At 45.8% G+C, this 55,954-nt stretch carries 67 protein-coding genes and 1 riboswitch (1 of these 68 cut by a window edge); of the genes, 16 read left to right on the forward strand and 51 right to left on the reverse strand.

All coding sequences use genetic code 11. The features are described 5' to 3' along the window. The 11 genes from ACINLD_RS21365 to ACINLD_RS21415 form a co-directional block, all read right to left on the reverse strand. On the reverse strand, nt 1–337 hold a 337-nt coding region (locus tag ACINLD_RS21365; RefSeq protein ID WP_410207176.1), incomplete at its 3' end, for a hypothetical protein. Beyond that, nucleotides 315–686: a hypothetical protein gene (locus ACINLD_RS21370; RefSeq protein ID WP_265626974.1), complete on the reverse strand. Its 372-nt coding sequence runs from the start codon at nt 684–686 to the stop codon at nt 315–317. The genes ACINLD_RS21370 and ACINLD_RS21365, both read right to left, overlap by 23 nt. Nucleotides 687–907: 221 nt before the next feature. After that, a complete protein-coding gene (locus ACINLD_RS21375) occupies nt 908–3,340 on the reverse strand; it encodes a phage/plasmid primase, P4 family (RefSeq protein ID WP_410207177.1) in 2,433 nt (810 codons plus the stop codon). Between the two features lie 60 nt (nt 3,341–3,400). Beyond that, nucleotides 3,401–3,841 (reverse strand): DUF669 domain-containing protein, encoded by a 441-nt coding sequence (locus tag ACINLD_RS21380; protein WP_061578359.1) that lies wholly within the window; start codon nt 3,839–3,841, stop codon nt 3,401–3,403. 18 nt (nt 3,842–3,859) lie between these two features. Next, nucleotides 3,860–4,213, reverse strand: coding sequence for a hypothetical protein (locus ACINLD_RS21385; RefSeq protein WP_017474382.1), 354 nt, complete (start codon nt 4,211–4,213; stop codon nt 3,860–3,862). Then, nucleotides 4,203–5,138: an AAA family ATPase gene (locus tag ACINLD_RS21390; RefSeq protein WP_410207178.1), complete on the reverse strand. Its 936-nt coding sequence runs from the start codon at nt 5,136–5,138 to the stop codon at nt 4,203–4,205. Before ACINLD_RS21390 ends, ACINLD_RS21385 begins: the two co-directional genes overlap by 11 nt. A 3-nt stretch (nt 5,139–5,141) precedes the next feature. Next, nucleotides 5,142–5,699 carry a host-nuclease inhibitor Gam family protein gene (locus ACINLD_RS21395; RefSeq protein WP_410207179.1) on the reverse strand — a complete coding sequence of 186 codons (558 nt, stop codon included), beginning with the start codon at nt 5,697–5,699 and terminating at the stop codon, nt 5,142–5,144. Nucleotides 5,700–5,790: 91 nt separating this feature from the next. Continuing rightward, complete coding sequence (locus tag ACINLD_RS21400; protein WP_410207180.1) at nt 5,791–6,033, reverse strand: hypothetical protein; 243 nt, start codon at nt 6,031–6,033, stop codon at nt 5,791–5,793. Between the two features lie 87 nt (nt 6,034–6,120). Then, nucleotides 6,121–6,387 carry a YqaH family protein gene (locus ACINLD_RS21405; protein ID WP_410207181.1) on the reverse strand — a complete coding sequence of 89 codons (267 nt, stop codon included), beginning with the start codon at nt 6,385–6,387 and terminating at the stop codon, nt 6,121–6,123. Between the two features lie 214 nt (nt 6,388–6,601). Then, nucleotides 6,602–6,871 carry a group-specific protein gene (locus ACINLD_RS21410; protein ID WP_095259976.1) on the reverse strand — a complete coding sequence of 90 codons (270 nt, stop codon included), beginning with the start codon at nt 6,869–6,871 and terminating at the stop codon, nt 6,602–6,604. Nucleotides 6,872–6,876: 5 nt separating this feature from the next. Continuing rightward, on the reverse strand, nt 6,877–7,062 hold the full coding sequence (locus tag ACINLD_RS21415; protein ID WP_048407361.1) for a helix-turn-helix domain-containing protein: 186 nt from the start codon (nt 7,060–7,062) through the stop codon (nt 6,877–6,879). 274 nt (nt 7,063–7,336) lie between these two features. Here ACINLD_RS21415 and ACINLD_RS21420 point away from each other — a divergent pair, with 274 nt between their 5' ends. From ACINLD_RS21420 to ACINLD_RS21430, 3 genes are read left to right on the forward strand one after another with little or no spacing between them, the layout of a single operon-like run. Next, nucleotides 7,337–7,765, forward strand: coding sequence for a helix-turn-helix domain-containing protein (locus ACINLD_RS21420; protein ID WP_098408127.1), 429 nt, complete (start codon nt 7,337–7,339; stop codon nt 7,763–7,765). 10 nt (nt 7,766–7,775) lie between these two features. Next, nucleotides 7,776–8,234, forward strand: coding sequence for an ImmA/IrrE family metallo-endopeptidase (locus tag ACINLD_RS21425; RefSeq protein ID WP_410207182.1), 459 nt, complete (start codon nt 7,776–7,778; stop codon nt 8,232–8,234). A 6-nt stretch (nt 8,235–8,240) separates the two neighbouring features. Then, a complete protein-coding gene (locus ACINLD_RS21430; RefSeq protein WP_095259981.1) occupies nt 8,241–9,398 on the forward strand; it encodes a site-specific integrase in 1,158 nt (385 codons plus the stop codon). A 65-nt stretch (nt 9,399–9,463) separates the two neighbouring features. Here ACINLD_RS21430 and sufB read toward each other — a convergent pair whose 3' ends face one another. The 20 genes from sufB to ACINLD_RS21530 form a co-directional block, all read right to left on the reverse strand. After that, a complete protein-coding gene (gene sufB, locus ACINLD_RS21435; protein ID WP_026588670.1) occupies nt 9,464–10,861 on the reverse strand; it encodes a Fe-S cluster assembly protein SufB in 1,398 nt (465 codons plus the stop codon). A gap of 18 nt (nt 10,862–10,879) precedes the next feature. After that, nucleotides 10,880–11,326 (reverse strand): Fe-S cluster assembly sulfur transfer protein SufU, encoded by a 447-nt coding sequence (gene sufU / locus ACINLD_RS21440; protein ID WP_026588671.1) that lies wholly within the window; start codon nt 11,324–11,326, stop codon nt 10,880–10,882. Next, nucleotides 11,316–12,536, reverse strand: a complete 1,221-nt coding sequence (gene sufS, locus ACINLD_RS21445; protein WP_026588672.1) for a cysteine desulfurase SufS — start codon at nt 12,534–12,536, stop codon at nt 11,316–11,318. The genes sufU and sufS overlap by 11 nt, the downstream gene beginning before the upstream one ends. After that, entirely contained in the window at nt 12,536–13,849 is a 1,314-nt protein-coding gene (sufD, locus tag ACINLD_RS21450) for a Fe-S cluster assembly protein SufD (protein ID WP_077735527.1), read from the reverse strand. The genes sufS and sufD overlap by 1 nt, the downstream gene beginning before the upstream one ends. A 17-nt stretch (nt 13,850–13,866) precedes the next feature. Beyond that, nucleotides 13,867–14,652 (reverse strand): Fe-S cluster assembly ATPase SufC, encoded by a 786-nt coding sequence (sufC, locus tag ACINLD_RS21455; protein WP_026588674.1) that lies wholly within the window; start codon nt 14,650–14,652, stop codon nt 13,867–13,869. 290 nt (nt 14,653–14,942) lie between these two features. Next, complete coding sequence (locus ACINLD_RS21460) at nt 14,943–15,839, reverse strand: cation diffusion facilitator family transporter (RefSeq protein WP_026588675.1); 897 nt, start codon at nt 15,837–15,839, stop codon at nt 14,943–14,945. A 135-nt stretch (nt 15,840–15,974) separates the two neighbouring features. Then, nucleotides 15,975–16,112 carry a hypothetical protein gene (locus ACINLD_RS21465; RefSeq protein ID WP_410207183.1) on the reverse strand — a complete coding sequence of 46 codons (138 nt, stop codon included), beginning with the start codon at nt 16,110–16,112 and terminating at the stop codon, nt 15,975–15,977. 202 nt (nt 16,113–16,314) lie between these two features. Continuing rightward, on the reverse strand, nt 16,315–16,698 hold the full coding sequence (locus ACINLD_RS21470; protein WP_035428468.1) for a carboxymuconolactone decarboxylase family protein: 384 nt from the start codon (nt 16,696–16,698) through the stop codon (nt 16,315–16,317). A 91-nt stretch (nt 16,699–16,789) separates the two neighbouring features. Next, nucleotides 16,790–17,620 carry a methionine ABC transporter substrate-binding lipoprotein MetQ gene (gene metQ, locus ACINLD_RS21475; RefSeq protein WP_026588677.1) on the reverse strand — a complete coding sequence of 277 codons (831 nt, stop codon included), beginning with the start codon at nt 17,618–17,620 and terminating at the stop codon, nt 16,790–16,792. Nucleotides 17,621–17,633: 13 nt separating this feature from the next. Next, nucleotides 17,634–18,302, reverse strand: coding sequence for a methionine ABC transporter permease (locus tag ACINLD_RS21480; protein WP_077735529.1), 669 nt, complete (start codon nt 18,300–18,302; stop codon nt 17,634–17,636). Beyond that, a complete protein-coding gene (gene metN / locus ACINLD_RS21485) occupies nt 18,295–19,320 on the reverse strand; it encodes a methionine ABC transporter ATP-binding protein MetN (protein ID WP_026588679.1) in 1,026 nt (341 codons plus the stop codon). The genes ACINLD_RS21480 and metN overlap by 8 nt, the downstream gene beginning before the upstream one ends. A gap of 104 nt (nt 19,321–19,424) precedes the next feature. Further along, nucleotides 19,425–19,532, reverse strand: a riboswitch (SAM riboswitch). A gap of 202 nt (nt 19,533–19,734) precedes the next feature. Next, the gene (locus tag ACINLD_RS21490) at nt 19,735–20,082 is read right to left on the reverse strand and encodes an SCP2 sterol-binding domain-containing protein (RefSeq protein ID WP_026588680.1); all 348 of its coding nucleotides are present in this window, start codon (nt 20,080–20,082) and stop codon (nt 19,735–19,737) included. Nucleotides 20,083–20,202: 120 nt separating this feature from the next. Beyond that, on the reverse strand, nt 20,203–20,511 hold the full coding sequence (locus ACINLD_RS21495; RefSeq protein WP_026588681.1) for a thioredoxin family protein: 309 nt from the start codon (nt 20,509–20,511) through the stop codon (nt 20,203–20,205). 17 nt (nt 20,512–20,528) lie between these two features. Further along, nucleotides 20,529–20,870, reverse strand: a complete 342-nt coding sequence (locus ACINLD_RS21500) for a toprim domain-containing protein (RefSeq protein WP_077735530.1) — start codon at nt 20,868–20,870, stop codon at nt 20,529–20,531. Between the two features lie 68 nt (nt 20,871–20,938). Continuing rightward, nucleotides 20,939–21,175 carry a YusG family protein gene (locus ACINLD_RS21505; RefSeq protein ID WP_077735531.1) on the reverse strand — a complete coding sequence of 79 codons (237 nt, stop codon included), beginning with the start codon at nt 21,173–21,175 and terminating at the stop codon, nt 20,939–20,941. Between the two features lie 58 nt (nt 21,176–21,233). Continuing rightward, nucleotides 21,234–21,617, reverse strand: coding sequence for a glycine cleavage system protein GcvH (gene gcvH / locus ACINLD_RS21510; RefSeq protein ID WP_026588684.1), 384 nt, complete (start codon nt 21,615–21,617; stop codon nt 21,234–21,236). A gap of 61 nt (nt 21,618–21,678) precedes the next feature. Further along, nucleotides 21,679–22,035 (reverse strand): arsenate reductase family protein, encoded by a 357-nt coding sequence (locus ACINLD_RS21515; RefSeq protein ID WP_026588685.1) that lies wholly within the window; start codon nt 22,033–22,035, stop codon nt 21,679–21,681. Nucleotides 22,036–22,159: 124 nt separating this feature from the next. After that, nucleotides 22,160–23,944 (reverse strand): acyl-CoA dehydrogenase family protein, encoded by a 1,785-nt coding sequence (locus ACINLD_RS21520; protein ID WP_077735532.1) that lies wholly within the window; start codon nt 23,942–23,944, stop codon nt 22,160–22,162. A 19-nt stretch (nt 23,945–23,963) separates the two neighbouring features. After that, a complete protein-coding gene (locus tag ACINLD_RS21525; RefSeq protein ID WP_026588687.1) occupies nt 23,964–25,139 on the reverse strand; it encodes an acetyl-CoA C-acetyltransferase in 1,176 nt (391 codons plus the stop codon). Nucleotides 25,140–25,150: 11 nt separating this feature from the next. Continuing rightward, nucleotides 25,151–27,541 carry a 3-hydroxyacyl-CoA dehydrogenase/enoyl-CoA hydratase family protein gene (locus ACINLD_RS21530; protein ID WP_410207184.1) on the reverse strand — a complete coding sequence of 797 codons (2,391 nt, stop codon included), beginning with the start codon at nt 27,539–27,541 and terminating at the stop codon, nt 25,151–25,153. 215 nt (nt 27,542–27,756) lie between these two features. Here ACINLD_RS21530 and ACINLD_RS21535 point away from each other — a divergent pair, with 215 nt between their 5' ends. The 3 genes from ACINLD_RS21535 to ACINLD_RS21545 are packed head-to-tail and all read left to right on the forward strand — an operon-like array spanning nt 27,757 to nt 28,573. Next, a complete protein-coding gene (locus ACINLD_RS21535) occupies nt 27,757–27,918 on the forward strand; it encodes a YuzL family protein (RefSeq protein ID WP_081692872.1) in 162 nt (53 codons plus the stop codon). A gap of 47 nt (nt 27,919–27,965) precedes the next feature. Next, nucleotides 27,966–28,217, forward strand: coding sequence for a hypothetical protein (locus ACINLD_RS21540; RefSeq protein WP_026588689.1), 252 nt, complete (start codon nt 27,966–27,968; stop codon nt 28,215–28,217). A gap of 11 nt (nt 28,218–28,228) precedes the next feature. Continuing rightward, on the forward strand, nt 28,229–28,573 hold the full coding sequence (locus ACINLD_RS21545; RefSeq protein WP_026588690.1) for a spore coat protein: 345 nt from the start codon (nt 28,229–28,231) through the stop codon (nt 28,571–28,573). Nucleotides 28,574–28,609: 36 nt separating this feature from the next. Here ACINLD_RS21545 and ACINLD_RS21550 read toward each other — a convergent pair whose 3' ends face one another. The 5 genes from ACINLD_RS21550 to ACINLD_RS21570 are packed head-to-tail and all read right to left on the reverse strand — an operon-like array spanning nt 28,610 to nt 32,484. After that, complete coding sequence (locus tag ACINLD_RS21550) at nt 28,610–28,852, reverse strand: YusU family protein (RefSeq protein ID WP_026588691.1); 243 nt, start codon at nt 28,850–28,852, stop codon at nt 28,610–28,612. Next, a complete protein-coding gene (locus ACINLD_RS21555) occupies nt 28,853–29,602 on the reverse strand; it encodes an IucA/IucC family C-terminal-domain containing protein (protein ID WP_077735537.1) in 750 nt (249 codons plus the stop codon). Beyond that, the gene (locus ACINLD_RS21560; protein WP_077735538.1) at nt 29,595–30,413 is read right to left on the reverse strand and encodes an ABC transporter ATP-binding protein; all 819 of its coding nucleotides are present in this window, start codon (nt 30,411–30,413) and stop codon (nt 29,595–29,597) included. The genes ACINLD_RS21555 and ACINLD_RS21560 overlap by 8 nt, the downstream gene beginning before the upstream one ends. 17 nt (nt 30,414–30,430) lie before the next feature. Then, complete coding sequence (locus tag ACINLD_RS21565) at nt 30,431–31,486, reverse strand: FecCD family ABC transporter permease (RefSeq protein ID WP_410207185.1); 1,056 nt, start codon at nt 31,484–31,486, stop codon at nt 30,431–30,433. Beyond that, nucleotides 31,483–32,484, reverse strand: a complete 1,002-nt coding sequence (locus ACINLD_RS21570; RefSeq protein ID WP_026588695.1) for a FecCD family ABC transporter permease — start codon at nt 32,482–32,484, stop codon at nt 31,483–31,485. Before ACINLD_RS21570 ends, ACINLD_RS21565 begins: the two co-directional genes overlap by 4 nt. A gap of 151 nt (nt 32,485–32,635) precedes the next feature. Between ACINLD_RS21570 and ACINLD_RS21575 the strand changes: the two genes are divergently transcribed. Further along, nucleotides 32,636–33,613 (forward strand): ABC transporter substrate-binding protein, encoded by a 978-nt coding sequence (locus tag ACINLD_RS21575; protein WP_026588696.1) that lies wholly within the window; start codon nt 32,636–32,638, stop codon nt 33,611–33,613. A 42-nt stretch (nt 33,614–33,655) separates the two neighbouring features. Here the strand turns inward: ACINLD_RS21575 and ACINLD_RS21580 are convergent, their stop codons facing one another. The 3 genes from ACINLD_RS21580 to ACINLD_RS21590 all read right to left on the reverse strand — a co-directional run bounded on the left by ACINLD_RS21580 (nt 33,656) and on the right by ACINLD_RS21590 (nt 37,234). Then, entirely contained in the window at nt 33,656–34,105 is a 450-nt protein-coding gene (locus tag ACINLD_RS21580; RefSeq protein ID WP_026588697.1) for a YusW family protein, read from the reverse strand. 81 nt (nt 34,106–34,186) lie between these two features. Then, nucleotides 34,187–35,971, reverse strand: coding sequence for a M3 family oligoendopeptidase (locus tag ACINLD_RS21585; protein WP_026588698.1), 1,785 nt, complete (start codon nt 35,969–35,971; stop codon nt 34,187–34,189). A 108-nt stretch (nt 35,972–36,079) separates the two neighbouring features. After that, nucleotides 36,080–37,234, reverse strand: a complete 1,155-nt coding sequence (locus ACINLD_RS21590) for a D-alanyl-D-alanine carboxypeptidase family protein (RefSeq protein ID WP_409444247.1) — start codon at nt 37,232–37,234, stop codon at nt 36,080–36,082. A 155-nt stretch (nt 37,235–37,389) separates the two neighbouring features. On the opposite strand from ACINLD_RS21590, the gene ACINLD_RS21595 reads away from it, so the two are divergent. Then, nucleotides 37,390–38,247, forward strand: coding sequence for an oxidoreductase (locus tag ACINLD_RS21595; RefSeq protein ID WP_410207186.1), 858 nt, complete (start codon nt 37,390–37,392; stop codon nt 38,245–38,247). 79 nt (nt 38,248–38,326) lie between these two features. Beyond that, nucleotides 38,327–38,791, forward strand: coding sequence for a Dps family protein (locus ACINLD_RS21600; protein WP_410207187.1), 465 nt, complete (start codon nt 38,327–38,329; stop codon nt 38,789–38,791). 114 nt (nt 38,792–38,905) lie between these two features. Here the strand turns inward: ACINLD_RS21600 and ACINLD_RS21605 are convergent, their stop codons facing one another. Next, a complete protein-coding gene (locus ACINLD_RS21605) occupies nt 38,906–40,276 on the reverse strand; it encodes a S1C family serine protease (protein ID WP_026588703.1) in 1,371 nt (456 codons plus the stop codon). A 242-nt stretch (nt 40,277–40,518) separates the two neighbouring features. Between ACINLD_RS21605 and ACINLD_RS21610 the strand changes: the two genes are divergently transcribed. Both ACINLD_RS21610 and ACINLD_RS21615 read left to right on the forward strand, forming a co-directional pair. Further along, complete coding sequence (locus tag ACINLD_RS21610) at nt 40,519–41,193, forward strand: response regulator transcription factor (RefSeq protein WP_026588704.1); 675 nt, start codon at nt 40,519–40,521, stop codon at nt 41,191–41,193. Continuing rightward, a complete protein-coding gene (locus ACINLD_RS21615; protein WP_026588705.1) occupies nt 41,190–42,536 on the forward strand; it encodes a sensor histidine kinase in 1,347 nt (448 codons plus the stop codon). Before ACINLD_RS21610 ends, ACINLD_RS21615 begins: the two co-directional genes overlap by 4 nt. A 23-nt stretch (nt 42,537–42,559) precedes the next feature. Here ACINLD_RS21615 and spxO read toward each other — a convergent pair whose 3' ends face one another. Further along, entirely contained in the window at nt 42,560–42,724 is a 165-nt protein-coding gene (spxO, locus tag ACINLD_RS21620; protein ID WP_179115645.1) for an anti-adapter protein SpxO, read from the reverse strand. A 186-nt stretch (nt 42,725–42,910) separates the two neighbouring features. Between spxO and ACINLD_RS21625 the strand changes: the two genes are divergently transcribed. Beyond that, nucleotides 42,911–43,804: a TetR/AcrR family transcriptional regulator gene (locus ACINLD_RS21625; RefSeq protein WP_026588706.1), complete on the forward strand. Its 894-nt coding sequence runs from the start codon at nt 42,911–42,913 to the stop codon at nt 43,802–43,804. 47 nt (nt 43,805–43,851) lie between these two features. Here ACINLD_RS21625 and fumC read toward each other — a convergent pair whose 3' ends face one another. Together fumC and ACINLD_RS21635 are read right to left on the reverse strand one after the other, a co-directional pair. Then, on the reverse strand, nt 43,852–45,240 hold the full coding sequence (fumC, locus tag ACINLD_RS21630) for a class II fumarate hydratase (protein ID WP_277691639.1): 1,389 nt from the start codon (nt 45,238–45,240) through the stop codon (nt 43,852–43,854). An 80-nt stretch (nt 45,241–45,320) separates the two neighbouring features. After that, a complete protein-coding gene (locus ACINLD_RS21635) occupies nt 45,321–45,488 on the reverse strand; it encodes a YvzF family protein (RefSeq protein ID WP_077735545.1) in 168 nt (55 codons plus the stop codon). Between the two features lie 126 nt (nt 45,489–45,614). Between ACINLD_RS21635 and ACINLD_RS21640 the strand changes: the two genes are divergently transcribed. Genes ACINLD_RS21640 through ACINLD_RS21655 form a run of 4 tightly spaced genes read left to right on the forward strand, consistent with a single transcriptional unit; the run spans nt 45,615 to nt 49,675 of the window. Further along, nucleotides 45,615–47,057, forward strand: a complete 1,443-nt coding sequence (locus tag ACINLD_RS21640; RefSeq protein WP_026588708.1) for a spore germination protein — start codon at nt 45,615–45,617, stop codon at nt 47,055–47,057. After that, on the forward strand, nt 47,026–48,126 hold the full coding sequence (locus ACINLD_RS21645; RefSeq protein WP_026588709.1) for an endospore germination permease: 1,101 nt from the start codon (nt 47,026–47,028) through the stop codon (nt 48,124–48,126). Before ACINLD_RS21640 ends, ACINLD_RS21645 begins: the two co-directional genes overlap by 32 nt. Beyond that, nucleotides 48,123–49,244, forward strand: a complete 1,122-nt coding sequence (locus ACINLD_RS21650) for a Ger(x)C family spore germination protein (protein ID WP_277691640.1) — start codon at nt 48,123–48,125, stop codon at nt 49,242–49,244. The genes ACINLD_RS21645 and ACINLD_RS21650 overlap by 4 nt, the downstream gene beginning before the upstream one ends. A gap of 44 nt (nt 49,245–49,288) precedes the next feature. Next, nucleotides 49,289–49,675: a hypothetical protein gene (locus tag ACINLD_RS21655; protein WP_026588711.1), complete on the forward strand. Its 387-nt coding sequence runs from the start codon at nt 49,289–49,291 to the stop codon at nt 49,673–49,675. Nucleotides 49,676–49,711: 36 nt separating this feature from the next. Here the strand turns inward: ACINLD_RS21655 and ACINLD_RS21660 are convergent, their stop codons facing one another. The 8 genes from ACINLD_RS21660 to ACINLD_RS21695 all read right to left on the reverse strand — a co-directional run. Then, nucleotides 49,712–50,347: a response regulator gene (locus tag ACINLD_RS21660; protein WP_026588712.1), complete on the reverse strand. Its 636-nt coding sequence runs from the start codon at nt 50,345–50,347 to the stop codon at nt 49,712–49,714. Next, complete coding sequence (gene liaS / locus ACINLD_RS21665) at nt 50,325–51,407, reverse strand: two-component system sensor histidine kinase LiaS (protein ID WP_026588713.1); 1,083 nt, start codon at nt 51,405–51,407, stop codon at nt 50,325–50,327. Before liaS ends, ACINLD_RS21660 begins: the two co-directional genes overlap by 23 nt. Further along, nucleotides 51,404–52,135, reverse strand: a complete 732-nt coding sequence (liaF, locus tag ACINLD_RS21670; RefSeq protein ID WP_026588714.1) for a cell wall-active antibiotics response protein LiaF — start codon at nt 52,133–52,135, stop codon at nt 51,404–51,406. The genes liaS and liaF overlap by 4 nt, the downstream gene beginning before the upstream one ends. 30 nt (nt 52,136–52,165) lie before the next feature. Further along, the gene (locus tag ACINLD_RS21675; RefSeq protein ID WP_277691641.1) at nt 52,166–53,026 is read right to left on the reverse strand and encodes a DUF4097 domain-containing protein; all 861 of its coding nucleotides are present in this window, start codon (nt 53,024–53,026) and stop codon (nt 52,166–52,168) included. Nucleotides 53,027–53,129: 103 nt separating this feature from the next. Next, complete coding sequence (gene liaH / locus ACINLD_RS21680; RefSeq protein WP_026588716.1) at nt 53,130–53,807, reverse strand: stress responsive protein LiaH; 678 nt, start codon at nt 53,805–53,807, stop codon at nt 53,130–53,132. A 20-nt stretch (nt 53,808–53,827) separates the two neighbouring features. Continuing rightward, on the reverse strand, nt 53,828–54,217 hold the full coding sequence (locus ACINLD_RS21685; protein WP_026588717.1) for an MnhB domain-containing protein: 390 nt from the start codon (nt 54,215–54,217) through the stop codon (nt 53,828–53,830). Between the two features lie 151 nt (nt 54,218–54,368). Then, the gene (locus tag ACINLD_RS21690) at nt 54,369–55,319 is read right to left on the reverse strand and encodes a pectinesterase family protein (RefSeq protein WP_277691642.1); all 951 of its coding nucleotides are present in this window, start codon (nt 55,317–55,319) and stop codon (nt 54,369–54,371) included. Nucleotides 55,320–55,452: 133 nt separating this feature from the next. After that, a protein-coding gene (locus ACINLD_RS21695; protein ID WP_026588719.1) for a cob(I)yrinic acid a,c-diamide adenosyltransferase crosses the window boundary here: on the reverse strand, nt 55,453–55,954 show its 3' portion. Its footprint extends 80 nt past the window's final position; only the last 502 of its 582 coding nucleotides appear in the window; its start codon lies beyond the right edge, outside the window — the gene reads right to left on this strand; the stop codon is at nt 55,453–55,455.

Below are 55,954 nucleotides of genomic sequence, written 5' to 3' on the forward strand. Positions count from 1 at the left end.
GATCTCTCCAGCCGTTCTCCCAAAATAGAACGAGCAATCTCGCAACTTTGATTGCCGCATCCCAATCATGATTGAACCAGTCGTCTATTTTTGGATTCATTTCTTGATCTATGCCCATAAAATAATTGATGATTTTATCAATGGTCTGTTTGACTTTATGATCCTGCATTGAGTATTCACCTTTTAAATACTGGATGAGCCGTTTTTTATGTGACTGAACAAATTCCACAAGTTCTGGATAGACGTTCTCCGGATGCTCGATATAAAGGTCATCCCCATCCAGAACTAAAGGTGAACCCAAAAAGGCAAGGTCATCACAAATTTGTTTTGGGTGCATTTTCCTCACCTTTGACAAAGAGCTTATTTCCTTTACCTCGTTTGAATTCATAACCATAGGTAGCTACAACATTATAAAAATTTCTTTTGCCTAGTAATAAGCTTTTGACCCACTTTTCATATTCTTGATAAAGTTGTTTAGCCTCAATCTGTTGTTTGGAAATTTTAGAGGAATACTTTTTCAAAAATGTTGATATTAATGATTGTTCATCATTTTCATTCCGAACACTTAGTTGTTTTTCTAAGTCTTCAATGACTTTGTTCAACCTATCAATTTCTCTTTTTTGATTGATATACAATTTATTTTTTTCTGTTAAGGTAAGTTCATCTATTTTCAATAACGTACTCATTATTAAGACTCCTTTCATCCATCCATGCACAAATTTCCAAACATTAGGGGTTACTGAGTTATCATGGGTTGTCGGTTTTGACATTAAAGCCCTATAAGTAATTAATATATATATATTTATTTTTTTATTTATTTTTTTCAGTAGACTAAACAGACAGATTCGACAACCCCTAGTAACCCCCAATAAATGTAAAACATTGATAAATCCTTATATATCAATAGTTAAAGCTTCTTTCTATTGATTGAAGTAACCTTATCCGGGTTACCTTTTGAAGTAATTTCAGTAACCCTTTCAGTAACCCGCCCATCATTATTCTGCAAAAAACTTCCTCCGGAATACCGATTTAATGTCATCCCATAAATAAATGTTTTATTTTTTGCTCCCTTTGCCTTTTTAAATCCTCTAATCTCCAATTGCCGGTAAAAAGCTCGGTTTTTTAACTCAACGTCATCATTTTCATAACACCAATCCTTATACTCTTTATAGAGCTCCTTGGCTTCAATCTTTACAGCTGAATGAATAACACACCTTTCATCCAGAAACGGTCCCAGTATGTCCATATCCTCCCGGTAGCCTTCCGTCGCCTTCCTGATCGCTTCCGGTTCTCCCAAGCCTTCCTTCTGCCACTTCAAGCAGCCTTCAACGGCCCAACGGAGGATCCCGGGCATTTCCGCGGCCAGTTTCTGCGGCAGCTTCTTGTCTACTTTTTCTTTTGGAATAGTGACAGTGAACGGGATCAGCCGGATTCGGCGCCATATACCCTCATCGCTGCCTTTAACGATCGGTTTATGGTTTGTGGTAAAGAAGACTTTAAATTCCGGTGTAAACTCAAAGTATTCCTGGCGCAGAAAACGTGCTGACATCTTTTCGCCGCCGGTGATCTGCTTCACTAACGATTCAGACAACTGCTGCCCTTCTTCACTCTCAACGGCCGACATAAACCGGGCGCCGTCCAACCTGGCAATGTCATTGTTTATGGCACTATCATTTTTCTTCTTAATGAAGGTGTCACTGTTTGTCTGCCGCCCATAGTCCCCGAACAAGTGCTGAACCGTATTGATAAAAGTCGATTTACCATTCCGGCCGTTCCCGAATAGAAAGAACATGACTTGTTCCGTGGTGTCCCCGGTCAGCGAATAGCCAATTGCCTTTTGCATGAAATCAATAATTTCATAGTTTGGCTTGCCCTGGTCATCTATAAAGATGCTTTCCAAGAAAGCTTTCCAGTTCGGGCAGTCGGCGTCCGATTGATAAGCGATAGGAGATATTTTCGTGAAAAGCAGATCCCGATCATGCGGCAGAAGTTCTCCTGTTTTCAGATCAATCACACCGTTATCGCAATTTAAAAGATATTTGTGGGAATCCAGTTCCTGCTTTCTCACTGAAACCATTGGCCGAACATCTAAAATTGTGTTCATCCGTATGTTGCGGCGCTCGCATTTCTTCGCCCAATCGTTCAATTGCTTTTTTCGGAATTTGTCTTCTGTGGCCTTTGCCTCACCGTACAACGCCCGTAATGTCTTGGCGGTGATAGCTTCAATTTTCCGTTTGCTGTCTTCTTCCCATCGCTTGCCGTTCCAGATCAGCCAGTCAAGCTCGTTACAATATCGAATATTCTTTCCGTGGTAGTAGACAATCCGTTCAGCATTGCCGAGCTCCGTCAAATGAAAAACCGGCGGGGTGTCAATGATCTCTTCCGTATCCTCAACTTGAGAATGATCGGGATGGGAAATGTACACCTCATACGGCTGTTCCTGCTGCTCTTCCATCAAATCAGAAATTGTCGTATGAGTAGAATAAACGGCTGCAGCAATGGTCATTTCTCCATATGTAGCGCCGTCGGATGAATGCTGCCGATCCCATTTCTCCCGGAACAAACCTGATTCGCGAAACATTGAATCCATTTTTGCGGGATCCTTATCCGTCCAGAATGCCAAATGATTACACAAAGCCATATCTGTGGCCGAGTGATCATCATTTATCAGATGACCGTTAAACAGATCCTGAATGTTCTTCCCGTTCTTGCTGTTGAACATCCTTTCCCATATCTCCTTATTGGAGAGATTGCTCATATCACGGGATGAAGCAGCAGGAGGATTGGAAGGTTTCGATTCTTCTTTTTTGTCCTTCAAATATTTTTCGAACAGCTCTTTGAGCTCGTCTGTTCGTTCTTCAACGGCCCCGATCCCGAGACTATTACCGGTAAAGGTGAAATAGCGGCCGTGGCGGTATACTTCCAGCCCGAGTTCCGGATTTTTTCTCCCTGTACCCGGCCCGCGCAATGGAATCTTACCTTTTGTAATGATGTGGACCCCTTTGCCGCTCGGTGAATATTCGGTGTAGCTTCCAATAGCCTGAACGATTTCCTCAGCGAACGGGGACAAGACACCGTCCTCCACACAGTGATCTATGTCTATGCCGATAAACGGATCATCTTTTGAAAACATGAAGCCGATCCCGTCATAATCTCGATCGTTATAAAATTTCAAAACGGTCGGAAATGTCGACCAGGTTCTTTTATTACTGGATTGAGCCATGCTGCCGTCAATCTGGTACGGCACTTTTGTTTTCTTACCGTCACGTTCTTCGGAACGCCATAAAATCCACTGAGGGGCGTTTTTTAGCTCTTGCGGTATGTTCTTAAATTCGTACATGTGATAACTCCCCTTTAAAAATGAGGGAGCTATACACTCCCTCAAATGTGTTTTTTATGATCAAAACGGTACATCATCGTCACTGATGTTAACTGGAGCTGCTTCCGGTGCCGGCGCCTCAGACGGCTTAAACGCTTTGACTTCCGGATATTTTTTGCCGTTGTGCTCTCGTTCTCCGACAACCAGACGAACAGGTTTATTTAGGAACGCATTGGCCCATTCGATATGATCTTTAAATTTCATACCGTTTGGAAAACCTGCGGCCTTTGATGCTTGATGAAATCTCCACATTGCATTGTCAGTAACCGTGAAGTTATCGTATAGGATTTTTTGGCCCTGACATGGCTGTTCAACGTCAGAACGGATTTCATAGTCTACGACAAGACGCTTATTTCCAGATGAAGCTGCTGTTTTCTCCTCAAAATTGATAACTGTTGCCTCATATTCTCCTGGTTTAATAGGTTCAAAAGCTTCACCTTTGCTGTGATCTACTGTGAACATATTTAATTCCTCCATTCATTATTTTCCGTTTAAAACTGCTGCAAGATTTTCAGCTATAGACGCAATTACATTAGGATCTGTAATGTCTTCATTTCTTAGGTCATAAAGTACGTTATCGATACCGCTGTTTAATCTATCAATCTCTGAAATTAACCAGGGGATGTCTTGACGAGCGTTAGCAATAAAAATACAATCGTTTTCTCTTGGGATATTTGGATAATCTACCTGCACTGCGGCAATTGAACCGTAGCCTGGCCCTTTCGGCCCCCAAATTAATCTGGCTTTCCCTCGGTCATAGTTGATATCACTATTTGGTGACCACGGTCCCTCTGTTGCCGCAGCAACACGTTGGCGAATTTCCTCAAGCTTCATTTTGATCACCTCCTGCAGCCTTTAATCTCTCAAGGGCGGCCGTCGCAAGCTTTTTATTCCATTGATCAAGTTTTTTATTGGCTTTGATCTGAAATTCTTCAACCATCTGCGCGGCTGCTTCGTTACCGGAAACAATCGCTTTAATTTCCTCAATCAAACGGATCCGCTCAGCTTCTTCCTCTGCCTTCACGTCAATGCCGAGCTCGAGCCATTGGTAAAGCTTGCGGCCGACTTCCGGATTGAGTTTAAAAGAAGATCCTTCAAACATGCGGGTATTGTCTTTGGATGTTTCCGCCATGTGATCGATACTGATATTGAAATTCAGCATGAACTCGTATTCCATTTCATCCTTCTGCACAGGCTTGGTCCCGACTTTGCGCGGTGCCATCTTTCCGTTTTCATCCGGTTCGACTACATACTCCGTTTTTGTTCTCAATGTCGCCAAGATGTGGACATCGTTTTGCGTTAAGGTCTTAATCAATTTGGTTGTTTCAGGCGCAAGCTTGCCCCAATTTTGAAATGAGTTGCCGGACATGCTCCCGTGTTTTTCTACTATCCCGCCTTCCCCTTGCCAGTTGTGGGAAAGCGAATCAATTACGACCACCTCGGCCCCGGCGTTCTTGATAGCCTCCACAGCCAATTGATAACGTTCTGTGGTGTAAGGCGGCGTAAAATCAATATGTTTAAAACTACCGATCCGCACGTCATCAAATTGCAAGTTTGCATACAGTTTGGCGCGGCGGTGCTCAGTATCCACAACACCAATCTTTGACCAGACTTCCTCATCGCTGGCTTCCGGGTATGCTTCCCGCATCATTCCGTAAGCGACAAGCAGGGCGCCGGCGGTCTTTCCGGATCCACTCGGCCCGATAAAGCCGACAATTGCCTTTTCTTTTTCACGCTGTGCGTTTGTGACTTGAAACATCTATCACACCTCCACTTTGAAGCTTGTGGAGGCAGGTTCTATTTCTACCCCCGGAACAGCTTGTCCATTTTCATCAACGACAACCTTTTTGCCGTCCACCTCTTTGATGGACAGAGATTTTTTAAAGTCGCCCCATTTGACATCTTCTTTGATAAATTCAGTAAGCTCGGCCTCTTTAACATGCTTGAGAAGCTGGTCCTTATCTGCTGGCTTAGGCTGCTCTTTACTCGCCCGGCTTTTTGACTTGCCGTAAGGTGTGGACAGTGTTTTTGCTTTTGGATCCTGATCAAGCTGCTTTGAATGGTAGATGCTGACCAAGTTTTCAAAGAACGCCAGATTGTCCGCGACAGGTTTTAGCTCTTGGGATTCCCATTCATCGATACGCTGCCTTTCGGTTGCCGCCAGCGCCTTGATTTCTTTTTCCTGTGTCTTTAAAGCAGCTATTTTCCGAAACGCCCAATTTAGACTATTCATGTCCGTGATCTCAAACTGTGGACGGCTCCCCTGCTGCAGGCTATTATTTGAAATCTCGTTTAGTTCAAACGCCTGTAAAGGATTCATGTATTTTGCCTCCTAATTGATTTTGTAATGGACTCAATTTAAAATGAGGTTGTGAGTTTTGTTTTTAGTCGCCTCTGCCAAGGCGGCTTTTTTATTCATAAGCTGACCGATAAAATGCAGCAACTTGAATATTCCTGTTAATTTCAGTCTCATACCAAAAGCTATCACCATAGGAACGCTGATCAATCTCTGTATTCAATTTTTCAGCTGCCTCTTGCACATTTTGAAGAGCTGTCCTTTCATCTTTATCGTGATAGGTAATGTCAATCCTCCCACCATTTCGCAATGCATTTTCGACAAGGTGCAATACTGAGTCAATCTGTTTTTGATCCATTTTCATCCTCCTTTTCTATCTCGTCTTTCAAATATTCCAAAGGATAGCCGTAACGATTGATTTCTGTAATTATTGGATGCTCGATATTCATTGAAACGATCTCCCTACTGTTGAAACGTTTAACCCTCTGCCTGCAAATTTGGATGCTATTTCGTGAAGCCGCACAACCTGTTCTGGGTGCTCCATTCGTTTAAGGTCCTTACAATTTGAAATGATTGTCGCCGCAATTTCTACACATCCTTCAAAATCATGTTCCTCGATCGCGGCAGGCAATTCCGAAATAAGATTTTGCGTTGAGATGATCAGCCTTTCCGCCTTTTCGCGGTCAGCTTTTAGAAAATGATTTAGGTTCATGCCTTCAAAGCTCCTTCCTATATCTCCATTCCGCAATCATGACAAACTGTGAACGTCTCGTAAGTTCCTGTGATCTCGATAGTTTCACTGTTTTCATGCCTACAATTCTTCAGAGCTTCTTTCCGAATCAGGTTAGCCTTGGCTTCCTGACTTAACGCCAGCCATTGTTTAGGAATGATTTTCATTTTCCTCACCTCTCTTCATTTAGTAGGGCTTAATGCCTTGGCTGTTCAGCCAACCAGGTCAATAGAAATTTTTCGCATTCTTTTGCTGGAAAAAGCCATTTCTTTCCGACTCGATACTTAGGAAAGCGAGGATCGTAAAAAAACGTGTCCTTTATGAAATTAGGGCTCATGTTGGTCTGTCGACACAGTTCTTTCATGTCCCAGAACGTAAATTGATTTTTAATTTCATTCAGGTGTTTGCGCATTTCATCAAGAAATTGGCGTTCAATTTGTTCTTGATCTACCCGAACCGTTAGCATGCCTATTATGAAACCTCCTTCATATCAAGGATTTTGACAATTTTCTCTCTGACTTTTTTGCCCTTTCTTTTACCAAGTAAAATGTCAGAGAGATACGCATTCGAAATGTTTAGCATCTTTGCTAAATCCTTTTGCTGCATGTCGTTAAGAATTAACCAAGTCTTAACCTGCTTTCCAAAATCCAGTTCCAAAGCCAAAGAAAACACCTCCTTTTTATATTTTCAGCTAAATATTCAGCTTTTTATTGACTTTTTTTATCCAAGTGGATAAAATAAAGCCATAGCTAAACAAGCCTACAATTATAGCCTTTACGTTTGGGGACGTGATCTGCGGCTTTTATTTTGTAGTGCCTAAAAAGCTGAATAAGTAGCTTATGGACATAGTATATTATCCATTCGGATAAATGTCAACAAGTTTTTATCTATTTGGATAAAAAAGTCCCTGAGCTTATTAAGGGTGATTAATTTGACAACGTTCGACAGGGTTAAAAAACTTGCTGATGATCGTAGAATATCATTAACTGAGTTAGCTAAACGCGTAGATATGGGGGTGAATTCATTATATAAATGGAAAACCCAAAAACCCGCAGTTGATAAGCTACAGAAAGTTGCCGATTACTTCAACGTTTCTGTTGACTACCTTCTCGGCAGAACAGAAAAAGAAAACTTTGAGCCTGAGCTAACTGCTAAAGATGAAAGAGATATACAGAAAGAGCTACAAAAAATTATAGAAGGGTTAGAAGGCAAGAACGGTTATGCCGCATTTGACGGCCAAACTCTTGACGATATGGATGAAGAAGACAAAGAGTTATTAATCGCCAGCCTGGAAAATTCCTTACGTCTCGCTAAAAGAATTTCAAAACAAAAATTCACTCCTAAAAAATATCGTAAGTAGGTGCCTTTTTGTGGAGTCAATTACTTCAAAAATCAAATCAATAACAAAAAAATTTGAAACAAACAATCCATTTAAAATTGCAAAAGAATTAGGAATTGAAGTGGTATATGAAGACTTAGGAAAAGCCTTGGGCTATTACAGTAGACATTTTAGAGTTAAGGTCATCCACATTAATCAGAATGCGAATGAACATAGTAAGGAGTTTATTTGCGCCCATGAATTAGGTCATGCGATCTTTCATCCAGACGCAAACACTCCTTTTTTAAAAAGGCAGACTCTATTTTCAACAGATCGAATCGAGTTGGAAGCGAATTTTTTCGCAATTAATTTGTTGTTCTCATCCTTTAATGGCTGCGTCACCGTAAGGGAAGCAATTGAACAATACGGAATCCCTGAGAAATTAGTTTTATCTAACCTGAATCTAAAAATTTTTACACCAAAAATCGAACGTACGTTTCTTGTGAGGTGAAAAAAGATGGCCAGTTTTAGAAAGCACACTAACGGATCGTGGGAATATCGGATACGGTATAAGGATAGGAAATCAAATAAATACAAAGAAAAATCAAAACGTGGTTTTAAAACAAAAAAAGAAGCACAACTGGCAGCTGCACAAGTTGAAATGGAGATTGATTATTACGGTTTCGCCGAAGATGGTGACGAAAAAACTGACACCTATTTTGAAAGTTGGTTGGAAATATACAAAAAACCAAATGTCAAACCGATCACCTATTCCCTTCAAGAAAGGAATGTGAGATTAAACATTCTCCCACGGTGGGGCGACTATAAATTAAAAGAAATTAATCGAAATGAATATCAAAAATGGATCAATGAATTGAAGGGGCACTATAGTGAAGGAACAGTGAGAAGGATTCACAGCATTATGAACACCGCACTCAACGATGCGGTATACGAATTCAGAATCCTTCGGGAAAATCCCGTAACAAGGATCAATATTCCAAAAGACACAATGACTAACAAGGTAATTAAATTCTTTACTATAGAAGAATTGAACAAGTTCCTTAACAAAATAAAGGAGCCTCAAAAAAAATCAAAGTATCAACATTCAATACAGTATTATGCGCTTTTTTCTCTAATAGCGCGGACCGGTCTACGCATTGGTGAAGCCTTGGCATTAACCTGGGATGACATAAACTTTGAAGAAAACACCCTTACAGTCAACAAGACACTGGTTTATCCAACTAATTCAACACCATACCTTTCCACACCAAAATCAAAAGCAAGTTTACGAACCATCAAACTTGATGAGAACACGGCCCATATTATGAAAAAGCATAAAATCAATCGGAATGAGGTCGTTCTGAAATACAAAAATTATAAAAGGCCGGAAACGAATATTATATTTTTTCAACACGACGGTCGCTGGCTTCGGACAAATGTTGTCAGAGAATATTTCAAAGAAGTGTGTAAAAGGGCTGGTTTACCTATTCTGTCCCCACACGCTCTTAGACATAGTCATGCGGTTCACCTTCTTGAAGCCGGCGTTAATATTAAATATGTATCAGAAAGGCTAGGACATTCGAGTATAAAAATGACCGCAGATACATACCTCCATGTCACCAAAAAGATTGAAGACCAAGCAATGGATTTGTATCTGCGGTACACAAGCATATAAAATTTTGTGGGTGTTTTGTGGGTGCAATCAAATTGAAATCTGATCACACCCTTTAGTATCAAGGGTTAACCTATAGACCCTTCCATCTCGAACTTGATCAAACGGTTCATTTCAACCGCGTATTCCATCGGCAGTTCTTTTGTGAACGGCTCGATGAAGCCCATGACGATCATTTCTGTCGCTTCTTCTTCAGAAATGCCGCGGCTCATCAAGTAGAAGAGCTGTTCTTCAGATACTTTGGAAACTTTTGCTTCGTGCTCCAATGAAATGTTGTCGTTTAAGATTTCATTGTAAGGAATCGTATCTGATGTTGATTTGTTATCCATAATCAGCGTGTCACATTCGATGTTTGAGCGGGCGCCTTCAGCTTTGCGGCCGAAATGGACGATTCCGCGGTATGTGACTTTTCCGCCTTGTTTTGAGATCGATTTTGACACGATCGTAGATGACGTATTCGGTGCCAGGTGGATCATTTTCGCACCTGCGTCCTGATGCTGTCCTTTTCCTGCAAGAGCGATAGAAAGCGTCATACCGCGAGCGCCTTCGCCTTTCAGGATGACGGCAGGGTATTTCATCGTCAGTTTGGAACCGATGTTTCCATCGATCCATTCCATTGTCGCGTTCGCTTCGCAAACGGCGCGTTTTGTAACAAGGTTAAAGACGTTGTTCGCCCAGTTTTGAATCGTCGTATAGCGGCAGTATCCGCCATTTTTGACGATGATTTCAACCACTGCGCTGTGAAGGGAGTTTGTTGTGTAAACAGGTGCTGTACATCCCTCTACATAGTGAACGTGCGCGCCTTCGTCGACGATGATCAGCGTCCGTTCAAACTGACCCATGTTTTCAGAGTTGATCCGGAAGTACGCCTGCAGCGGTGTCTCGACTTTGACGCCTTTTGGTACATAGATGAATGATCCGCCTGACCAAACGGCTGAGTTCAGGGCCGCAAATTTGTTGTCAGTCGGCGGAATGACTTTTGCCCAATGCTCGCGGAAAATGTCTTCATTTTCTTTGAGGGCGCTGTCCGTATCCTTAAAGATGATGCCTTGAGATTCAAGGTCTTCCTTCATGTTGTGGTAAACGACTTCTGATTCATACTGCGCGGATACACCGGCCAAATATTTTTGCTCAGCTTCAGGGATTCCGAGTTTGTCAAAAGTCTGTTTGATTTCTTCCGGCACTTCATCCCATGATCTTTCTGAACGCTCAGATGGTTTTACATAGTACGTAATTTCGTCAAAATTCAATGCGTTTAAATCTCCGCCCCATTGCGGCATTGGCATGTTGTAGAAATGTTCAAGAGATTTCAGACGAAACTCGAGCATCCACTCCGGCTCTTCTTTCATGCGTGAAATTTCTTCTACGATTTCTTTTGTCAGTCCCCGCTCTGAACGGAAAATGGAAACGTCTTTGTCGGCAAAACCGTATTTATATTCGCCGATATCCGGCATTTTTTTAGCCATCCATTTTCACTCCAATCTTTATTCATTATCGCTGTCTTCTTTGGCAACACCCTTTTCAAGGGCTTTCCAAGAAAGTGTCGCACATTTAATCCGGGCTGGAAACTTTGAAACGCCTTGAAGGGCTTCGATATCGCCTAAATCGATCGAATCGTCGTAGTCTTTGCCCTGCATCATATCCGAAAAGATCTGTGACATTTGAAGGGCGGTCCCCACGTCTTTTCCTTTGATCGCCTGCGTCATCATGGAAGCGGACGCCATGGAAATGGAGCAGCCTTCACCTTCAAATTTTGCGTCTTCTACCTTTTCGTCCGTAATCTTCATCGTCAGTCTGATCCGGTCACCGCATGTCGGGTTGTTCATGTCAACGACAATGCTGTCATTTAAAACCCCTTTATTTCTCGGATTTTTGTAGTGATCCATAATGACCTGCCGATACAGTGTATCCAAGTTCACATTAAAAGACATTTGTGAAATACTCCTTTGTCTTCTGAAGAGCTTCAATCAGTTTATCGATGTCTTCTTCTGTATTATACAGATAAAAGCTTGCTCTTGCAGTAGCGGAAACATTCAGCCATTTCATCAAAGGCTGTGCGCAGTGATGTCCGGCTCTGACAGCGACGCCTTCTGCGTCCAATACGGTTGCCACATCGTGAGGATGGACGTCTTCAAGGTTGAATGTCACGAGTCCTGCACGCTGCTTCGGTCCGTATACAGTTGCGCCTTCAAGCTCTTCAAAACGTTTTAGTGCATATGCTGCAAGACGATGTTCATGTTCTGAAATGGCGTCAAGTCCGATGTCTTCCAGGAAGTCAATCGCTGCACCCAATCCGATCGCACCGGCAATAATCGGTGTCCCCGCTTCGAATTTCCAAGGCAGCTCCTTCCAGGTTGATTCGTAAAGACCGACAAAATCAATCATTTCTCCGCCGAATTCCGCGGGTTCCATGTTTTCAAGCAGCGCTTTTTTGCCATACAATACTCCGATCCCGGTCGGGCCGCACATTTTGTGGGCGGAGAAAGTAAAGAAGTCGCAGTCCAAATCCTGAACATCGATCTTCATATGCGGTGTGCTCTGCGCCCCGTCAACCACCATCACCGCGCCGTTGTCATGGGCGATTTTGGCGATTTCTTTAATCGGATTCATCGACCCGAGAACATTTGACACATGTGCGGCTGATACGATTTTCGTATTGGCTGTCACCGTCTGTCTGACATCATCCAGTGAAATGGTGCCGTCTTCCTGTAACGGAATGTATTTCAATGTAGCGCCGCTTGCTTTTACCGCCTGCTGCCATGGAATGATATTCGCATGGTGCTCCATCGGCGTGATGACGACTTCATCACCCGGCTTCAGGTTGGCGCGGGCATAGCTGAGCGCGACCGTGTTCAGCGCCGTTGTCGTGCCCCGCGTAAAGATAATTTCCTGCATCGATTTCGCGTTGATAAACTTCCTGACCTTCTCGCGCGCCCCTTCGTATCCATCAGTCGCCTTCGTTCCCAATGTATGAACGCCGCGATGGACATTTGAATTGTAGGATTTGTAATACTCGTCAAGCTTGTCGATGACGACACGCGGCTTTTGCGATGTAGCCGCGCTGTCTAAATACACAAGATCGTGTCCGTTGACTTGTTGGTCGAGAATCGGAAACTGTTCGCGAATATCTTTGACATTCATTATTTTACTTTCCTTTCGATTACAGAGACGAGCTGTTTTTTCACGCCTTCGATCGGAAGCTCATTGACCACCGGTGCCAGGAAGCCGTAAATGACAAGACGTTCTGCTTCTTCTTTCGGAATTCCGCGGCTCATCAAGTAGTAGAGCTGAACCGGATCGACGCGGCCGACAGATGCGGCGTGGCCCGCTGTAACGTCATCTTCATCGATTAAAAGAATCGGATTCGCGTCTCCACGCGCTTTTTCGCTGAGCATCAGCACGCGTGACTCCTGTTCGGCATTTGATTTTGATGCGCCGTGTTCGATTTTTCCGATGCCGTTAAAGATCGAGGATGCGGAATCTTTCATGACGCCGTGTTTTAAAATGTAGCCTTCCGAGTGCTTGCCGTGGTGAATGATCTGTGTTGTAAAGTTCTCGGTTTGTTCTCCTCTGCCGACGACAACCGTTTTTGTATCGCCAAAAGTGCCGTCTCCGTGAAGATTTGTCGTGTTTTCAGAAATGGTGTCTCCATCATTCATCAAACCGAGCGCCCATTCGATTTTGCTGTCGCGTCCGAGCGCTGTTCCGCGGCGGCTGACATATGCCGTAACCCCTGCGGAAAGATTGTCCACCGCTCCGTATTGAACGCGGGCATTCGCACCTGTGATCACTTCTGACACGATGTTAAATACCGCTTTTTTAGGGTTGACCGTGCTGATGTAGTTTTCTACATATGTGACCGCACTGTTGTCATCTGCGACGACGAGTACATGGTTGAAAAGCGTTGTATCGTTGCTTTCATGGACATACACCGCCTGCACCGGCGCTTTCAGCTCGACGTTTTTCGGAACGTAAAGGAATGCTCCGCCGTTCAGCAGCGCTGCATGTAATGCAGTTAATTTATGCTCATCGACTTTTACGCCGTCCGTCATAAAGTATTTTTTGACGAGATCGCCGTGTTCGCGAAATGCCGTATGAATATCTGTGAAGATCACGCCTTGATCCTGCAGCTCTTGAGAAAGAGACAGGTAAGCCGGTGTCTGATCTCTTTGGATGTAAAGCGTCTTGTCTTCATTCCCGAGATCGATCAGCGATTTGACTTCATCTGAAAGATCATTCAAAGATTCAAGCGGTTTATTTTCTACAGTATGTTTATCAAACTGTGTGAAATTCCAATTTGTGATTTTTGTTTTATCAGGCCGTGGCAGAGGCAGATCTTCTGCTTTTTCAAGCGCTTCTAAGCGTAGGTCTTGCAGCCAGGCCGGTTCCTGATGCTTCTCAGAGAAGCTTTTGACATATTCCCGATCTACAGATAGTTTTGTTTCCAATGTCATGTTTATCCCCCTAACGCTTACGCTTCTTGACCGACAGTTTCGTCTTCGATTCCCAGCTCGTGCTTAATCCAGTCATATCCTTCAGCTTCAAGACGCTGTGCAAGCTCAGGTCCGCCTGATTTCACAACGCGGCCTTGCATCATAACGTGCACATGGTCAGGCGTGATGTAGTTCAACAGGCGCTGATAGTGCGTGATGATCAGGCAGCCGAAGTCTTCGCCGCGCATTTTGTTGATGCCTTTTGAGACGACTTTCAGGGCGTCGATATCCAAACCGGAATCGATCTCATCAAGGATGGCGATCTTCGGTTCAATCATCATCAGCTGCAGGATTTCATTGCGCTTTTTCTCCCCGCCTGAAAATCCTTCATTTAAATAGCGCTGCGCCATGTCAGGGTCCATTTCAAGAAATTCCATATTTTCATCCATTTTGCGGATGAATTTCATTAACGAAATCTCATCGCCCTCTTCTCTGCGTGCATTGATTGCAGAGCGGAGGAAGTCGGCATTCGTGACGCCGCTGATTTCACTCGGATATTGCATGGCCAGGAACAGGCCGGCTTGCGCGCGTTCATCCACTTCCATTTCCAGAACATCTTTGCCGTCAAGCAAAATGCTGCCTTTTGTTACTTCATATTTAGGGTGTCCCATGATCGCCGCGGATAAAGTCGATTTACCCGTTCCGTTAGGTCCCATGACAGCGTGGAATTCCCCGCCTTTTATTTCAAGGTTTACACCTTTTAAAATCTCTTTCCCTTCAATCTCAACGTGAAGATCTTTGATTGTTAATGTCGAAGCAGCCATGAAATATACCTCCAATATAGATAATCATTATTCTCAATTTATTCTCATTCTAATTTTATAACAAATGAAAATTGAATACAACAAAAGTCTTTAAGATCTTTTTCGTGTGTACATGTTTTCAAGTGTAACAAAAATCGTTTTTTTCTTAAAGTGATTGCCGTAAGAAACTTCCTTCGTCCATAACCATCCAGTAAAAACGATTATTTACATTTGCCTCGCATTCGAAGATCTGTTCTCGGGGAGTGTGCTTTAAGAGGAGGCGGATTTTTCACACTGAAGGGAGCTCGTTCTCAATTGCATGAATCATGATGGGAATGCTTTTCACCTTCTATCTGGATGGTGACATGCTTCAAATTAAATTCTTTCCTTAGATATTCTGATACTTGTTGCAGGATTCTATCCCTGTCACTGTTATCTGCGACTGTCACATGACAGCTTAAGGATGGAAAGTCGGAAGTGATCGACCAAATATGAAGATCGTGAACATCCTTGACAGACGGAATCGACAGCACCCCTTTCCGGAGCAATTCCATATCGATATGCTTCGGTTTTCCTTCCATTAAAACATGAACAGCATCCTTTGTGATGCGCCAGCCGCTGACAAGCACCAGGATGGCGACAAGAACGCTTGCAATCGGATCGGCGGCATTCCAATCGAAAAACAGCATCAAGAAACCGGCGATGATCGCACCGACAGAGCCCAGCATATCACCGATGACGTGCAGAAATGCGCTTTTGACATTTAAATTTTCGCCTGTGTCTCCCCGCATTAAAAGCCAGGCCGCGGCAATGTTGACAAGCAGTCCGAGAAAAGCGATCCCAAGCATGCCGGCGCTTTCGACTTCCGGCGGATTGAAAAAGCGATGGAACGCTTCCCAAAAAATATAAAGTGAAATCACAAGCAGTGTGATGCCATTTAAACAAGCGGCCAAAATTTCAAAGCGCTTATAGCCGTAGGTTTTGTTTTCATTTGCCGTCTTTGCTCCAAATATAACAGCGATGAGGCTTAAGCCAAGGGCTGCAGCGTCACTTAGCATATGTCCGGCATCAGATAAAAGGGCGAGGCTGTTTGTCAAAATCCCGCCGACGACTTCAACCGCCATAAAGAGAAAGATGAGGATGAAGCTGAAAAGAAGCGCTTTTTTGCTGGCTTGATGAGTATGATGATGATGGTGGGAATGGCTCATATTTCAAAACTCCTTTCCTCTGAATATGACCATATGTTCATATTATAATTTTATCTTCTGTCTTTATTCAGGTCAACCTGTATCCAAGCGTCGGGCATACAAAAGGACGGATATCTTCCGTCCTTTTGCTTTGCTTTATCCGTTCATCCATTTCATGTCTGAAATGATCTGTTTGCTTTTTTGATGCTGCTTTTCCCTTCTTTTTTCGACTTCAAGCCGATTTTCATGGCTTCTGCTGTATTCCTCGTAACCCATGCCATGGGATCTGTGCATCGCTTTTTCCATTTCCGCCGTAAATTCAAGGTCAAGCTGATCTTGGCTTGAACAAATAATGAATCATCCTTTCAGAGATTTTCTTACATGATACCAATTATATACAGACTCTTCAAAGATGAGTATGCATTAAATGTGCTGACCTCTGTCGATTTTCCGGCATTTCACAGGCGCTAGCTGGAACATTCTTTTAATTTCTCGGTCAATGTTTCATTTGTTTGAATTCTTCCATAGCCTGCAAGACGAGCGTGACGGCTTGGCTCATCGCCGCTCCCCCGCCAAATGCCGCGGAGACCCCGACGGCTTCAAGAATTTCTTCTTCCTTCGCTCCGCTGTCAAGGCAGCCTTTGATGTGATAGATGATACAATATTCGTCCTGGGTGTTGATGCTGATCCCGAGTGCAATCAATTGCTTTTCTTTTTCGCTCAGGACACCCTTTTTAAAGCATTCTTGAGTAAACTCGTTGTACTTTGTGGCAATGCCCGGCATTTTTTCTGAGAAGATGCCGATTCCCGCTTTATATTCGTGCAGGGCGGATTCGATGATGCTTTCTGATTCATGCTGGTTCACGCGAATTTCCTCCATTTAATATGTAGATTTTCTCTTTATTATGGACAACTTTATGCACAACATACGAGAAAAAACCCCGGTTTGCTCACAAACCGGGGTTTCACTTTTATTCTGTTACAGGAAGGACTGAGCCTTCATATTTTTTATCGATGAAATCTTTGATTTTGTCAGAGTGCAACACTTCAATCAGCGCTTTGACTTTCGCAGAATCTTCGTCACCTTTGCGAACAGCGATGATGTTCGCGTAAGGATTGTCTTTTGGAGACTCAAGCTCAATGGCATCTTTTTTCGGATTCAGCTTGTTTTGGATCGCGTAGTTCACGTTGATGAACACGGCGTCTGCTTCATTGCTGTCATATGCTTTTGCCGTCATTTCAGGTGCAACATTGTTTTTGATTTTCAGGTTTTTCTTGTTTTCCGTAATATCCTTCACTGTTGCGTCCACTTTTTTAATGCCTGATTTCAGCTTGATGAGACCGGCATTTTCCAGCATTGAAAGCATGCGGCCCTGTTCAGCGGCGTTATTGCTCATGATGATCGTCGCACCGTCAGGAAGATCTTTCAATGATTTATACTTTTTAGAGTAAATCCCGAATGGCTCAAGATGGACTGCACCGACATTGACTAAATCGTAGTCTTCGTTTTCTTTCATTTCCTGTTCAAGATAAGGAACATGCTGGAAATAGTTTGCATCAAGATCTTTTGAAGCGAGCGCTTTGTTGATCAGTTTGTAATCGGTGAATTTCTTGATTTTAAGCTCATAGCCTTTTTCTTTTAACAGCGGTTTTGCCTCTTCAAGAATTTCGGCGTGCGGCGTCGGCGTCGCTCCGACTGTGATCACTTTGCTGTCTTTATCTCCTTCGCTGTTCGATGACCCGCATGCGGCAAGTACGCCGGCAAAAATGATAAGTAAAGCCGTTAATAACCCTTTTTTCACTTTCGTATCCTCCCTAACGTTTGTCTAGTTTATTTGTTATAAAATCCCCAATAAATTGGATGATAAAAACGATAGCCAAAATAAAAATCGTTGCAATGACGATAATGTCATTATTGTTCATTTGAAATCCATCGACATATGCAAGGTTGCCGAGTCCGCCGGAGCCGATCGCACCGGCCATGGCTGTGGAACCGATCAGCGCAATCGCTGTTACAGTAATACCGGAAATCAAAGCCGGCATCGATTCAGGCAGCAGCACTTTGAAAATGATTGTCGATGTTTTCGCACCCATTGATTTCGCCGCTTCAATCACACCTTTATCGACTTCGCGGAGGGCGATTTCCACAAGGCGGGCATAAAACGGTGCCGATGCGACGATTAATGAAGGCAGCGCCGCATTAGGACCCAAAATCGTTCCCATGATAAATTTCGTAAAGCTGAGCAATATGATAATTAAAATAATAAACGGAATCGACCGGAACACATTGACAACAGCCCCGATTACCGCATTAACCGGTTTATTTTCCCAGATGTTTCCTTTTGAAGTTAAATAAAGAAGCAAACCGAGAAGCACGCCGATGATAAATGCAAACAAAAGCGAAATCCCCGTCATATAAACCGTTTCATATGTCGCGTTCCACAGCTGCTCCATGTCTACATTCGGAAACAGTTTTTCAAACACTTGTGATCACCTCTGCTTCTACCTGCCGGCTCTTGATGAATTCGACCGCTTTATTGACCTCATCCAAATCGCCGTCAACATGGATGAACAGCGAACCGTAAGCACCATCCTGCGTCTGCGAAATTTTCCCTTGCAGAATGTTGACTTCAACATCAAATGTTCGGATGATCTGCGTCATCAGCGGCGTTTCGGCTGCTTCGCCGACAAATGTAAGCTTAATCGTCCGCCCGGTTTTCGTTTCTTCAAGGAAATGCTTCAAAGTTTCCTTCGTTTCTTCCGGTTCGGTCACCTGCTGGACAAAGCGCTTGGTCATGTCTTCCTTCGGCTTTCTGAAGACGTCCAATACGTCGCCTTCTTCAACAACTCTGCCGTTTTCCATGACAGCGACTCTGTGGCAGATTTTCCGGATGACATGCATTTCATGTGTGATCAGGACAATCGTCAACCCGAGCCGTTCATTGATATCAGACAGAAGACCCAGGATCGAGTCAGTCGTCTGCGGATCAAGCGCTGAAGTCGCTTCATCACAAAGGAGAACTTTCGGATTGTTTGCGAGCGCCCTTGCGATCCCGACGCGCTGCTTCTGTCCGCCGCTCAGCTGTGAAGGATAGGCGTTTTCCTTCCCTTCAAGGCCGACGAGCTTGATCAGTTCAGCGACTCTTTTCTGCCGTTTTGCTTTGCTGACGCCGGCGATCTCCAACGGAAACGCAATATTGTCGCGCACCGTTCTTGACCATAAAAGGTTGAAGTGCTGAAAGATCATGCTGATTTCTTTTCGCGCATCTCTCAGCTTTTTCCCTTTAATTTCGCTGATCGTTCTGCCCGCTACTTCAACTGTGCCTGAAGTGGGCTGTTCTAGTCCGTTCAAGAGACGGATCAAGGAGCTTTTACCGGCTCCGCTATATCCAATAATTCCGAAGATTTCACCTTTTTTGATCGAAAGGGTGACATCCTGGACGGCATTGACATCTCCATGCTTTGACTGATAAACCTTTGAAACACCTTGAAGATTTATCAAAGCCACCACCTGCTTTCTTGCTCTATTCTTTGAGGTCCAATCATATTATGAAAAAAAGCCTTTCTGCACACATGAGCAGAAAGGCTTTGAAAGCTTGGGCCTTTCTCTCATCTTTCAAAGCTTAACGCTTCGTGTGAATTGGCACCATTTCAACATCTGTTGATGGTTGCCGGGTTTCATAGGGCACTTCCCTCCACCTCTCTGGATAAGAGAAACATATATTTATTTTTTGATTATTATGATCGGAATTCTTACAGTAGAATATCACGCAAAAAAATAGTTGTCAACTACTTTTCGTAAGACAAACGGCCTATCCGATCTGATGAACAGATAAAAGAGGCGTGCTGAACGTCCGCCTCCCCCCTTGTCTGCCTTAACACGGTGAAAGTGTCTAATTTTCAACATTTGGAAAGTTTATAATTGAAGGTCGCTGTTTTTGAAGAAACCGTCTGTCAGCCATAAAATCGCTTCGAGCTTCAATAAAGCTCTGAAGGAGCCTTTAACCTTGACGGTGCCGCGCTGTACGAGCTGCTGCAGGGAAATATCTCCATGAAGAAGGTCGATAATCTCGCTTTGCTCTCCAAAAAAAGTCAAGTGAGCTTTTTCCACAGGAGTAGATTTTTCCATTTCCCCCTGTTCGTTGATCGCTAACGTAAAAGCTTCTTTTTCTCCTTGAAATGTAATCAGCAAAGCTGTTGTGGATAATAGAGGTTTTAAAAAAAGAGACCGATCCTCTCTTTCTATCAATCCTGTTTTCTCCAACTGTATAACCTCCTGTAAATTGGTCATACTTACAGATTCTCTGTATACAGCGGGAGTCCTTTATGAATTGCTCGACAAGTTTTTGCGGGTTATTTCCCGAGAAATATGTCAAAAATACCCTTAATCAACAGCATTTTGTTTAATTGTCTCATATAAATAGGAAACGGAATGAAACGCATACCCTTTTTTGACGATCCGTCCGTTTTGATAAAGAATAAAACACGGCACACTTTCAATCTCATGCTGTTTGGCGAATGACGGGGAATAATTGAGATTGTTTTTATAGAAAGGGATGTCGGCGAGCATTTCGTCAACAACCTCCAGCATTTTTCCAGCCAGCTGGCACGTTCCGCAAAACGGCGTGTATAAATAGAGGACACATGTCTTCTGCTCAAGCTGTTTTAATTCTTGTTCCTGAAGTTCCTGCATAGGTTTTACACACCTCATCATAAAAATTTGCTATGCACTCGTATGTTTGACCGGAACAGGATCTCCGCTACATGGCGGCTCGGGGCTGCAGCGACTTCTTTATAGACTTTGTCAATGTATAAATGGGACGCTTCGGGCAGTTCCCTTTTGAGCTGCCGGCGCAGCTTTTCCCCGGATTCATCGGCATCAACCAGTATGTAAACGTCTTTATCATACAGGTTCTCGGCGAATTCATCGAGCTTTGTCTGGCTGATCGTTCCGTTTGTGCAAATAATGTCAATGGGTTCTTCAACGACCTGTTTGACTTTCAGTTTATCGGACTTTCCTTCGACGATCATGACTTTTTCGTTTTCCGGCATATGGATCACCTTTGAGAGAAAAATAGATTTTTCATAAAAAAAGGCAGTGAGTATTCACCGCCCGGCCTTTAACACCAGCCTTGCTGGTCATCACAGTCCACATATTTTGCATCCGGTTTGCTTATTGTATCAGCCATTTTGTAAAATTTTTGATCTTGGAATATATATCCAGATTTCAGCTCGTATTGATCCATACCGGTCATCCGGCCGATCGGTTCGTTTTCATGGTACAGATGCATGCCGCCGCCTTTAAAATGGCCTTTCACATGCTCTGTAATATCAATACGCTCTTTTTTCAGCGTCAATTTGGACACCCCCTCTATGCTATAGCGTGTCCAAATGAGAGGCTGCTATCCTAAAGTTTTAGTCTTCTTTGATCATTTCATCATATTGTTCGGCAGTCATCAAGCTGTCGATTTCTGATGCGTCAGACGGTTCAACGACGATCATCCACGCTTTTTCATACGGTGATTCATTGACAAACTCAGGGCTGTCTTCGAGTTCCCCATTCACTTCAACCACTTTCCCGTTGATCGGGGCGTACAATTCTGAAACGGTTTTAACAGATTCAACGCTTCCAAATGGCTCGTCCGCTTTGATTTCGTCTCCGACTTCCGGCAGCTCGACAAAAACGATGTCCCCCAGCTCAGATTGCGCAAAATCAGTAATTCCGATTCTGACTTTGCCGTCTTCGGTTTTGACCCACTCGTGTTCTTCAGAATAACGCAGTTCTTTTGGTGTGCTCATGGCTACCCCTCCATAAAGTGTTTTAAATCGTCCTACATTGAAGATATCACATCTTGATGCATTATAACCAGTATGTCTTAAACTGATCTTCCTTAAAACCGACTGTTACCTTCCGGCCGTCTGTCGTAATCGGACGTTTGATCAGCATCCCGTCGGAAGCAAGCAATTCAAGCTGCTCATCCTCAGACATGTTTTGCAGCTTGTCTTTCAAGCCGAGTTCCCGGTATTTTTGACCGCTTGTGTTGAAAAACTTTTTCAATTCAAGTCCGCTTTTTTCATAAAGCTCTTTCAGCTTTTCCTTGCTTGGCGGATGTTCTGCGATATGTATCCCATTGATTTCTTTGCCGTGATCTTCGAGCCACTTTTTCGCTTTTCGGCATGTCCCGCATTTCGGGTACCAATAAAAATCTAAAGCCATGCACTCACCCCTCTCGATTTATCCGAGGTTATTTTAACACAGATCTTTTTAAAAGCCCAAACCGTTGTTTGCAGTCCTTTGTTCAGCTTAGAAGCCCCGCTCGAAAAGAACGGGGCTTTTGGATTTACACAATAAATTTTTCCGCTTCGAAGACGGCCTTGGCGGCTTCGCGTTTTTTCTCAATGACATTGACAGGTGTAAAGCGTGTCAGCTTGCGGAGGGCGGAGAGCATCATCCGCAGCGAATCGCCGGATTCCATGGCGATTAATGATTCCTTGGCATGGCTTTCAATCTCCTGAAACGCTTCCTGTGTGAAAATTTGCGTGTAGAGGATTTTCTGGTCATTTTTTTCTTCGCCGAGCGCCGTGATGGCTTTTTCTGTTCGTAAAACGGCTGACTCCATCGCGTAAACCTGGCTGACGATGTCAGCGATATTCACGAGAATCTCCTGTTCGCGATCGATCGCTTTTCCATATTTTTGTGCAGCAAGCCCTGCGATCATCAGCGCGATCTTTTTGGCGTTTTGCAGCAGATACTTTTCCTGTTCGAGGACGCCGTCTCCCGGTTCTTCAGGCATAAGCATCATCAGCTCTTCCTGAAGGGCTTTGGCTTTTTCAAAGAGCGGCAGTTCCCCTTTCATGGCTTTTTTCAAATAGGTGCCCGGGACGATGAGGCGGTTGATTTCATTTGTTCCTTCAAAGATCCGGTTAATCCGCGAATCGCGGTAGGCCCGTTCCACTTCGTATTCCTGCATGAAGCCGTAGCCGCCGTGGATCTGCACGCCTTCATCAACGATATAGTCGAGTGTTTCCGATCCAAAAACTTTATTTAACGAACATTCGATGGCATATTCGGCAATCGATTTGGCCACCTGGCGCCCGTCTTTTTGATCTTCTTCGCTCAATGTGCCCATTTTGTCTTCAAAAAGCCCGACGGTCCGGTAAACAGAGCTTTCCATCGCATACAGTTTGGCTGACATATTGGCGATTTTTTCACCGATCAGGCTGAATTTGGAAAGCGGTGTTTTAAATTGCTGACGCTGGTTGGCGTATGCAGCTGACAGCTCTATCACCCGCTTAGATGCGCCGATCGTTCCGACGGCCAGCTTATAGCGGCCGATATTTAAAATATTGAAGGCGATGACATGCCCTTTGCCCGCTTCACCTAAAAGATTTTCCTTCGGCACCTGCACCTGATCTAAAATAAGCGTGCGGGTCGATGAGCCTTTGATCCCCATTTTTTTCTCTTCCGGCCCTGTTGACACACCCGGATAGTCCTTTTCAACAATGAAAGCGGAAAAATGTTCGCCGTCAATTTTCGCATATACGATAAAGACATCAGCAAAGGCCGAGTTTGTAATCCACTGTTTTTCGCCGTTTAAAATATAGTGTGTCCCCGCTTCATTCAGGACGGCTGTTGTTTTCGCCCCGAGCGCATCGGACCCTGATCCCGGCTCTGTCAATGCATATGCGGCAAATTTCTCGCCTGTAGCGAGCGACGGCAGATACTTTTGCTTTTGCTCCTCTGTTCCGAAAAACACGATCGGCAGTGTTCCGATCCCGACATGGGCGCCGTATGATAAGGAAAAACTGCCCGCTCTCGAGAATTTTTCGGTGATTAACGCCGAGCTGATTTTATCAAGACCCAGCCCGCCGAACGCCTCCGGGACATCAGCGCCGAGGAGGCCGAGTTCCCCGGCTTTTTTCAACAACCTGACCGAGTGGTCGAAATGATGTTCCTCAATCTCGTCAACAAAAGGCAGCACATCACCGATAATGTAGTCTTCCGTCGTTTTGGCGATCATTTTATGTTCATCTGTGAAATCCTCCGGTGTGAACATCTGATCCGCTGTCACTTCTTCTATCAGAAAGGCGCCGCCTTTTTTCATATGGTCTTTTGTTTGCTCCATGATCCCATCCCCTTTGTTTTTAAACTAACTCGAATACTCCTGCAGCCCCCATGCCGCCGCCGATGCACATCGTCACAACGCCGAACTGCTCGTTTCGCCGCCGCATTTCGTGTATCAGCGTCAAGGTCAGCTTTGTTCCCGTACAGCCGAGCGGATGCCCGAGCGCGATCGCTCCTCCGTTGACATTGACTTTTTCTTCATCGATGCCGAGCGATCTGATGACTTGAATCGCCTGTGAGGCGAACGCTTCATTTAATTCGAATAAACCGATGTCCGACAGATCCAGCCCGGCCATCTTCAGCGCCCTCGGCACTGCTTCAACAGGGCCGATGCCCATGACTTCCGGCGGAACACCGCCGACCGCAAAGGAGCGGAACTTTGCCAGCGGAGCGAGTCCGAGCGCATCCGCTTTTTCCCTGTCCATGATCATGACCGCCGCGGCACCGTCGCTCGTTTGCGACGAATTTCCGGCGGTGACCGATCCGTTTGCGGAAAACGCCGGTTTCAAAGTGGAGAGGACTTCTTTTGTGGTCCCCGCTCGAACGCCTTCATCACATGCGAAATTAAACGTCTGTTCCTGCAATTGATGGTTTTCATCCACTTCCCTGACGGTGACCTCTACAGGGACGATTTCATCGGCAAATTTGCCTTCGGCAATCGCCTTGGCTGCATTTTGATGACTGCGGACAGCGAAGGCATCCTGATCTTCCCTTGAAACACCGTACTTAACAGCGACCTGTTCGGCCGTGTGGCCCATCCCCATATAATATTCGGGAGCCGTTTCCGCCAGCGCCGCATTCGGTCTGACGATATGCCCCATCATCGGGACGATGCTCATCGATTCAGCTCCTCCGGCAATGATCGTATCCGCCGCACCAAGCATAATTTTCTCGGCGCCGTATGCAATCGACTGAAGGCCTGATGAACAGTATCTGTTGATCGTCACGGCCGGAACCGTGTGGGGGAGACCGGCAAGCGCGCCGATGTTCCGGGCCATGTTCAAGCCTTGTTCGGCTTCCGGTGTGGCGCAGCCGATGATCAAATCATCGATATTGCCTTCATAGCCGCCCGCTCTTTTCAATGTTTCTTTCACTGCACACGCGCCCAGGTCATCAGGGCGGACCGTCCGCAATGAGCCTTTTTTTGCTTTTCCGACCGGGGTTCTCGCACCCGACACTATGACTGCCTCTTTCATGTTTTTCCCTCCTAATTACGCAAAGGTTTGCCTTTGACAAGCATATGCTGCATTCTCGCCTGGGATTTTGGTTCACTGACAAGGCTCAGAAAAGCTTCCCTTTCCAAATTGAGCAGATATTCCTCCGTTACTTCTGCGCCGTATGCGACCCTGCCGCCGGCAATGACAAACGCCAGCTTTTTCGCGATTTTCAGATCATGTTCAGAAATGGCGCCGGACAATTTCAACGCTTCGGCCCCGAGAAGGAGCGCCGCATAGCCGGTTTCGCCGACAACCGGAACCTTTTCTTTCACCGGCGGGCGGTAGCCGTTTTCATGAAGCGTCAACACGAGCGATTTGGCATCATACAACAGATGGTCCTGATTCATGCTGACTTGATCGTGAGCGGTTAATATATTCAATTCCTTCGCTTCATGGGCCGATGTCGATGTTTTTGCAAGGGCAATCGTCTCAAATGTCTTGTTTGCCGCCTGCTGCAGATCACGCTCGACACCTTCCGGCAGCCCTTTTAAATGATTCAAATAAAGTTCTTTATTACCGCCGCCTCCCGGAATCAGACCGACGCCTGTTTCAACAAGGCCCATATAAGCTTCGCTCGAGGCTTGCACACGGGCGGCAGGGAGGCACAGCTCTGTTCCCCCTCCGAGTGTCATGCCGAACGGCGCAGCGACGACAGGCTTGGAACTGTATTTCACCTTCATCATCGTCTGCTGGAACTGACGGATGATCATGTCAATTTCCATATAGTTGTCATCCTGGGCTTCCATGAGCATCATCGCCAGATTGGCGCCGACGCAGAAATTTTTGGCCTGATTGCCGATCACAAGTCCTTTAAAGTTCAGATCGACTTCTTCAAGCGCATCATTCAGCATTTTGATGATGTCAAAGCCGATCGCATTGCTTTTCGAGTGAAATTCCAGCAGGGCAACATCATCGCCCAAATCAATTAAACTCGCACCGCTGTTTTTCTTGATGACACCTTTTGTTTCTTTGATTGTTGATAGATGAATATTTTTCTTGTTTTCTTGAAGCGCCCGGTATTCACCGCTTTTGAAACAATAGAAAAACGTTTTTCCGTTTTCTTTAAAGTAAAACGTCTCATGCCCTTTTCCGAGCATGTCTTTGATCCAGTCAGGAACCTTCCAGCCGCCGGCTTCAAGCTTTTCAACCGAAGCCTTTACACCGATGCTGTCCCATATTTCAAACGGTCCTTCCGACCAGCCGAAACCCCATTTCATCGCCTGATCGACGGCGGTGATGCTGTCGGCGATTTCCCCTGCCAGTTCCGCGGAATAAACGAGGACAGGCGCAGTCGTATTCCAAAGCAGCTTTCCCGCCCGGTCATCCGAATAAACAAGCGCTTTCATTCTTGCTCCATAGCCTTTGATCTGCTTGGCTGCTTCAAGCCCCGGGGTTTTTAATTTTTTTCGCTCGCTGTATGTCATCGTCATCGGATCAAGTTCAAAAATGTCTTTTCCTTCTTTTTTATAAAAGCCTTGTTTTGCTTTACTTCCAATCCAGCCTTTTTCAAGCATCTTCCCGATAAATTCAGGCAGACGGAAAACGGCTTTTTCATCTCCGTCCACTTGGTCATAGACATTTTTGGCAACATGTGAAAAAGTGTCAAGGCCGACGACATCAAGCGTTCTAAAGGTCGCGCTTTTCGGGCGTCCGATCAAGGGGCCTGTAATCGAATCGACTTCACCTATCGAATATCCGCCTTTCAGCATTTCCTGAACGGTCACGAGCAGACCGTAAGTTCCGATGCGGTTGGCAATAAAGTTTGGCGTGTCTTTCGCTTCAACCACCCCTTTGCCGAGCACATCCTCGCCGAATTTTTTCATAAAGGCCAGCACTTCAGGGTCCGTTTCTTCGATCGGAATGACTTCAAGCAGCTTTAAATAACGGGCCGGATTGAAAAAATGGGTGCCCAAAAAGTTTTTTTTGAAATCAGCTGATCTCCCTTCTGCCATTTGTCTGACAGAGATGCCCGACGTGTTGCTGCTGACGATGCTTCCTTTGTTTCTGTACTGATCGACCTTCGCAAACACTTGCTTTTTGATGTCCAAATTTTCGACTACAACTTCAATGATCCAATCGGCATCCTTTATTTTTTCAAAATCGTCCTCCATGTTCCCTGTGCTGATATAGCTGATGTTTTTTTTCGATGTCAGCGGAGCCGGCTTTTGTTTCAACAGCTTTTGTACGGCTGACTGTGCAAGCCGGTTGCGGACATCGGGATCCTCGAGTGTGCGGCCTTTTTTCTTTTCTTCTTCCGTCAGCTCGCGCGGAACCATATCGAGCATCAAAACGGGAATGCCGATATTGGCTAGATGAGCCGCAATGCCAGATCCCATGACTCCCGATCCTAAAACAGCGGCTTTACGAATATGCTTGACCATGAATGATCCTCCCCTACTTTGAATGAATACTCATTCATTTTTACTCCAAAAAAATAAACTCCTGTCTTCTTTCATCTTAAAAGATTTTGGAAATGAGTTCAATAGCCTTGACGCAAATTTCAGAAATTTTTTTATGAGCCTGAAGCGCTTCTCCCTCATCTCGCTCTACATGTTTCGCGGCTTTTGGGACAAATTGATATAGAGGAGGTGAAGGCATGGTACGCGAACGAAAAAATCCGTCCTCGGCGGCAGTCAGCGCTGCAAGTATGAAAGGAAATGCGGGCCCGGACTATAAAAAGGAAGACGCCGGCGGAAAACGGACAAGCCAAAACCAGCAGTACAAAAAGCACAACATGGGTGGACCTGAACATTATTAAACAAGAGAAACTTTCCGTGATATCAACGAGAAAAGGAGGCGTTTATCATCCAGAATCAACAGGGAATGACAACCCCGCCGCCCGTCATTTCGACAAAGGATCATTTATATTTACAGGATATGCTGCACTGGAATTTGCTTGCGATGAAAAAAGCACGCTTTTTGGCCGACCAGTGCCAAGATATGTCGCTTAAAACAGAGCTTGACCGCGTCGGACAAATGCATCATCACCACTACGGAGTGATTTTAGAGCAGCTCAGGAACAATCAAGCGCAAAATCCGTCGGCATACATGCAATAGGAGGAAATGAAATGAATCAGCAGCAAAACCAGCAGAAAATCGGCAATCAGGAAACACCAGTGCCTAATACGAGCGCGATGAATGACAGGGATTTCGTCAATGAGCTGTTAACAACTGAAAAGTATATGACGGCCTCATATTCCACAGCGCTGAACGAATTGAGCCATGAGTCGCTGTACCAGGCGATTCAGCCGCTGTTCAACGAAGCGCAAAACAGCCAAAGAAGGCTGTATCAGCTCATGTTTCAAAACGGCTGGTACAAAGTGGAGCCCGAAGAGCAACAGAAAATCGCGCAGTCGTATCAGCAGTTTCAATCCACACTTCAAAACCAGTCGCCTTACCAGCAAAACCGATAAAGCGAAAACCAAGCAGAGATTGCTCCAAATCTCTGCTTATTTTTCGGCGCGGTGGGCTTCATTCATTTTTTTGATGCTTTGGATGACTTCTTTGATGTCGCGCTTTGCGTCTGGATATGCTGCATTCCAATGCTTGGCGAGCGGCGGCATGCTTTTGGCGATATGGGTATAGATGATCCACATCTTCACCTGTTCTTTCAGCTCTTCATTCGTTTCCCCCAAAAGCAGCTCCGTATACTTTTCAACGAGTCCGTCCAGCTGCTGCTCGAGTTTTTCCACTCATGACACCCTTTCTTTCCGCTTATTTGTCGGGCATGTGCTGCATTTGCGGCCGCTTTTGTCCGTCGTGTAATATAAGCAGCAGGTAGCCCGTGTCCGATCTTTCACATCGCGGCCGGGGTAAAACCTGTTCAGCGGGTTTTCTGCAGCGCCCTCTTCAAAAAGGTCGGGATGTGCTTCATATAAAAGAAAATGAAAATCCGAGGCGGCCCGTTCCTTCACGTTTGAATCCGCGGTCTCAGTCTGAAGCGTTTCATACATCCAATACAGGTAAATCGCAATGTTTTCCCAGAGGATATGCTTTGAAATCGAGCATGCTTTGCGGCAGGAAGCGATCAATCGGCCGATATGATTCCTGAAGATGTCTTCCATTAGTGTTTGAAGCGCATTTCTGCGGTTTTCCCCCGCAGGCTCTGCTCCCTCGGCAAAATAAAACGAAGGCAACCATCCTTCATCATCGGGATCAATTTCCCATGATACGGAGGAAGCCTCGGTTGGCAAGCGCTTTCCGTAAACGGTAAACAGGTAGAAATGGAGGGCCGCCAGCATACCGCAGCGCTTGATGATCATGGAAGCGGCGACTTTTGGATTCGGGGCGTTGAGCCGGTCTTTTATATCTTGCACATAGCTCCCTAAAAAATCCTCATCTAATAGCTGGCTGCCTTTGACAGACAATGAGGAGCCGGTCTGCTTCGTTCCCAAGCGAAAACGAAGCAATGACTCAAGCTCCTCTTTGTTCAGATTAAGCATGGGACTCAGCCACCTGCTGTACGATACATCTTCCTCTGCCGTATGGAATGCAGTGCGGCGTTCCGAAAAGCGGATCTTTCGTCACTTCGCAATCCATCTCAAAAACGTCCTGAACAAGCCGGCAGTTGATAATCGATTCCGGCCGGCCTTCCGCGTAAATCTGCTTATCTTTAATGGCCACCAGGTGATGGGCATAGCGGCAAGCGAGATTTAAATCATGAAGCACCATGACAATCGTGCGTTTTTCGTGTTCATTCAATTCAAACAGGAGATCCAGAATTTCGATTTGATGGGTCATATCCAAGTATGTTGTCGGTTCATCCAATAAAATGATATCCGTTTCCTGTGCAAGCGTCATCGCAATCCAGGCGCGCTGGCGCTGGCCGCCGGACAATGAATCGACCGTGCGCTCGGCAAGCTCTTCCATCCTTGTCGCCTTCAAAGCCTTGTTTACGGCTTCTTCATCTTCAGCCGACCATTGCTTGAGCCAGTTTTGATATGGATACCGCCCCTGCTTGACGAGCTGGAGAACCGTCAAGCCTTCGGGTGCAGTCGGACCTTGGGGCAGAATGGCAAGCTCCTTCGCAACTTCTTTCGTCGGCAGCTTGGCGATGGAGCTGCCTTCAAGAAGCACTGAACCGCCCTTTGGCTTCATCAAACGTGCGAGAGACCGAAGGAGAGTCGATTTACCGCAGCCATTGCTGCCGATAAACACGGTGATTTCACCTTTTGGGATCGTTAAGTTTAACTCATCAATAATGATTGTTTCTCCATAACCTAAGCTTAACGTTTCTGTTGAAATGGCACTCATAAATGAAATCTCTCCTTTTATTGGTTTCTGCTTTTATACAGCAAGTAGATAAAGTACGGGGCGCCGATGGCAGCGGTGAAAACGCCCGCAGGCACTTCAACTGGTGCAAAAAGCGTTCTCCCGATGATATCGGCGATCAGCACGAGCAATCCTCCAATCAGCGCAGCCACCGGCAACAGCGCGCCGAACGACGAACCGACAAGCCTCCTTGCGATATGCGGAGCCATCAGCCCGACAAACCCGACCGTTCCTGAAAACGCGACGGCGATTCCGGCAAAAGCCGTGCTCAAAAGCAGGAGCAAAAAGCGATTCCGCTGAACAGAGCTTCCCACGCCTGTCGCAAGCTCCTCCCCAAGCGTCTGAATATTGATGTTTCTGGCGGTGATGACACAAATCAGCAGGAGGATGAGCGCAACCGGGATTAAAATATTCACATCCTGCCAGTTGGAACCATATACTGATCCGGTAATCCAAACGTTTGCCTGAGATGTTCTGTATATCGGCCCTTTGATCATAAACAATGTCGTCAAGGACTTGGCAAGCATTGAAAAACTAATCCCGATCAGCACGAGCCGAAAGGTTGAGGCGCCGTTTTTATAGGACAGAAAATAGACGATCATTCCGGCAAGCGCCGCGCCGACAAATGCGGCGACAGGGAGCCAGCTGATGCTGACGATCAGCGCATTGCTTTTATCTGAAAACAGCATTAAAAACAAGACAACAGCGACAGATGCCCCGCCCGTCACACCGATGATGTCGGGGGAAGCAAGCGGGTTGCGGATGAGCCCTTGCAGGATCGAGCCGGCTGCCGCCAGACAGATTCCCGCAAACAAAGCCACCAAAATCCGCGGCATTCTGAAGGACATGATGATCAGCTCATCCGCCGGATCTCCCATTCCGAAAAATGTTTTCGCGACTGTCCCCGGAGAAATAAAACGCTCGCCGATACCGGCGCTAAAGACGATTGCACAAGCTGTCAGCAGCGCCAAGATGATGAATGAAAAAAGCGCCTTTCGTCCGATTAAAAATGAAATGCTTCCTTTTCCAATCCTCAGTTTGCGATAATTTTTCAATTTTGGAACCCCCTTCTCGCAACATACACAAAGAGGGGTGTTCCGATGATGGCCGTCATGACGCCGACCGGCACCTCTTCAGGCATAATCAGGTATCTGGCGCCGATATCAGCGACGACAAGCAATATTGCGCCCAGCACGGCACAATACGGAAGGATCCAGCGGTGATCGTTGCCGACGATATATTTCGCAAAATGCGGTATGACAAGCCCGACGAAGACGATCGGCCCGGCAACAGCGACGGAACCGCCGGCCAGCAGGATAATCGCCAACGCCATCAGCGCTTTGATCAGCCATGTTTTCTGGCCGAGGCTTTTGGCCACATCTTCCCCCATCGTTAAGACATTGATTTTTGATCCAAGCAGAAAGCTGATGATGAATGCCGGAACGATATACGGGAGGACGGTCGTCAAAAGGCTCAGGTCGCGTCCCTGGACAGAGCCGGCGAGCCAAAACAGCGCCTGTTCGAGCGCCGCCTCATTAACTGAAAGCAGCCCTTGAGTCAGCGATGAAAACATTGCTGACATCGCCGCCCCCGCAAGCGTCAGCTTCACCGGAGTCAAGCCTTCCCTGCCAAGGGAACCGACAAAATAGACGATTAAAGCGGTAACGGCAGCGCCCAAAAATGAGATCCAGGCGATCACCTGAAGCGAGCCGACATGAAAGAAAAACAGAGAGCAGACAACAAAAAAGCCGGCTCCTGCGTTGACACCGAATATACCGGGCTCAGCCAGGGGATTTTTAGTCATCGCTTGCATCAATGCCCCGGCAACCCCGAGGGAAGCCCCCACAGTTGCGGCAATCAGCGCGCGCGGTAAACGCACGTTTCTAAGCACAAGATGTTCATTGGATCCGCTGAAATCGGTGAACGCCTTATAGGCCATCGACCACGACGTATTCGTATAGCCGTATACGACACTTGCGCAAAGTGCGGCAATCAGAAGCAAAATAAAGGACAGTAGTACGATTGTTCTATATTTATTCGTTCTTAAGAGCATAGATTAAAATTCTCCTAGTCTGACTGGAAACATCTACGGTTATTGTATCAGATATCAATGATCTTGAAAATCATTTTCAATTAACAATTGACAAAATTCCTGCTGAAAATTATGATCATGATGAACAACAACATTCTTTGGGAGGACAAACATGAAAAAATGGACAATGCTTGGTTTCATCGCTATGTTAGCGATTTCACTTCTTGCGGCCTGCAGCGCCGGTAATGAAGACTCTTCAAACGGTGCAGACAATAAAAAGACGATAACCGTTAAACACGCTATGGGTACAGAGGATCAGGTCCCGGCCAATCCAAAAAGGGTTGTCGTACTGACAAATGAAGGAACAGAAGCGCTGCTGAAATTGGGAATTAAGCCTGTGGGCGCAGTCAAATCCTGGACAGGCGACCCTTGGTATCATCATATTAAAGACGACATGAAAGGCGTCAAAGTGGTCGGCCTTGAAGGCGAGCCGAATATTGAGGCGATTGCCGAATTGAAGCCTGATTTAATCATCGGCAATAAAATGAGGCAAGAAAAAATCTACGACAAGCTGGAGAAAATCGCTCCGACCGTTTTCTCTGAAACGCTCCGCGGCGAATGGAAGGACAACTTTTCCCTCTATGCAAAAGCGGTAAACAGAGAAGAAAAGGGCAAAGAAATTTTAGAAGATTTCGATAAAAAGGTCAGCGAATTAAGCGATAAACTCGGTGATCAAAAGAAGAAACGAGTCTCAGTTGTCAGATTTATGGCCGGCCAATCAAGAATTTATTATAAAGATTCATTCCCGGGGATCATTTTGCAGCAAATCGGCTTCAAGTTCCCTGAAAAACAGGAAAAGCTGTTTGCAAAACAAGACGACAAGTTTGCTTTTATGACGGAAAACAAGGAATCGATTCCTGAGATGGACGGAGATGTTCTGTTCTATTTCACATATAAACCTGCGGAAAGCAAAAAAGATGCAGAAACATGGCAAAACGATTGGACAAGCGATCCGCTTTGGAAAAAGCTAAAAGCAGTGAAATCCGGAAACGCGCATGAAGTCGATGATGCCATCTGGACGACGGCAGGCGGTGTAAAAGCGGCTTACCTGTTTCTTGATGATATCGAAAAATACTTTTTGAAATCTTAAATCACAGTAAAAAAGGAGCATTTCCGCCTTGGAAATGCTCCTTTATGATTTTCCGGTATACCGTTTTGCCGTTCCGTCAGGCCATTTAACCTGCAGCTGAAACCGGTCATATCCTTCATCCAGATTAAAGGCTTCCAGCACATGGCGGATGACGTCTGACTGCGAATCGGATTTGGCGATTGATAGCTCGCTCAACACCATCTTCATTTCGTTCAGCGCTTCTTCTCCCTCGCGATCCAGATCGTTCAGCCTGTCGATGATTTCAGCTTCTTCCCGCTCTTGTTTTGCGTAGCTTGCTTCAAATGTATTATGTTTGCCGTCACCGTAGCTCACCTTTAACACAAACCGGTCAAAGGGAATGCTGTTTACATCCGCAACAGGGGCGTCCTTTCCGATTGTTTCCTCGCCTTCCGCCTGCTGTTCGGCAACGGACTGACACCCGTTTAACAAGACGACGGACACAAGAAAACAGGCGATCCGAAAAACGTTCATACAGTTCACTCCTATATGGACATTACTATTAGCTATGTCCAGTTTGCCGTAAACTCATGCAAACAGGAGGAATCTCACTTTTTAAGTCAGCGCTAAAAATGCTTCCGCATCCCGGACAGCCAGCTGAATGGCGTCTTCCCAAAAGCCCCGCTGTGTCAAATCAGCGCCGAGATGCTTCATCGCCAGATCTTCAACCGTCATGGAGGCTGTATCTTTTAAAAGCGCGATATATTTTTCCTCAAACGCGCGCCCTTCTTTCAAAGCCTGTGCATAAATACCGAGCGAAAACAAGTAGCCGAACGTGTAAGGAAAATTGTAAAACGGCACAGATGTAATGTAAAAATGGAGCTTGGAAGCCCAGAAATAAGGATGGTATTCCCCAAGCGCCCCGCAAAACGCTTCTTTTTGCGCTTCTTCCATCAGCTCATTCAGCTTGTCGACAGAGACGACCCCCTTTTTGCGTTCCTCATAAAAGCGGGTTTCAAATAAAAATCTCGCATGGATGTTCATAAAGAAAGCGACGCTCCGCTGTACTTTGTCTTCCAGAAGAACGAGCTTTTCCTCATCTGAATCAGCTTCTTTCAAAGCGGCATCGGCCACGATCATTTCCGCGAATGTTGAAGCCGTTTCCGCCACATTCATCGCATACGCCCTGTTCAGCGGCCTTTCGCCAAGGATGGTTTCCTGGTGAAAAGCATGGCCGAGCTCGTGCGCAAGTGTCGATACATTCGACGGACTGCCGGCGAATGTCATAAATATCCTCGATTGACCGCTGTCAGGGAAGTTGGCGCAAAAGCCGCCTGGACGTTTGCCTCCCCTGTCTTCCGCTTCAATCCATCTGTCCTTGAACGCCTTTTCCGTAAATGCGGACAGCTTTTTGCCAAACTTGTCAAACTGGCTGGTGATAAAACCGGCCGCTTCATGATACGAATATTCCTTTGCGGCAGAGCCGATTGGAGCATCGACATCATACCAGCTCAACCGATCCAAACCAAAAAGAGACGCTTTCCGCAAAAGGTAGTCGGCAAACGGCTGTTTATGATCGATAATGACCTCCCACATCACATCAAGGGTTTCCTGCTTCATCCGGTTGACGTCAAGCGGCTCCTTCAGGACACTGTCCCAGTCCCTTGCCTTATATACGTTCAGTCTGAAGCCCGCAAGGTGATTCAGGGTGCTGCTTAATAAATCGGCGTGCTGCTTCCAGCCATGATCAAGGTTTTCAAATACGGAGCTGCGGATCTTCCGGTCAGGTTTGGACGTCAGATTTTGCGCTTGTCCGACAGACAGAATTTTGGTTTCCCCATCTTCTTCATACGGAATTTGAATTTGATTGATGATGCTGTTGTACAGATCCCCCCAGGCATGGTATCCGTCGACAGACAGCCCTTGAATCAATGACTCCTGTTCGGTGCCGAGCTTTTCGGTTACCCGTGTTCGCCTTTCATTCAAAATATAGGCGATAGCCGAAAGCTCTTCATCCTTCAGAATCGTTTTCCAGTCTTCGTTTGAAACGTCAGCAAGCTTGCTGTCTAAAACGGTCAACACCTTTTGAAACTCTGCAGCCATCTGTGTGATTTCAAAATTGAGGGCGTTCGCCTTTAAATCGGTCGTGTCCTGTGCTTGCAGACAGCCGATATACGCCTGCGCCTCCCTGATTTTCACATCGGTTTCTTCAAAGAGCGCCAGCGCCTCTTTGAGGGCGCCGAGCTCCGTTTTTGATACATACAGGGCTTCCGCCTTTTCTTTAAAAGTGGAGAGCAGTGAGCTGATTTCTTTTAAATATGCCTGAAAGGCTTTAGAATCGCTCCCGCCTTTAAAGAAAACATCGAGATCCCATGTGTCCTTGAGATGATGATATGCCACTTGAAAAACCCCCCTTGTTCGTCATGTTTCCATTATAAGATAATTTTACCTTCCTGAGGTAAAAAAAGCGGCCGGGCCATGAGCAACCGGCACGCTTTTATGATGTTTTTACAGCTGGCGCAGCCGTTTGACGGCATAGCTTGCGGCCGCCAGGCTGACCAGACCGAAGGCGAATAAAAATAGCCCGCTTTTATTCTGCGGTCCGCCTTGAGCGGCCGCAGCCTGATCCGCGCCGTTTTCCACGGACGGATCGGCGATCTTAACGGATTTCAACAGTCTCCCGTCCTCCCCTTTGATTTTCAGCACTCCGTCGCTTCCCAGGCTTTCACTGAGCACTTCGCCTTTCTTTTTTGTGACAAATACAGGGTGTTCCAGTTCAAGGCTTGTCCCGTCCTTGGCCGCAAACCGGCTTCCCTTTTTATATGCGGCTGTTTCAAACCCGTTAAACCCTTCATCCAAAAGCGCTTTTGTATCCTTGTACATCATGTTTTGATGGTCTGCTTTCATCACAACGGCGATCAAATCCAGGCTTCCCCGCGACGCCGTTGTGACAAGGGTGTGCTTCGATTCATCCACATATCCGTTTTTGCCGCCGGTTATCCCTTGATAAGGAATTTCTCCGATCAGCATGCGATGATGGTTTTTCAATGTCGTGTCCCAGGTCTCGCCGTGCCAGGCCATTTGCTTCTGTGAAAAAATGTCACGGAAGGTCTTGTTTCTCATCGCATATTCCGTTATTTTCGCCATGTCTGAGGCCGTCGTGTAATGATCCTTGTCAAACAGTCCGTGGGGATTTGTGAAATGCGTATCTTTGGCTCCCGCACGCTCTGCGACAAACGCGTTCAAGTCGTCGGCAAACCGTTCAACACTGCCGCTTACATGTTCAGCAATCGCCGTTCCGGCATCATTGCCGGAATTCATCAGCAGCCCTTGAAGCAGCCGTTTTAAGGGCACCGTTTCCCCTTCTTCCAGGTAAACGCTTGTCCCTTCCGTATCAGCCGCTCTTTTGCTGACTTTCACACGATCTTTCAGATTTCCTTTTTCGATCGCATAAATCGCTGTCGCAATTTTTGTAATGCTGGCGGGATACATTTTTTTGCCGCCGTTTTTTTCATATATCACCTGTCCCGATTTCGCGTCAATCAATATAGCGGAAACGCTTTGAATACGCGGCTTCTTTTTTTCCCCTGCTTTAGCCGAACCATGAAAAAACATGGTCGAACATAGTACAATGCAGAAGAGGAGATGTATTTTCGTTTTCATCGTGTCACCCTGCCTTTAATATCAAACTGCTGCGTGAATCAGCAGACTTTTTCTGAAAAATAGGTCTTTTAGCACTTTCTAAATTCTATCAATGTTATCAATCCTCTGGCAAGAACAATTTGTCAACATGTCAAAATAGGAACGGAGGAAACGCTTTGAAAGACAAAACCGCAATCGTAACGGGAGCCAGCAGCGGCTTTGGTTTATTGACCGCATTAAAGCTTGCCGAAACCCATTTTGTGATCGCAACGGCGAGGCAGCCGGAAAAAGCGGCAGCATTGCAAAAACGCATCGCCGAGCTTGGCGCTGAAGCTTCGATTACCGTCATAGCGCTTGACGTCACAAAAGAGCATTCCATTTCATCATTCTCTGAAAAACTTAAAGGTTACGGAGCCGTTGACCTTCTCGTCAATAATGCGGGGACAGCTTACGGGGGCTTTGCCGAAGAGCTGCCTCTAGAGCAGTACAGAAAACAGTATGAAACGAATGTGTTCGGATTAATCGCCGTCACTCAAGCCGTTCTTCCTTATATGAAGAAAAACGGCGGCGCCAAGATCATCAATATCAGCAGCATCAGCGGACGAATCGCTTTTCCCGCTTTTTCGCCTTACGCCTCTTCAAAACATGCCGTCGAAGGATTCTCAGAAAGCCTTCGCCTCGAGCTGCGCCCATTCGGAATCGATGTGGCCGTCATCGAGCCGGGCTCCTATAAGACGGCGATCTGGGACACTTCTTTAGCCGGACAGGTAACTGTCCCTGATGCGGGTTCTCCATACGCCGGATACTTTGCCCAAATCTCGGACTTCATTGCAAAAAACCGCAAGCAATACGGAAATCCCGAAGAAGTGGCCCGATTGATCAGCCGTCTCGCGCAAAAAAAGCGGCTTAAAAAGCTGCGCTATCCGATCGGCAAAGGCGTAGGCCTGCTGATTTTCTGCCACGCATTGCTGCCATGGCGGATATGGGAGTGGGCGGTCGGCAAAAATCTGTTTAAATCAGGTTATTTAAAATAATTATAATTTAGTATTGATTTTAATTTTATATTTGTTATAATATAATTAACAAATGAAAAACACGAGGAGGAAATTTTACATGATCACACAACAACTAAAACAACAAAATCCTGTACTTGAAAACTCAATGAATACAAATTTGTCAAACTGGTTCATCCTCTACACGAAGCTTCACCGCTTCCATTGGTATGTAAAAGGACCGCACTTCTTTACCTTGCATGAAAAATTTGAAGAGCTTTACAATCACGCCGCTGAAACAGCCGATGTCATCGCGGAAAGGCTGCTTGCCATCGGCGGGCGTCCGCTTTCAACCATGAAAGAATATCTTGATCACGGCACCATCTCTGATTCCGGTTCAGAAGAAACAGCATCTGAAATGGTATCATCACTGATCAGCGACTACCGGCAAATCCGGACGGAAATTCAGCATACCATTGAACTTGCCGAAGATAAATCAGACCATTCTACCGCTGACCTTTATATCGCCTTAACAGAGGAAATTGATAAGCAAATTTGGATGCTTTCTTCATTTTTGGGCGAGTAATATACAGAAGCCGTGGCAGATTGCCATGGCTTTCAAATGTTTTAAAAAACGCTCTGATGCCGATATCAAATTCGGCACGCAAAAAAGCCATGGCACGCGCCATGGCTTTTTTATTTATGATTTACTTTTCGTAAGCTTCGCTTTCAGCGTTTTTTCCTTGCCTTTTCTCAGCACTTCAAATGTGGCGGTCTCTCCCGCTTTTGTTTCCGTATAAAGAATTTTTCTGAGATCGGAAGTCGTTTCAACTTTTGTTCCGTTCATTTTGATGACGACATCGCCCGCCTTCATTCCGGCTTTGTCTGCAGGCGAATTCGGCGACACTTTATCAATATACACACCGGTATTGAGCTGATCTCCAAAGAGACCCAGCGTATTCGTCTGATATTGTTCAGGAACCTGCTGCATATCGATCATTTGAACGCCCAGGAACGGCCGTTCCACTTTTCCTTTTTGCAACAGCTCATCGACAATCGGCTGTACATCATTGCTCGGGATGGCAAAGCCAAGCGATTCGACGCCGGTCTGACTGATCTTCAGGCTGTTGATGCCGATGACCTGGCCGCTGGAGTTGATCAGCGGCCCGCCGCTGTTGCCCGGGTTGATCGCCGCATCCGTCTGAAGGACGTTCATATCCCAATTGCCCTCAGATGTGGAGACTTCGATCGTCCGGTTGACACCGCTGATGATCCCCTCTGTGACCGTTCGTGAAAATTGAAGGCCGAGAGGGTTTCCGATCGCGATCACTTTCTCGCCTGCCCGCAGTTTTGAAGAATCTCCGAAACTTGCAACCTTTTCAACGTTTTTGCTGCTGATCTGCAAAACTGCCAAATCGGTCAGCGCATCACTGCCGATGATCTTGGCATCGGTCGTTTTCCCGTTGTATAAAGAAATCGTAACCTTTGTTGCTCCTTCAACAACATGGTTGTTTGTAATGATATAGGCTTTATCGCCGTCTTTTTTAAAGATGACGCCGGACCCTGTCCCGCTTTCTTCAACATCATCCTCGGAAAAGCCGAAGCTGGCTTGAATATTGGAGACTCCGACAATCGTCGGCTCCAAGTCTTCCACCATATCGGCAACATTGTTGGCGTCTGTCACAGGCTTTGTCGTAAAGTTCTGCGATTGTTTCGGCACCGTCTGTTTGCCGCCTGCTGCATCATCTTGATGATCGGCCGGCAGATACGGTGAAATCCCCAATACCAGTCCGCCGCCGATGATGCCTCCCAAAATCGGACTGAGCCATGATGCCTTGCGCCGCTTTTCTTTTGCTGTTCTCGCTTCCCTGCCCTGTTCAAGGGCTGCGGCTGTTTCCTCATGAGCAGGATCCGGCTCTTCATCCGCATCCTTTTGTAAAATCAATTCGGGTTCGTTTGCCGGCAGGCTTCTGCCTTGTTCCTCAGAACCCGCTGTTTGCGGTATCTTTGCCTCTTCTTGCTGAGGCTGTTCATGTTCATTTTTTTGCTCGTCATCGCGTCTAAAGTCCATAAGCGTACACTTCCTTTATTTTTCTTGTCTTCAACGTTCGCAAATGGCAGAAAGCTTTAACACTCACAAAAAAAAGAGATACCGGCCGTATATGTTTCATTTCATGCAAATTCCTTTCTTCCCTGTTAAGCATCTTATCGAAACATTATGGGATAAAAATGAAAAGAATATGTGAAATTATGAAAATTGACCAGACGTGTGTTAAAACTAGTATAATGACGTAGAAAGGATGTGAACCGACCTTGTCATACACCATTTATCTAGTTGAAGATGAAGAGAATTTAAATGAATTGCTGACAAAATATTTAGAAAGCGAAGGCTGGCACGTCACTTCTTTTCTGAATGGTGAAAGCGCCAGGCAAAAAATCGGCCAGTCACCTCATTTATGGATTCTCGATATTATGTTACCAGATATCGACGGCTATACGCTAATAAAAGAAATAAAAAATGAAGATCCCGATGTTCCCGTCATCTTTATTTCCGCACGGGATGCGGATATCGACAGGGTGCTCGGTCTGGAACTCGGCAGCAGCGATTATATTTCCAAGCCGTTTCTTCCGCGCGAATTGATCATCCGCGTTCAGAAGCTTCTCAAGCTTATATATAAAGAAGACCCGTCCGCAAAGAAAAAAGGAACGGCTGTTTCCGTCTATGAAGTCTTCGAGGATCTGAGGGAAGTCTATGAAAAGGACATGATGATTAATCTGACATCAAAGGAATTCGACCTTCTGCTCCTCTTTATGAACAACCAGGGCCGCGCCTTTTCAAGAGAGGATATTCTCACCAGCGTCTGGGGAGATGATTACTTTGGGACAGACCGGGTTGTGGACGACCTTGTCAGAAGACTGCGCAAAAAAATGCCTGAACTCAAAGTGGAGACGATCTACGGGTTTGGATACAGGATGTTGAAATCATGAAAAATAAATCGCTCGCATTTCAAATCTGGGCGGTCATTTGCGGAATTTTATTAACCGTCTCGATTTTCCTTATATTCTTATTTTCATCGACGTTACGAAACTTTTTCACAGATGAGATTTATACAAACATTGAAAATGAGCAGCACGTCCTGACGGAATACGGATTTTCCGATTCACCCGAAAGGGAATTTGGCGGAGGCAATGGCTCGCGAAGCACGAACCGCTATGTACAGCATGTTCTGCTGCCCGAAAACGGGACGGTCTACCAAAGTCCGCAGATTTTGCCGGATTCGTTTATCAAGAAAGTGCAAAAACTGGGTAAAAAACAGACGGCATCTTCAAAGAGATATTCAGAAAATGTCAATGGCAAGCATGTTTTCTTTGTGCTCAAAAAATTCAGGACCCAGGATGAGACGTTTCTATTATTGTCATATGCGCTTGATTCCTACAGGGATGACTTATCATATACCCTGTTCAAACAGCTTCTGTTTATTTTGATCGTCGTCATTTTGCTAAGCTGGATACCATCGATTTGGCTGGCAAAGTATTTATCAAGGCCGCTTGTGACGCTGGAAAAGCATGTCAAACGGATTTCAAAACAGGATTGGGACGATCCGGTCATCGTCGACAGGGAGGATGAAATCGGAAAGCTCGGACATACCATTGAGGATATGCGCCAGAAACTGATTCAAAAGGATGAGACAGAGCGGACGCTCCTGCAAAACATCTCCCACGATCTGAAAACGCCCGTCATGGTGATCCGCGGATATACCCAGTCAATCAAAGACGGCATTTATCCGAAAGGCGATTTGGAAAACACGATTCATGTTATCGAAGGTGAAGCTGAAAAGCTGGAAAAGAAAATCAAAGACCTCTTGTACCTCACAAAGCTCGATTATTTGCTGAGACAGGAAAGACAATACGGAACGTTTGATATACAAAAGGTGATAAAAGAAGTTGTTGAACGCTTGAGATGGTCTAAAAAAGAACTGATCTGGAAGGTTGATTTTGAAGAGGAAACAATGTTGACAGGCGATCAAGAACAATGGAGCAAGCTGATGGAAAACGTTCTTGAAAACCAGATCCGCTATGCGGAAACACGTATCGAAATCAGCGTGAAATCTGCGAAAACATATACGATGATCATCATCAAAAATGACGGTCCCCACATTGAAGAAGAGATGCTTTCCAGCCTGTACGAGCCTTTTAATAAAGGGAAGAAAGGCGAATTTGGCATTGGGCTCAGCATCGTCAAACGAATTTTGACTCTTCATCAAGCTGATATGACCATTCGAAATGATGAAACAGGTGTTTGTTACACGATATCCGTTCCTAAAAAATAGACTGTAGACGCTGCAGTCTTTTTTTATATAAACGAATAGCCGTTGAAATCGCGGTAGTTCGGTTTGATCGCTTTCTTTTGCTTTTTCAGCCATTTCTTTTCCGACAGCATGTGTTTGGGGTATTTGACTTTGTCCACTTTGATTCCCCTGCTGCGCAGGCGGCTGATCATTTCATCGATTTCTTTCATCAATATTCACCCTTTCTCCGCAAATTTTGACCACTCGGTCACCTTACTTTATAATATAAATAATATCAAACAAAAAAACAAGTTACAATCTAGTTAAAATTATGACGGGACAATAGAGGTGACCCCGCAGTCAGCGGGTGCAGCCTAAAAAACTTGAAATGTTAACCTTTCAGGAAGGTGAAGGTCGTGAGAGAAAAAGAGAGAGTCATAATCGAAACAGCGATTAAGCTATTTGCCAAAAAAGGGTATAGTTCTACATCGGTACAGGAAATTGCAAAGGAATGCCAAATCTCAAAAGGCGCTTTCTATATCTATTTCAAATCAAAAGAAGCGCTTCTCCTTTCAGTGCTTCATTATTACTACGATAAAATATTTACCCGAATCCAAAAAATTCAAACGGAAAATGACAATCCACGGGACGTCTACCGGAAACAGCTCGCCGTATTTTTTGAAAATATTCTTGAGCATAAAGAATTCATCACCATGCAGTTCAATGAACGCTCGCTGCCGATCAATGAAGAGATTGAATCTTTCGCCAAAAAAATGCGGACGACAACGCTTAAGCTCCATATGGAAAACATCCGCCAAATTTACGGCAAAGATATTGAACCGTACAGCGCCGAACTCTGCTTTATGATCAACGGAATGAGCGACGTATATCTTGAATTGATGATTTTGCTGCACCATTCTATTGATCTTCACCTTCTCGCAGACCATCTGCTGAACCGTCTTGACGACTTGGCCGAAGGAATCATGAAGCGAAACGAAATGCCGCTCATTTCCATCGAAGAAGCTGACAAGTGGTTCGGGCCTTTCTATACGTTCGATCCGCTCAAAGAAGCCCTGCTTAAAGAAATGCGGATCAAAGCAGACAAGCGCTATCAAGGGGCCCCGCCTTCCGATCTGACTGAAAGCCTCGGTATTTTGGACAAAGAGCTGCGGAAACAAAAGCCTAGAAACGCGATCATTAAAGGCATGCTGTATAATATAAAGGAATACGAAGCGCTGCAAAAAGAAGCGGTCAAACTCGCCGAATTGCTCAGAAAAAAACCGGAAACGAATGATCAGCGGCTCCTTTAACCGCTATAGCTATAAAAAAACGGCCGCAATGTGCAGCCGTTTTTTTGCTATGCTTTCGGTTTTACCATTTCTTCAGGTTTCACGACCTCATCAAACTGTTCTTCTGTTAACAGATTCAGTTTAAGCGCCGCTTCTTTCAGGGTCAATCCCTCTTTATGAGCCAGCTTCGCGATCTTCGCCGCATTTTCATAGCCGATATGCGGATTTAAAGCGGTGACAAGCATCAGAGAGTTCGTCAGGTTCTTATCGATTGTCTTCTGATTCGGTTCAATGCCCACGGCGCATTTGTCGTGGAATGAATTCATGCCGTCGGCGAGGAGCTGAACCGATTGCAGGAAATTATAAATGATCACCGGCTTGAAGACATTCAATTCAAAATTCCCCTGACTTGCCGCAAAGCCGATCGTTGCGTCATTCCCCATGATTTGGGAGGCGACCATTGTCAAGGCTTCGCTTTGTGTAGGGTTTACTTTGCCCGGCATAATGGAGCTTCCCGGTTCATTTTCAGGAATGATCAGCTCGCCGATTCCGCAGCGCGGTCCGCTCGCCAGCCATCTGACATCATTGGCGATTTTCATCAGGTCGGCTGCAAGCGCTTTAAGAGCGCCATGCACGTGTGTCAGCTCATCATGGCTTGTCAGCGCGTGGAATTTGTTCGGCGAGCTTCTGAAAGTCTGCCCGGTCAGGCTGCTGATTTCTTCGGCAACCTTGCTGCCGAATTCCGGATGGGCGTTGATCCCTGTTCCAACCGCCGTGCCTCCGATGGCAAGTTCGCGGATTTTCTCGGTCGCTTCCAGAATCATTTCCTTAGAGCGGTCAAGCATATACACCCAGCCGCTGATCTCCTGTCCCAGTGTAAGAGGTGTCGCATCCTGCAGGTGGGTGCGGCCGATTTTGACGACATCCTGATAGCTTTCCGCCTTTTCATTCAGCGTGTTTCTTAAGCGGTCAATCGCCGGAACAAGCTTTTCGTAAATCGCCAGAACCGCTGCGACGTGCATCGCTGTCGGGAAGGTGTCGTTTGAGCTTTGGCTGCGGTTGACATCATCGTTCGGGTGGATTTTCAGGCTTGACCCTTTTTCCTCAAGATAGGCCGTACCTCTGTTGGCGACGACTTCATTCATATTCATGTTGCTTTGCGTACCGCTTCCGGTCTGCCAGACAACAAGAGGGAAATGGCTGTCATATTTGCCTTTCAAAATGTCGTCGCAAACGGACACGATGGCTTCGGCCTTTTCCGCTTCGAGATTTCCGAGTTTTTCATTGGCGATGGCTGCGCTTCTTTTTAAAATTGCAAACGCATACACAATTTCCTGCGGCATTTTCTCAGAACCGATTTTAAAGTTCTCCTTGCTTCGCTGGGTTTGCGCCCCCCAAAACTTATCAGCGGGAACTTTGACTTCACCCATCGTATCTTTTTCAATTCTGTAATCCACTATGTATCCCTTCCTTCTATAGTCTGCATTCATCTTATTTCGATACATTTTGCAAAAACCCTCTTATTTAAATTTTAGCTTTATTTTAATTTTAGCTCAATATAAACTCGCGAATCTTTTGCATATTTATATTTCGGATTTGTCCTTCCGTATTCCTTTGAAACGTATGATACGTCATAATGCTTTGAAAAAGATTGGATAATGCGTTCAATCTCCTCCGACTTCCCCGTAAGCCTGATCTGCGCCAACTCTTCTCACTCCGTCTCTGTTCAATGAAAATTTCACCAAACACTACTGTAACACAGTATATTGTTTTTTTAACAGGAAAAGATAACCTATATCCATCATCAGAAACGAGCAAGGCAGGTGACAGCATGAATCAGTCGGAGTTTAAGGATCATATCCACGAAAATCTCAGTTTGCTTCTTCCTCATCTCGAGCAAAACGATGACCTCGTTCAAAACAAAAAAATGCTGGACAGCGGCATCATTTTCTATTTTTTGTATTTTCGCGAACTGAATGATGACACCAAAATTCAGAAAGCCGCCAAAACGCTGTGCACTGATGGAAGTTCTCTCACACTGGAAGACGTCCGCCTCCGCTTAAACAAACTGAACGCCGAGCCCATCCGCAAGGAAAAAGATGCGATAAACGCGATTTTTCAAGGAAAGTGCCTCCTGTTGGTAAACGGCATGAATACCGTTTTTTCGCTGCCGACATTTGCAAAAAAGAAAAGAAGCCTCGGAGAGGTCAATACAGAAAATGTCGTCAGAGGGCCGAAAGTCGGCTTTATCGAAGACGTGGAGACAAATGTGGCGCTCATCAGGCAGCGCGTTCCTGATCAGGATTTGATCGTTGAGAAGATGCCGATCGGTAAAAGCAAGCTGAAACACGCAACCATTTTATATATAAACGGCAAAGCGGACAAGGCGATCATCACCGATCTGAAAAAGCGTTTGAAAAAGGTTCAGCTTGATGACATTCAAGATTCGGGTGTGCTTGAAGAACTGATTGAAGACAACAAGTTTTCACCGTTTCCGCAGATTCAAAACACAGAAAGACCTGATAAAGTATCGTCCGCACTGTTCAACGGTCGGATCGCCATCTTTGTCGATTATTCGCCGTTTGCTTTGATCGTTCCGGCATCGTTCGGCATGGTGATGCAGTCTCCGGACGATTATTACGAGCGGTGGATCGCCACGACCCTGATCAGGTTTTTAAGGTTCAGCTCGATTTTTATCACCTTGTTTTTATCGGCTTTTTATATATCCCTCGTTTCATTTCACCAGGGGATGCTGCCGACCGCTCTTGCTGTAACCATTGCCAGCACGCGGGAAAATGTTCCGTTTCCTCCGCTGCTTGAAGCGCTGATTATGGAAGTGACGATTGAGCTTTTAAGGGAAGCGGGTTTAAGACTTCCAAACCCGCTCGGCCAGACGATCGGTTTAGTCGGAGGCGTGGTCATCGGTCAGGCGGCCGTTCAAGCGAATATTGTCAGCTCGGTCATGGTGATCATCGTCAGCATCATCGCTCTTGCTTCATTCACGGTTCCTCAATATGGGATGGGGCTGTCGTTTCGGGTGCTGCGCTTTATTTCCATGATTGTCGCTGCCGTGTTCGGACTGTACGGGATCATTTTATGGATGATGGTGATCTTCACCCATTTGGTGAGGCAGCGAAGCTTTGGCATCCCGTATTTTAATCCCAACCATTTTTTCAGCTTAAAACATTCGGATGAAGCGATCATTCGTTTACCGACAAAGAATCGTGAGGTGAGTCATCAAAATGGGGCAAAAAAATCAGCACGATCGGATTAGCACATATGAAGCCGCTTCTATTATCACAAGCACGATGCTTGGCGCGGGACTCTTGACGCTTCCAAGGTCACTCACGCAAAAAACGGTCTCCCCTGACGGCTGGATCGTTTTGGCTTTGGAAGGAATTGTTTTTATTTTGATCATTTATTTGAACGCCAAAATCGTCAAAAAACACAACGTCCTCACCTTTTTTGATTATACGAAAGAAGGCTGCGGCTTCATCATCGGGAATCTATTGAACCTGATGATCGTTTTGTATTTTTTTGCAGTGGCAAGCTTTGAAGCGCGAGCGATGGCTGAGATGGTCAAATTTTTCCTGCTTCAATTCACCCCGATGGGTGTGACGATTTTCGCGTTCGTGATTTGCGCGATCTATATGGTTGTCGGCGGCATCAGCGACATGTCAAAGATTTTCCCGTTTTTTCTGTCGATCACGCTCGTTGTTCTGCTTGTCGTCTACGGTCTGAGCCTGAATATGTTTCAAATCAACAATTTAAGGCCTATTCTCGGTTTGGGATTCGGCTCGGTCACAAGCGCTTTGACAGTTGTCTCCATTTCATTTTTAGGCGTCGAGACCATGCTGTTTCTGCCAAAGTATATTAAAAACAAAGAAAAGCTGTTCAGAGCCACCGCCATCGGCTTCGGCATCCCGCTTATTTTATATGTGCTGACGTTCACCGTAGTCGTAGGCGCGCTGACCGCAACTGAAGTGATGACGATGACCTGGCCGACGATTTCTTTATTTCAATCATTTGAAATCAGAGGTATTTTCATCGAACGATTCGAATCTTTTTTGCTCGTCATCTGGACGATTCAGTTTTTCTCCACGTTTGTCGTCTATACCTACTTTGCCGCGTCAGGGCTTGAACATGTATTCGGATGGCCCGTCAAAAAAAACGTATTTTTCATCGGCGCCGCTGCTTACCTGGCATCCCTTTTGCCGAAAGACGTCAATGATGTCTCCGTTTTCAGCGATAATTTAGGTTATGTCTTTATCGTCGTTTTCTGCGTGCTTCCGCTTCTCATGTTTATCATCGTTTCCGCTAAAAGGAGGTTTAAAGCTTCGTGAGACAAAAGGGATTGTTAGCCGTGCTGTCCCTGACTCTCCTTTTGACAGGCTGCTGGGACAGCAGGCAGATCGAAGAGCTCAGCATTGCCATCGGCCTTGCGATGGACAAAGGCGAAGACGACAAAAAAGTGAAGATGACATTTCAGTTTCTCGTTCCCAAAAAAATCGGCCAACCCGGCAACGCCCAAGATCAGACCAAGGTTGTATCCACCTCCGGAGATACGGTCCATCAAACGATCCGGTCGACCGCTTTGAAAAACTTCCCGGTTTTCTCACAGCACCTGCAGGTTATTCTGTTCTCGGAGGATCTCGTATCGGAGATTTCTTTAGACGCCATAGTCAACCAGTTCATCCGTGACAACAGCCTCAGAAGAAGCAGTGAAGTCTATATGACATCAGGAGAAGCCGGTCCTTTTTTGAAAATCGATGATGCAGGGGATCCCGCTTCAGAAGTGATACACAACGTCTCACAGAACAGGCAGTCGACGATTAAATTGCTTGAGCCGGTCACATTGGGGGACATTTCAATTAACATGCAGAAGGGCTTGTCTTTTATCATGCCAAAGATTACCGCGATAAAGGGTGAGCTGCAGATGGGCGGCGGGGCCATTCTCAAAAATAACAGGCCGATCGCCAATATTTCTCCGGAAGAAATTATGGCTTTGAATTTGTTGACGGGGAAAGTGACAGGCGGCGTCATTGATGCGAGACACAAAGGGCATTTGTTTTCCTTTGAAGTGTTTTCGATGACACACCGCGTTCAAACAACGAGAAAAAACGGAAGATATCAGTTTGATGTTCATTCCGATATTAAAGGAAGATTGTCTGAAGACTGGTATAAAGGCGAGGATTCTTTTAATCCCGATTATATTAAAGCCATTGAACGTTCCATTCAAAAAGATATTGAAAAAAGAGTCAGGACTCTCATCAACCGCTTGCAGCGCGATATCAAAGCGGATGTCACCGATTTTTCCGACTATGTCAGAATCCAATATCCGAAAAGATGGAAAAAAGAAAAACACAATTGGGATCACTACTTCACAAAAGCCGATATCGACTATCATATCAAAGCCACCATCCAGGACTTTGGAACAAAAGGGGCGGCGAAGGTGAGATAGGCGCAGAATTTTTTGATAGAATGGGTGTGAAAGGGTGATGTAGCTTGAAGCGGATATTGCAGGTAACAGGGATTGTAATGATTGCGGCGGCAATTATTTTGTCCGGTTTTATTATCAATGACGTCCTTTATGACCCGTATATGGAGGATTCGCAGTCGATGCTGTTCTTCACGATTGGTTCGTATCTCTCCACACCGGTTTTTTCCGTCATCGGCGGCTTTATTTTGCTCGGCATCAGCAAGCTGATTGATTTGCAGGAAAAAAACAACACCGCTCTCGCCGAACGGCTCGATCTCATTTGCAAGACAAGCGATATCACGGGCAAACATGATCATCAAAAAAACGAGACCGCAGCAGAACCCGTTCAAACCGCTGAGGCAGAATCTTTCACTTTGCCCGCAGCTGATGACCGGAAATATTGGAACGGCTGAAACGGCTTTCATCAGAAAGCTGTTTTTTGGCTTTTTTTACTGAACGAGCTTGTTTCGGTGCGCATAGACGGCGGCTTGTGTACGGTCATCGACCTCAAGCTTGGAAAGGATATTGGTGACATGGGTTTTGACGGTTTTAATCGTAATGAATAATTCTTCGGCAATATCTTTATTTGTTTTTCCTTCCGCCACAAGCTTGAGGATTTCAAGTTCCCTCGCTGTCAGCGATTCATGCAGCGGCTGTTCCCCTGACGAATGTCTCAGCTTTGACAGCACTTTTCCGGCTACCTTTGCTTCCAGCTTTGGTTCGCCTATGCTCGCCGCTCTGATGGCATCGGCGATTTCACTCGCTTTCGACGTTTTCAGCAAATAGCTGAGCGCGCCTGCTTCGATGACCGGATATACTTTGTCATCATCGATAAAACTTGTCAAAACGATGATTTTCGGATCGTCAAGCTTCCCGCAGATTTCCTTTGTCGCCTCAATGCCATCCATCCCTTCCATCACAAGGTCCATCAAAATAACATCGGGCTTTTTTTCAATCGCCAGCTCGACGCCGAGCCTGCCATCTGAAGCTTCGCCGATCACCTCTATGTCCGGCTGTGATTCCAAAAAAGCAGCCAGCCCCATTCTCACCATTTCATGATCATCAATTAACAGTACTCGAATCACCTTCGGTCTCTCCTTTTCCTTGGTCAAAGATCGGAACCTTTACATCAACCTGTGTTCCTTTTCCCGCAAATGAAATAATTTCCGCCACCCCGCCGACTTCGCTCGCCCTTTCCTTAATGGAATTGAGCCCGTAAGAGGAGGTCTTCACGTCGTCCATCTGAAACCCTTCCCCGTTGTCAATCACCTTCAGCTGAAGCTGCTTGTTTCTGAACAAGAGCCTGACGGACACTTTGGTCGCCTTTGAATGCCTGAAGACATTGGAAAGCGCTTCTTGGACAATTCTGAACAGATGGTCTTCGACACCCTTCGCGAGCTTTTCGGTATCATCGATTTCCCAATCGATATCAATCGACTGTTTCGCTTTAAACTCTTTCAAAAGGTCGGCAAGCCCTTCTGTTAAACCTTTTCCTTCAAGGGTAACCGGCCTTAAGTGCAACAGCAGCGCCCGCATCTCATTTTGTGCGTCGGCCGCCATTTTTTCGACCATTTTCAGCCTCTGTGTGAGTTTCTCATCACCCGCGGCTCCTTCGAGAACGGCTGAAGTCATCATCGAAATCGCGAACAGCTGCTGACTTACCGCATCGTGCAATTCCCGCGCCAGCCGCTGGCGCTCTTCTGAGACAACGGCTTTTTTCATTTGCTCCTGCCATTCCGCCCTTTCATTGGACAGCTTTTGCAGAGAGGCGACCTGCCTTTCGATCCTTACGGCCATTTCGTTCAATTGATCGGCTGCAAGCCCGATTTCATCATCGCCAAGCGACGGAATCCTATACGCAAAATTGCCGTTTTCGTACCTTATGATCGATTCGATCAGTTTTTCGAGCCGTTTTTTGAGCTGATTGCCGAACATGTAGCCGGAAGCGAAGCCGACAGCAGCACTGATCAACAGCAGGAGAGCGATAAACGGAATGCCGAACCATCTGGAAGCGATGAGCACTCGCGGGTCGAGCTGATAGTAGAAGAGCATGAAGCCCAAAACGGCAATAAAGACTGTAAAGCTGACCCCCAATGACAAACGGACGGCGCGCCACTGAATATTTGCAAGCCTGTTCGTTTTCATATAAACCGCACATCCACATCACCGATCAACAGAGAGATCGAGATTTTGACCCGTCTTGCCGATTGTTCGTAATGCTCCGACTCGGTGTAGATTTGGTTGCCCATGCCGCTTTGCCTTTCCCCGATAATATCAACATCGCCGATTAACACCGAAGAGCTGATCGACACATCGAGGTCGGACGGAATGTAAATGTCGACATCCCCCATCAGCCCGGTGATCACGATCGTATGATCCTCATCTGAAATGATCGCTTTCGACAAATCGATTTTCACATCTCCGATGAAACCCGATATGTTCAAATCATTTAAATCAAAAGGCGTTTTCATCAATTTCACATCACCGAAAAAAAAGCTGCGCTGGCCTGCGTTCTTTTTTTTCCGATACCGTTCCGGGTCCGTTTCGCGCGCTTGGCGGTCTTTCGGTTTACTGCGGTCAAAAACAGGCTGATTTGTGACCAGCCTGTATCCCGCATAGATTAAAAAGGCGGCAAAAAAGAAGCCGAACAGGCTGAATGTAATGCTGAAAATATCCTTTAACAGCAGGAAGCCTGCAAAAATATACATCACGGACCCGAGCCAGCGGCGCGAATATTTATGAAGAAAATACCCGGCAAACAGAAAAGCGAGCGGCCAGAATAAAACGTCTCCAAGCCCGCTGTTTTGCAAAAATATGCTGATTCCGAACAAGACGATGATAAGTCCGATCAATTGGTTTTTTGTAAGACGCATGCCGACCCGGGCCCCCTTTCTTTTGCTTGGTTATTCAATGGATACATTCCCGCTTGTCAGCGAGATATCAATTTTATTTTTGCCATTTCCGTTTTTTCCAGTCAGGGTCCGTTTATCGCTGCTGATCTGATCAAAGGAAAAAGAATGGCTGATGCTGCCGCTTGTCGATGTTGCTTCAAGGCTGATGTCCGCATCGTCGGGTAGGTCGAGTTTGGCGTTTCCCGATGTCTGTTTGATGCTCAAAGGGGCATCAACAGCAGAAAAAGAAGCTCGCAAGTCACCTGACGTCTGCTTGATGTTCAATCTGCCTGTCACATTTTCAAGCTCTGTGTTTCCGGATGTTGAGCGAATATCCCCCTCCGCTGTCCGAACATCTTTCAAACGAATATTTCCCGATGTCCCTTGGACTTCCAGCTCTTCTGCCTGGAGCTGATCCACTTTCTGGGTACCGCTTCCTGAGCTTAATGTGACCTTATTTAAGGCTAAACGTCCGCCTGATATTTTCACATTGCCGCTTCCTGATATAACGGACAGATCATCTTTGTATTCATAAGGAACTTTGACAACAAGTTCATTCTTTTGAAAAAAGAAATATTGAAAAGGCTTCGGGTGAACGGTGAGCTGAAGGGTATTTCCCTTTTCCGCTGACTCGAGGCGCGCATTGCCTGTCAGCTCGGCGGTTATATCATCGCGCTGTTCGGCTTTGATGTTGACCGTGATGCTTTTGGCGTTGATATCGATCGCACTGATTCCCTTCAGCGAAGCCGCGGCTGTATGGTCTGCCTTTTGATTGAAACCGCCGAATGAAAAACCGCCTGCGCCATTATAGATGAAGCAGGCAAAGATCAGAATGCCGGCGAGAATCATCAGCTTCCCTATCGTTTTCTTCATATGCTTAATCCTTTCGGCAAGTAAGTGTATGCTCCTTATTATAAGGAACATTTTGTTTGAAAGAAATCAAAAATTGAAGGAAGGGGCCTTTAAAGCCCCCTGATTATTCATTGCCGGCTGCTGTTTTCTTTTCCAATCCGGCTTTTTTCGCCCGCATGTTTTCAAGCTCTTGTTCAACCTCTTTCGCATATTCAAGGCGGCTGTACGGAGATCCCGCGGAAAGCTCGGCATAGCTGTTGACTTTCGTTTCCATTTCTTCAATACGGTTTTCCATTCTCATAAATTCACGGTACGCGCTTTCGCTATCGATTTTATTGAAGGAAGCATTCATATGCTCTTTTGCTTTGACAGCGTTTGCCCGGGCGATTAATGCATGTTTTCTGTCCTTAATGTCGCGCAGTTTGACTTCGAGCGTTTTCAGCTGTTCTTTTAATTCAGCAAGCTGTTTTTTCGCATGCTGATGAGCCTCTTGATATTCAGCGGTTTTGGCTTCAAAATACTTCATTTCGGAAAGCGCTTTTTTGGCAAGCTCTTCTTCACCTGCATCAAAAGCAAGCTGGGCCTGGTTTTTGCGTTTAACGGTCAGTTTTTCAGCCTCTTCATACTTCCCTTTGAAACTTTGCTCAATCGTCTGCTGCTTGACAATCGTATGTTTTGCCTTCGCGATGTCGCTTTCCATATCGCGTACGTATTGATTCAGCATCACCCGCGGGTTTTCCATTTTATCCAATCCTTCATTTACTGTTGCGACAAACATATCTCTGATTCTTTTGAACGCCATGATTTCGTCCTCCCTAAAGTTTATTTATTCTTTTTCAAAAAGTCTTCCCATTCCGCATCAAAGCTTGTATCATAGGATGCTGCAGAAGGCTCTGTATTCTCTCCATAATAGATGCTTTCTTCTTGCTTTCCACTCTGCTTCATCATGTTCCAGCCGAAATAAACCATGGCTGCGGCCAGTGCGATGCCGATCAGAAATGGAAGAGACCCTCCCAAAAACATGATGCCGATGATGGCCAAGATGACAGCGGCAAATCGTCGGTCTTCTTTCCACTTTTTCAAGCCGAGATAAATCAGCAAAACACCGATTACTCCTGTGATCAGCCCCCCGATATGGCCTCCCCCGAAAAACAGCGAAATGCCAAACAGGATCAGAAAAAAGCCGATGATCGATTTTCCATTTATATTCATGTTTGCTCCTCCTTTCTTCTTCATGTATTCACTATAGTCAATTTCTGCTTTCGACAAAACGAGTCACAGATTGATTTTACCGTCAGACCAGAGTCGTAATTCGGATAAGACCAAACATCACAAAGACCGCTCTTCCCGAGCGGTCCTTGTGTCAATTCATTTTCGGATTCCAGCCGTCAAGTACGTTTTCAATGGTCCAGCTTTCCGCTTCCTGATCGGTCAACTGCCGCCTCGCTTCATGCAAAATGGCCCCAGGCCCGGTATTCCGGTATTCATACAACCTGGCATCAGCGGCCGCAAAGCCTGACATATCTGTCCACCCTTCAATCTGAATATGGGCGTCCAGGCTGCAATTGCGATACAACACGCTGGCAATAGCGTCAGGATCTCCGCCCGGATGCCACGGGCGTCCGAGCCATACCGTTCCGGCAGCTGCATCGCTTGTCAGCCTGCAGTTTTGGATCAAAAGGCCGAACGGTTTCGTGATATGTGTGCTGGCAGCTGTCACATAGCCGTTGTTGGTGGCGGAGCCGCGGTCCGTACTATGAATCTGGCAATTTTCAAAAACCGCCCTTGCTCCTCCAAAGATAAAATCGACATCCCCTTCAATATAGCAGCGGTCAAAATATTGTGTTCCATCATTGACAAACAACGTATCCTGTCTGCCGATAAACCGCGAATTTTTAAACATCATCCGGTTTCCTTTCGCATAGACCGCCACCGCCTGTGTTCCATCCGTATCTACTTTCGTTCGGTCAAACGAATTCTCAAATGTCAAATTTCTGGCTTCAACATCATCTGCATATATAAATACGCTGGCGCTTCCGCTCGTTCCATACCTTCCTCCCCCTTCCTTTTCCTTACCTGCGTAATTATCATACGTGATGACGGTGTCGTGTCCGCTTTCGCCGATCAGCTTAACAAACGGCTTTGTCGCAGGGATGTGAACGACTTCTTTATAAACGCCTTTTTTAATGAAGATTTCCTTTTGTTCATAATTGTACTCCGGCAATGCATCGATTGCCTCTTGAACCGTATGAAATTCGCCGCCCCCATCTTTTGATACCGTCAGCCTGATTGCCGCTTTTCCACGATTGCTCAACAGAACTCCCCCTCTTTTTGAAAACGCTTACTTTAAAGTTTACGACAAAAAGCCGTTTTCCCCTGCCGGAAAACGGCTTGATCTGCTCAATCGACCCGTTTCTGTTTGAAAAAAAGTTGGTGAAGTAAATGGCTCATTCTGATTTTTTCTTTGTCCGGAATACGTCAGCGCTTCGTTCATATTCGACATCCGCTTCCCCGAGCCGGTGATTGACAATGCGCGCCGCCGCAAATAAATAATCGGACAGCCGGTTGACGTATGGCAGCGCAAGCGGCGGAATGTCTTCTTCTTTGGCCAAAGCGACAATTTTTCGTTCAGCTCTTCTGATGACCGTTCTCGCTGCATGCAAATATGATGCCGCTTCTGTTCCGCCTGGAAGTATAAACTTAGTCAGCTGCGGTGCTTCCTCGACATAGGCATCAATTCGTTCTTCAAGCATGGTGATCGATTCAGCCTTCAGCTTGCCTTCTTCCTGAACATTGACATGCGCCAAATCACCACCGCAGTCGAACAGCTCATGCTGGATGACAGTCAACTCTGACAAAACATCATGAAAGAGCGCCTCTTCTGCTTTTAAATAAGATTGAGCCAGCCCGATGAAACTGTTTGCTTCATCCAGTGTACCGTACGCTTCC

This window comes from Bacillus sp. z60-11 (assembly GCF_046464135.1).
Taxonomy (GTDB): Bacteria; Bacillota; Bacilli; order Bacillales; family Bacillaceae; genus Bacillus; species Bacillus sonorensis_A.

Excerpts from the sequence above, each read along its gene's own strand:
- ACINLD_RS21370 (WP_265626974.1), bottom strand. The coding sequence starts at position 686 with ATGAGTACGTTATTGAAAATAGATGAACTTACCTTAACAGAAAAAAAT.
- ACINLD_RS21375 (WP_410207177.1), bottom strand. The coding sequence starts at position 3,340 with ATGTACGAATTTAAGAACATACCGCAAGAGCTAAAAAACGCCCCTCAG.
- ACINLD_RS21380 (WP_061578359.1), bottom strand. The coding sequence starts at position 3,841 with ATGTTCACAGTAGATCACAGCAAAGGTGAAGCTTTTGAACCTATTAAA.
- ACINLD_RS21385 (WP_017474382.1), bottom strand. The coding sequence starts at position 4,213 with ATGAAGCTTGAGGAAATTCGCCAACGTGTTGCTGCGGCAACAGAGGGA.
- ACINLD_RS21390 (WP_410207178.1), bottom strand. The coding sequence starts at position 5,138 with ATGTTTCAAGTCACAAACGCACAGCGTGAAAAAGAAAAGGCAATTGTC.
- ACINLD_RS21395 (WP_410207179.1), bottom strand. The coding sequence starts at position 5,699 with ATGAATCCTTTACAGGCGTTTGAACTAAACGAGATTTCAAATAATAGC.
- ACINLD_RS21400 (WP_410207180.1), bottom strand. The coding sequence starts at position 6,033 with ATGGATCAAAAACAGATTGACTCAGTATTGCACCTTGTCGAAAATGCA.
- ACINLD_RS21405 (WP_410207181.1), bottom strand. The coding sequence starts at position 6,387 with ATGAACCTAAATCATTTTCTAAAAGCTGACCGCGAAAAGGCGGAAAGG.
- ACINLD_RS21410 (WP_095259976.1), bottom strand. The coding sequence starts at position 6,871 with ATGCTAACGGTTCGGGTAGATCAAGAACAAATTGAACGCCAATTTCTT.
- ACINLD_RS21430 (WP_095259981.1), top strand. The coding sequence starts at position 8,241 with ATGGCCAGTTTTAGAAAGCACACTAACGGATCGTGGGAATATCGGATA.
- sufB (WP_026588670.1), bottom strand. The coding sequence starts at position 10,861 with ATGGCTAAAAAAATGCCGGATATCGGCGAATATAAATACGGTTTTGCC.
- sufU (WP_026588671.1), bottom strand. The coding sequence starts at position 11,326 with ATGTCTTTTAATGTGAACTTGGATACACTGTATCGGCAGGTCATTATG.
- sufS (WP_026588672.1), bottom strand. The coding sequence starts at position 12,536 with ATGAATGTCAAAGATATTCGCGAACAGTTTCCGATTCTCGACCAACAA.
- sufD (WP_077735527.1), bottom strand. The coding sequence starts at position 13,849 with ATGACATTGGAAACAAAACTATCTGTAGATCGGGAATATGTCAAAAGC.
- sufC (WP_026588674.1), bottom strand. The coding sequence starts at position 14,652 with ATGGCTGCTTCGACATTAACAATCAAAGATCTTCACGTTGAGATTGAA.
- ACINLD_RS21460 (WP_026588675.1), bottom strand. The coding sequence starts at position 15,839 with ATGAGCCATTCCCACCATCATCATCATACTCATCAAGCCAGCAAAAAA.
- ACINLD_RS21465 (WP_410207183.1), bottom strand. The coding sequence starts at position 16,112 with ATGCACAGATCCCATGGCATGGGTTACGAGGAATACAGCAGAAGCCAT.
- ACINLD_RS21470 (WP_035428468.1), bottom strand. The coding sequence starts at position 16,698 with ATGGAGGAAATTCGCGTGAACCAGCATGAATCAGAAAGCATCATCGAA.
- ACINLD_RS21495 (WP_026588681.1), bottom strand. The coding sequence starts at position 20,511 with ATGCAGGAACTTCAGGAACAAGAATTAAAACAGCTTGAGCAGAAGACA.
- ACINLD_RS21500 (WP_077735530.1), bottom strand. The coding sequence starts at position 20,870 with ATGCCGGAAAACGAAAAAGTCATGATCGTCGAAGGAAAGTCCGATAAA.
- gcvH (WP_026588684.1), bottom strand. The coding sequence starts at position 21,617 with ATGAGCACACCAAAAGAACTGCGTTATTCTGAAGAACACGAGTGGGTC.
- ACINLD_RS21515 (WP_026588685.1), bottom strand. The coding sequence starts at position 22,035 with ATGGCTTTAGATTTTTATTGGTACCCGAAATGCGGGACATGCCGAAAA.
- ACINLD_RS21520 (WP_077735532.1), bottom strand. The coding sequence starts at position 23,944 with ATGGAGCAAACAAAAGACCATATGAAAAAAGGCGGCGCCTTTCTGATA.
- ACINLD_RS21525 (WP_026588687.1), bottom strand. The coding sequence starts at position 25,139 with ATGAAAGAGGCAGTCATAGTGTCGGGTGCGAGAACCCCGGTCGGAAAA.
- ACINLD_RS21530 (WP_410207184.1), bottom strand. The coding sequence starts at position 27,541 with ATGGTCAAGCATATTCGTAAAGCCGCTGTTTTAGGATCGGGAGTCATG.
- ACINLD_RS21535 (WP_081692872.1), top strand. The coding sequence starts at position 27,757 with ATGGTACGCGAACGAAAAAATCCGTCCTCGGCGGCAGTCAGCGCTGCA.
- ACINLD_RS21545 (WP_026588690.1), top strand. The coding sequence starts at position 28,229 with ATGAATCAGCAGCAAAACCAGCAGAAAATCGGCAATCAGGAAACACCA.
- ACINLD_RS21555 (WP_077735537.1), bottom strand. The coding sequence starts at position 29,602 with ATGCTTAATCTGAACAAAGAGGAGCTTGAGTCATTGCTTCGTTTTCGC.
- ACINLD_RS21560 (WP_077735538.1), bottom strand. The coding sequence starts at position 30,413 with ATGAGTGCCATTTCAACAGAAACGTTAAGCTTAGGTTATGGAGAAACA.
- ACINLD_RS21570 (WP_026588695.1), bottom strand. The coding sequence starts at position 32,484 with ATGCTCTTAAGAACGAATAAATATAGAACAATCGTACTACTGTCCTTT.
- ACINLD_RS21575 (WP_026588696.1), top strand. The coding sequence starts at position 32,636 with ATGAAAAAATGGACAATGCTTGGTTTCATCGCTATGTTAGCGATTTCA.
- ACINLD_RS21580 (WP_026588697.1), bottom strand. The coding sequence starts at position 34,105 with ATGAACGTTTTTCGGATCGCCTGTTTTCTTGTGTCCGTCGTCTTGTTA.
- ACINLD_RS21590 (WP_409444247.1), bottom strand. The coding sequence starts at position 37,234 with ATGAAAACGAAAATACATCTCCTCTTCTGCATTGTACTATGTTCGACC.
- ACINLD_RS21600 (WP_410207187.1), top strand. The coding sequence starts at position 38,327 with ATGATCACACAACAACTAAAACAACAAAATCCTGTACTTGAAAACTCA.
- ACINLD_RS21605 (WP_026588703.1), bottom strand. The coding sequence starts at position 40,276 with ATGGACTTTAGACGCGATGACGAGCAAAAAAATGAACATGAACAGCCT.
- ACINLD_RS21615 (WP_026588705.1), top strand. The coding sequence starts at position 41,190 with ATGAAAAATAAATCGCTCGCATTTCAAATCTGGGCGGTCATTTGCGGA.
- spxO (WP_179115645.1), bottom strand. The coding sequence starts at position 42,724 with ATGAAAGAAATCGATGAAATGATCAGCCGCCTGCGCAGCAGGGGAATC.
- ACINLD_RS21640 (WP_026588708.1), top strand. The coding sequence starts at position 45,615 with ATGAATCAGTCGGAGTTTAAGGATCATATCCACGAAAATCTCAGTTTG.
- ACINLD_RS21645 (WP_026588709.1), top strand. The coding sequence starts at position 47,026 with ATGGGGCAAAAAAATCAGCACGATCGGATTAGCACATATGAAGCCGCT.
- liaS (WP_026588713.1), bottom strand. The coding sequence starts at position 51,407 with ATGAAAACGAACAGGCTTGCAAATATTCAGTGGCGCGCCGTCCGTTTG.
- liaF (WP_026588714.1), bottom strand. The coding sequence starts at position 52,135 with ATGCGTCTTACAAAAAACCAATTGATCGGACTTATCATCGTCTTGTTC.
- ACINLD_RS21675 (WP_277691641.1), bottom strand. The coding sequence starts at position 53,026 with ATGAAGAAAACGATAGGGAAGCTGATGATTCTCGCCGGCATTCTGATC.
- liaH (WP_026588716.1), bottom strand. The coding sequence starts at position 53,807 with ATGGCGTTCAAAAGAATCAGAGATATGTTTGTCGCAACAGTAAATGAA.
- ACINLD_RS21685 (WP_026588717.1), bottom strand. The coding sequence starts at position 54,217 with ATGAATATAAATGGAAAATCGATCATCGGCTTTTTTCTGATCCTGTTT.